This is a genomic window from Mesorhizobium sp. M0145, from assembly GCF_040322355.1.
Classification (GTDB): Bacteria; Pseudomonadota; Alphaproteobacteria; order Rhizobiales; family Rhizobiaceae; genus Mesorhizobium.
The window spans coordinates 1-57671 of the sequence record NZ_JAMYTK010000026.1; the positions used below are offsets into that span (position 1 = coordinate 1).

Consider the following 57671-nt stretch of genomic DNA (forward strand, 5'->3'; position numbering starts at 1 on the left):
GTACCGGCCCCCCCCCTAGACTCACCTCCCTCGTGGGGGGGCCTCGCTCATTTGTTAATATTCCATCTGTCAATGGGGGGGGGGGTGCGGTATCTTCAACCGGACCCCGCGCCCGCCTCCCCGGGGCCCGCGGTCAAGACCAACCGCCAGACGATGCGCGGCTACGGCGCCTGAGGAAGAGACCATGATCCGCAAGCAAGACCGTCGCCTACGTGTCGGTGTGCTCGGCTGCGGGCCGATCGCGCAATTTGCCCATCTGGAATCCTGCGTGAAAGCCAGGAATGCCGACCTCTATGCGATCTGCGATGCCGCTCCCGACCTGCTGGCGCGCATGGGCGCGACTTATGAGCCCGAAAAAATGTATGGCGACTACGATGAGATGCTCGCCGACCCTGAGCTGGAAGCGGTGATCGTTGCGACCTCGGACGCCTATCACGTTGCGATGTCGATCAAGGCGCTCGAGGCCGGCAAGCACGTGCTGTGCGAGAAGCCGATCGGCGTCTCGGTCGAGGAAGGTGAGACGCTCGCCGATGCGGTTAAGCGCTCCGGCAAGGTGCTGCAGGTCGGACATATGAAGCGCTTCGACCCGGCACTGGAAGCGGCGCGCGATTTCGTCCGCGACGAGATGGGCGAAATCCTGGCGCTGAAGGCCTGGTATTGCGATTCCACGCATCGCTACACCAACACCGACGCGGTGCAGCCGCTGCCCGTCACCAGCAAGCTGGCAAAGAAGCCGGCCGGCAATCCGAAGGCCGACCTCAGGCAGTATTTCATGCTCGCGCACGGCTCGCACCTTGTCGATACAGCACGCTTCCTCTGCGGCGAGATTGTCGCGGTGCGCGCCCGCCTCAATGAGCGTTTCGGCGCCTATTGCTGGTTCGTCGAAACTGAATTCGCCAATGGCGCGCTCGGCCATCTCGACCTCACCGTCGCCGTCCGCATGGACTGGCACGAAGGCTTTCAACTCTATGGCGAGAACGGCTCCGTGATCGCAAAGACCTTCAATCCCTGGTATTTCCGAGCGAGCGAGGTCGACATCTTTCACGAGAAGGATGCGACGGCGCGAAAGCCGCTTGGCGCCGACGGCCATTTCTTCAGGCGGCAACTCGAAGGCCTCGCCAACACGGTCCTCGACGGCGCGCCGCTGCGCGGCGCCGATGTCGAGGACGGCCTCGCCTCGATCCGCGCCATGGTGGCGATCGCCCGCTCGGTGGAGAGCGGGCTGCGCGTCGAGATCGCTGCCGTCACGGGAGCGGTCTGATGCAGGTCGGGGTGTTCGCCAGGACCTTCCCGGGCAGCGAGCCGGCCGGCGTGCTGGCGGCGGTGCGCGACGCGGGATTTGCCGTCACCCAGTTCAATCTTGCCTGCGCCGGCCTGCCGTCGATGCCGGATGCGGTACCTGACGGTGCCATCAGCGCCATCGCGGCAGCATCCGGTGCCTCCGGCGTCGCCCTGGTGGCGCTGTCGGGCACCTACAATATGGCCCATTCGGACAAAGCGGTGCGCGACGACGGCATGCGCCGGCTTGGCGTGGTCATCAAGGCCGCGGCGTCCCTTGCTGTTCCGCTCGTCACCCTGTGCACGGGAACGCGCAACGCGGACGATCAATGGGCGTATCACCCCGACAACGCCGACCGTGAGGCATGGGACGACATGGCAGGCGAGATCGAAAAGGCGCTTCAACTCGCCGAGCGTCATGGCGTCGATCTCGGCATCGAGCCCGAACAGGCCAACATCGTAACCTCGGCGCAGGATGCGATGCGCCTCATCGCCGAGATGGGCTCGAAGCGGTTGCGCGTCGTGCTCGATCCGGCCAACCTGTTCGAACAGGCGAGCCCCGAGGAAGCAAGCGCCATCGTGGCCGCCGCCGTCGAACGCACTGCCGGCCACGTCGCCATGGCGCATGCCAAGGACCGCTTCGCCGACGGGCGCTTTGCCACCGCCGGCAGGGGCGTCGTCGATTTCCCGGATTTCGTCGCCAGGCTGAAGTCATCAGGCTTTGACGGGCCGCTGGTCACGCATGGCCTCTCGGCCGAAGAGGCACCAGGGGTTGCTCGCTTCCTGATGGGGCTGACCTGATGGCGCGCCTGGCCGCTCTGCTTCGCGACGACGCCACGCTTCGGATTTCTGATAATGGCAACGGGCTTGCCGTCGTCTTCCAGCATGGGCTGGGCGGCGGCGAGGCGCAAATCGCCCAGGCTTTCCCGGCCGGTGCCGACTTGCGGCGCATCACGCTGGAATGCCGCGGGCACGGCGCCTCCGGACTGGGCAGCCGCCGTCCGTTTTCCCTGAGCATGTTCGCGGACGATGTTGTTGCCGCCGCCGATCAAGCCGGTCTCGACCGTTTCGTCGCCGGCGGCGTTTCCATGGGCGCCGCCATTGCCTTGCGCCTTGCCTGTCGCCACCCGGACCGCATCGCGGGTCTGCTGCTTGTACGCCCGGCCTGGATTTTCGACAGCGCGCCGGTGAACCTGCGGCCGATCGCCGAGGTCGCCGGCCTCATCCTCGACCACGGCCCCGACAAGGCCAGGACGATCTTCGCGCAATCGGAAACCGCCGAGCGCCTGCAGCGCCACGCGCCCGACAATCTCGCCTCATTATTCGGCTATTTCGACCGGCCGGACGCCGCGCCATTCGCGCAGGTCCTCGCCGACATCGCCGCCGACGGACCGGGCGTTTCTGAAAGCAACGCCGCTGCCCTTGGCGTCCCCACGCTGGTCATCGGCAACGCCATGGATGCGGTGCATCCGCTGCCGGCTGCGCGCACGCTTGCCACGGCGATCCCCGGCGCAACCTTTGCGGAAATCTCTCCCAAGGCGCTCGACAGCGTCAGGCATTTCGCCGAGCTGCAGGCTGAGATCACGACCTTCCTTCGCGCTCACTTCAACATCCGGAGCCTTGTCCCGTTATGACGACCAAATCCCTGTCCGGCCCCGCTGCCATCGCCGCCCTTCCGCGCAACCGGCTGCTCGGCGAGTTTTCGCTGTGGTCGGCCGACCTCGCCAATATGGAGCGCGACCTGAAGCGCATAGATCCGTTTGTCGACCTCCACCACATCGACGTCGCGGACGCCCGCTTCACCCCCGGCTTCCTGTTCTTTCCGGACCTAGTGGCGCGGATTGCCATGCTGACGGCAAAGCCGATCCATGTGCATTTGATGGTTGAAGCGGAGATCGTCGAGGAGCAGACGCGCCAATTCATCGAGGCCGGCGCCGATCTTGTCAGCGTCCATGCGGAAAACGGCGAGGCCGGCCTACGCGCCGTGCGGCTGGCGCGTGAGCTCGGCGTCGAGGCCGGGGTGGTGCTGAGACTGGAAACGCCGGTGGCCGCGGTCAAACCTTTCCTGTCGCAAGTGGCTTTCGTGACGCTTCTCGGCACATCCATCGGCGTCAAGGGCCAGAGCCTGTCCGACCAGGCCGGCCCGCGCCTGATCGAGGCACGGGCGCTGATGCGAAAAGCAGGTCGAGAGAACGAAATCATCTTGGCTGCCGATGGCGGCATCCGCCACGAAACGGTGCCCCGCCTGCGCGCCGCCGGCGCCGAAACCGTGGTGCTCGGATCGCTGGCATTCGGCGACCCCGACCTTGCGCAGCGCATGGCCTGGCTGCATGGGCTGGAGATTGCCGCCTGATGACAAAGGTTGCGCTTGCCTTCGATCTCGGCGGAACGGAGCTGCGCGGCGCGCTGGTCGAGAGCGGCGGCCACGTGATCGCCCATGTTTCGGCCCCGACGATGGCGATCGCGGGATCGGAAGCGGTGATCGGCCAGATCATCGCGCTGGCCGGGGACCTTCTGACACAGCACCCACAGGCCAAGGTTGCCGGCATCGGCGTCGGCGCACCGGGGCCGCTCGACCCCAAGGCCGGGATCGTGATCGCACCGCCGACACTGGCTGGCTGGCACGACGTGCCGTTGATCGACATTCTCGGCAAGTATTTCGGTCTGCCGGTGCGGCTGGAGAACGACGCCAATGCCGCAGCGCTCGGCGAATGGCGCTTCGGCGCCGGGCGTGGCACCGGGTCGATGGTGTTCGTCACCGTGTCGACTGGCATTGGCGGTGGCGTCGTTGCCGAGGGTCACATCTATCATGGCCGGCGCGGGCTGGCGGCCGAGATCGGCCACATGACCATCACCGGCGAAGGCGACCGCTGCTTCTGCGGCGCCGTCGGCTGCTTCGAGGCGGTCGCCTCCGGAACCGCGCTCGGGCGGCGCGCCACGGCGCTGACGGCGCCGGGCGACGGCTCGCTGCTGCGTCGCCTTGCGGCCGACGGCGACGTCTCGGCCAGGCACGTGGTCGAGGCCGCGCGTGCAGGCGACGGGCGCGCGCGCACACTCATCGAGGCGGAGGCGAATTGGCTGGGCATCGGCTTCACCAATCTGCTTCATCTCTATTCGCCGGACCTGATCGTAATGGGTGGCGGTCTCGCCAACGGTTTCGACCTCTTGGCTCCAAGCATCAGGGCGGTCGTCGAGCAGCGGGCGATGCCCGCCTACCGGGACGTACCCATCGTGCCGGCGCAACTCGGCAATCAGGCCGGACTGATCGGCGCCGCCAGCCTGATCCTGTGGGAAGGCGAACCAGGCGCGCCGCTGGCGATGGCGCAAGATGACGAAAACAACAACGACACGACCAAACGTGCCGGTGCCCGGGAGGCAGGCCATGGCTGAGCTCAAGCTGAGCGGCGTGCGCAAATCCTACAGATCCGTCGAGGTCATTAGTCCACGAAAATTATGAAGGGGTAGCATTTCGTCCTATCCTCCCGATCTTGTAATTTGTTGGCTGCGACAACAAACAAATTCCATGACCTATATCAATGGGCATTAAGCCGACGGCGAGCCGTCTGATCGCCCGGTCTCCCTCGAATGAGTTAGAAGGCAGGCGACTCTGCTCGACTACACCGCTGGAGGTGCGCGCCATCGCAATGGGCGCATACAAGCCTTCTGGTAGTCGCGGCGAGACTGCGAACTGCCCAGCGGCGGCATGACCGTTCGAAGCAGGGCTCGGCCAGCGTCGCCCATGCGGAGGCGTCACTAATTTTGCTGAAGATTGCCGATCTACATTGGTCGGCGGTGCCTGGCGGGCGGCTCGACTGTTGGTTGGGGACAAGGATTTCGACGTGGTTCGCGCTGGCTGCGATCGGCGCCGAGGTTACCTAAGGCGATGTGCCGGCGGCCGAAGCCGCATCCACCTTCTCGAGCTCGAGCTTCGGTGAGAGAAGTGACCGCGAGGAAACTCTTGGCTGCTACCGTCCTACCAGCACGTAAATCCCCCATCGACGGGTACGACGGCTCCGGTCATCAAACTGGCCGCGTCGGAAGCGAGGAACAGGACAGCGCTGGCGACTTCGTGCGCCTGGCCCATGCGGCCCATTGGCGTGTCTCGCAACCACGCTTCTATACGCGGCGCGTTTTCCGGAATCGCCAGGACCATCGGCGTTTCGATGTAGGTTGGCGCCACCGCGTTAACCCGCACGCCATGAGGCGCCCACTCGGCGGCGATCGAGCGGGTCATGTGATGCACGGCCGCCTTGGAGACATTGTAAGGTGTTTGCGGCTGCGGCCGGTTGCAGATCGTGCCCGACATGGAACCCAGATTGACGATTGAGCCGCGGCCGGCCGCGATCATGTGGCGGCCGAAAGCGCGCGAGCACCAGAAGACGCCGTTGATGTTGACGTTCATCATCCACAGCCAGAGTTCATCACTGATATCTTCCGACGAAATGCCGCTGCTGCCGACGCCGGCATTGTTGACGAGAATCGAAGCCGGCGTGCCACGAGTGGCGAGCGTGTCAGCAATCTCGCTCATCCTTGTTGACGAAGTGACGTCACCGAGCATCAGCTCGGCCGAGTAGCCTTTCGCAGTCAGTGCATCCCTGCCAGCACTGCCGATCTGCTCGTCGGGCTCTATGATGACCACATGCGCTCCGGACTCGCCCAACGCTTCGGCACATGCGAGGCCAATACCTCTGCCTCCGCCGGTCACCACGGCGACCTCGTTGTCCACCCTGAAGCGCGCTTGGTACATGGCCTACCTCCCCGAATTTCGATGCCGAGACGCTACGTCTCAAATGTCGAAGTTGGTCGGCAGAATGACGATATCGCGAATTGTCACCGTTCTCGGCCGGGTCAGCATGAACAGCAGGACTTCGGCAATTTCCTTCGGCTCAAACAGATTTCCGGCCGCCATCGCCCGGTCGAGGTTCTCCTTCGGCCAGTCGGCGACGAGGGGCGTCAGGACCGGTCCGGGGGCGATCGCGCCGACACGGATGCCGTGCTTCGCCACCTGTCGCCTCAGCGCATGGACGAACGCTTGAACTGCGTGCTTGGAAGCGGTGTAGATCGGCTCCCATGGTATTGCGGTATGGCCGGCAACGGAACTGGTGACGACAATGTCTCCCGTGCCCCGCTCGATCATGTGCGGCAGGACCGCATGGACCGTTCGGAATACGGCATTGACGTTCAGCTTCAGCATCCCGTCAAAGGCGTCCGGATCACCATCAATGAAATCGCCGCCGATATAGGCGCCGGCATTGGCATGGAAGGCGTCGAGGTGACCGACCTTGTCCAGAATGCCGGGCATCATGCCTGCCACGCTTTCCGGATTGGTGAGATCCACCCTCAAAGGAATCGCGTTCTCGCCGAGATCAGCAGCCAGGCTGCGCAGTTTCTCATCCGCATAGTCGATCAGGACCACCCGCGCGCCAGCATCGAGACAACCACGGACACAAGCAAGGCCGATACCCGATGCCGCGCCCGTGATTGCAATGACCTTTCCAGAGAGTTGTTCGCTCATCTTCGTCCTCCAGCCGTCGGGTTGCTTTCGGTGTTGAGTGCCTCGCCCGTGCAGGCGAAGCGGTACTCGTCCAGGCTGCGCTGGATCGAGGCGATCAGTAACGAGGTAGGCTCGAGCGGTTTGCCTGCAAACGCCTCGAATGCGGGCAGATGCTGGCGAAACAGCGTGAGCGGCACCGTCTTGCCGTGCAGGGCCGCGGTCAGGCTCGCGACCGCTGCTTCCGCCTCCGGCTGGTTCCAGTAATACCGGATGCGGTCCGAGAACGAGTAGTGGCGCTGGATGCGCTGTTCGGCTTCCGAGCTGTGATAGTGGCCCTGCCAATTGCCGGGTTTGGCCAGCATCAATCGCTCCATGGCCTGATAGAGTGGACGGGCTCCGTATTCAGGCAAAAGATCGGTCGCGATAAGGTCCAGCGCGTAGAGCGCCTCACGCAGGACGAAGGTCAATTCCGGCCCCACTTTCAGGATCGGGAAGCCGTCCTCGACCAATTGGCGCAAATATGTTCGTCCCTGGTAGTCGGTTGAATGCGCCTCGTAGACCAGGCCAGGCTCCTGCTCGAGCAGCCGCGTCAGCCCGCGTGCCCTGGCGGAATCGTAAAGGACCACATTCTCATTGCCGAACTCCACACCGGGCTGGACCACCAGTGCGATGACGCGTGAGAACGCATCGGCCAAGCCTTGCTTCAGGAACAGGTCGCGATGAACATCGATCGTGTGCGTCGCCGCCGCTACGCTGGTCGGCTCAATGTCGCTGATTGCATGGTTGGCGCCGCCGGGCGTCGGCACCTCGGTGCCGATGATGTAGACCGGGGCCTCATCTCCTGCGGCGCGCGCCGCGCGCTCTGCCGCCAAGGCCAGCCGCGCTGCACGCTCCGCCGTTCTGGCGTCGTCGAGCGCGGCAGGCTCGCCGGCGCATCCCATCGAAGCATCGAGGTGGATCTTTCGAAAGCCGGCGGACACGTACGCCGTGACCATCTCTTCTGCCTTCGCCATCGCTGGGCCGGCATGTTCCCCGCGCCACGGATTTGGCCCAAGGTGATCCCCACCGAAGATGATCCTTTCCATCGGAAGCTTTTCTTCTGCCGATATGTGCTGGACGAGACGAACAAAATCGCTGGGCAGCATTCCGGTGTAGCCACCGAACTGGTTGACCTGGTTGCAGGTTGCTTCGATCACAAGCATGTCGGAGAAGCGTGCAGCATTGCGCGCTGCTGCCCGAATGACCAATGGATGCGCTGAGCAGACAGACGTGACGCCTATCGGCGAACCATTGCGCCGCGCCGCCGCCAGGCTTTTGAGGAGACCGGTCATCGAGCGTTTCTCGGGGTCACGGCGATGAATTCGTCAAGCTGCCGACGCGAGGCGGCACCTTCCATCGGACCTTGAATAGTAACGTTGCGGGCTCCCGCGGCATTGGCATACTCTAGGGCTTTGAACACAGGCATGCCGAGACGGCGGCAAGCGACGTAAGCGCCGCCGAAACAGTCGCCAGCGCCCGTCGGATCAATTTCCGCAACCCTGAACGCCGAGCAATCAATCCGCGAGCCGTCAGCACCGAAGAATGTTGATCCGTGTTCGCCGCGTTTAAGCGCAATCTCTGTCACACTGCGCCCAAAGAGCGCGATGACCGCGGCAGATTCACCATCAACTCCAGCTGCCATGAACAATTCGTCGCCGGAGGGCAGGATAAGGTCGGCGACATCGACGAGCTTGGCGAAGCGCTCCTGCGTCTGCCCGAGCCCGAGCAATTCCTTGCGCAAGTTCGGGTCAAGTGAAACGGAGCCGCCGCGCCGCTTGATGACGCCGATGGCATGATCCATCGTCTCCCAGATACCCGGGATGGCAAAAGCGCTACCCATGACGTGGAGGTGTCCAGCCCGCTCGAAGAGCGCCTTCGCTTCAACCGTCAGGCTCACCAGGGCCGCCGCCGATTTTCCGATGTTGAAGACAAAGTCGCGCGAGCCGTCATTGCGATAGCGAACAAACGCGCTTCCGGTCGGATAATCCTGGCTGACCGAGATGGCCGATACGTCCACGCCGTCAGACCGGAGCCGCTCGATGTTGATGCGGCCGAAATCGTCATCGCCGACCGAGGCGACAATTGCCGCCGACCCGCCGATCTTGGCGCATTGATCGATGAAAATCGCCGGCGCGCCGCTGGGAAAGGGGCCGATAAGCTCTATCGGCTCGAGAAAGCCGTCGCCGCGACTTTTAGCCATGATCTCCACCAGGATCTCGCCGATGACCACCGTCGGCCCTAGTGCGTCGGGTGCGAGCTTGGTCTGACTTAAAATCGCATCTGCGGGCATCATACAACTCGGCTAGCGCACATCTTTTGACTGGAGCACGCGCCTGGAGGTTGCGGCCGCTCGCTCCACAGCGAACGACAACCCGAGACGGCCACGATGGGAATGCGGGATGCTCCTCCAGAGGCTACATTAATTATGTTTGTCGCTTTATGCAACATATTAATCAATCGAGACGGACACGCCACAATGGCGTTCTAAATCGCGATCAGACGGGTAGCCCGAGCAGCAGCATCGGTTCGGCAGTGCCGAACCTGGACATTAGTCTTCGTCTTCCTCTGCCCCTTCGAGTTCCGCCGTACCGTCGGCGAAACGCTGGCTTTGCAGAGACAAGTATCGCTGATGTAACATGCAGGCCGCACCGAAGGCGGAACCGACAGTTCCTTCATCATTCATTGTGATCGATGGGAACGGGAAACTGGATTCCTGTATGGCATGGATGTGTGCAGCGACCCTGGCAGCCATCAAGGGATAGAGTGCGGCGACCGAACCGCCTAGCACGATCTTGTCGGCGTCGATGATTCGGCAAGTCTGCACCAGGCCTATTGCCAAAGCCCTTGCCCAGTCCTCGGCTGTTGAGACGGCGCTGGGCAACCGGTTTTGGACATCGGAAAGGAAGTTGCCGAATGTCGGATCACTGAGGGCGGAGGTCTTGCGATAATCGGCCATAATGTTTTCAAGGCCGATTAGTTGTTCGAGATTGCGGCGCGGGCCTGGCGCGTCGCTGATAATCAAGTGCCCAATCTCCCCCGCCAGCCCGTTGGCGCCGCGAAAAAGGCTGCCGTCAACGATAATGCCGCCGCCGACACCGCTCTCCATAACGAGAAAAAGCGTGACGCCGGAATGCACCTCGCTGCGCCCGTAAGTCGCGCCGATCGCGAATGCGTTGGCATCGTTCTCGGCAAGGACCGGAACACGAATCGGCAGGGCGTCTCTCACCAGCTTTGCAAGGTGAACATTTCGCCAGCCGAGAAGCGGCGCAAAGTGGACGAAGCCATTCTTATCCATTTGCGCCGGGGTTGATACGCCAACGCCTTCACATCGCTCCAGTTTTGACACAGGAATAGATTGGAGAGCCAGCCTCACGGCGCGGTCGACCGCGGCCTCTACGTTGATCGACGGACCATCAAACGGTTCCACATTCGTCGAAACGATATTGGTTCCAAGATCGATCTCTACCGTACTGATATGCTCGACACCGATCTCGACCCCAAGGAAGAAAATAGCATCCGGCACAAGCTCCAGCATGATGCCGGGACGGCCGGCTCGGGCACAGCCCGCTTGTTCAGGCAGATCCTCAATTGCTTCGCGCACCAGACCGTCAGCCGTCAGGCTCGCGATGATATGCCCCGACGAAGAGCGGTTAAGCCGTAACTTGCGCGCGAGTTCGGCTCGAGTGAGACGTCCAAATTGATGAAGGGCTCTTAGAGCCGCCACTTCATTGTTTTGTCGAATCCTGCGATTTGAACTGGCGGTCAGCGCCGGGTCATTCACTTAGGTCTCTCCAGGTTACCTGCGGTCCGCAAGCCGAACGCAACCACAACGCGCTCACTTGGTACACGCCGCGCAGGCGTGCAGCAACTGGCGCGATCTTATTGAACGCGCATCCCCCGAAGCTTCTGTCTCACGGATCCGAGGCTGCCGATGAACAGCGAAAAAACCGCAGCACTACAGCGCTGAAGACCGCGGAGCAGGGCGCCTTAGGCAGAGGGTCCGCACTGCCGCATAATCAGATTATCCTCGACTTATGGACGGGCATTCGTCGTTCGCCGACGAACCGCCTCTTGCATTTTCAGGTCGATGAAGGCCTTGGCGTGCTTTGCCAACGGCATGTTCTCGGTCCAGGTATCGCGCCATATGGCGCATGCGAGGGACAGACCCTCATCGACCACGGCGCTGGAGAACGATTCAAAGGTGATGTCGCGGTTATAGCCGATGTCTAGCAGCGCGTCGAAGATGCGATCGAAATCGATCACTCCATCGCCGAGGTAGCCGCGATTGCTTTCGCCGATGTGAAAATAGCCGATCTTGTCGCCGGCCAGACGAATGGCCGCCGCTGGATTGGCCTCTTCGATGTTCATATGAAACGTGTCGAGATGGAGCGTGACGTGATCGGAGCCGGTCGCCTTGATGAAGTCGAGGCCCTGAGCCGCCGTGTTCAAGAGATTCGTCTCGAACCGGTTGACGACCTCCAGGACCAGATCGACGCCGGCCTTCTTTGCTGCGTCAGCCGTCTTGGCAATGGCTGCAATGCTGTTCTTGCGGCCGCGATCACTCGGCATTGTCGAGTATTTCGTATGCGCGGAATAGAGAATGCCCCCGAGCTTGGTGCCGCCGATGTCCCGCACCGCCGCGACTGCATTCGCGAGTAATTCCTCACCTGCCTTCACGACAGCGCCGTCCTCGCTCGACACATCGGCGCCCAAGGGCAGGCCCATGGTGAGGGCGATTTCGAGATCTAACGACTGAGCCTTCTTGGCGAGGCGATGGATGTCGAACTTTTCGGGTTGAAGATACGCAAACTCGATCAGCCGGTAACCGCACGCAGCCGAATTCTCCATCGCTTCTTCAAGCATGGCCTGAGTGCCACCGCCGGTCCATACGAACGAATGAATGCCCAATCTGCGCATCGGCTGTTTCCTCCTGGGTACTGGCGACTCTATAAATGTTGACAATGACAACAAAAATGCCCCCATCGTGACAAATGTCAAGGTCCTCGACGGCGCAACCAATGCTTGTGCGCGCGGCAACTCCTAACCGGATCGAGCATCATTCACGCAAATATGCAGAGGATAATACGCGGAATCCCGGGGCCGTTGCCTCGGCGGGTTTTTTGGCTTGACAGAATTCCCGTACCGTTTAATTTGTGGCCAAGAACAACATATAACGCTGCCAACCAGCGAAACGTGGAGGAGGAAATTAACTTGCCCTGATCCAATTTCTCCGCTCTTCGCGACAGATGGGCTGATAGCGCTCTTCTGTGCTCGTTCGCATGAATATGGCCAACTCGGTCCGTGAGTTGAGACCAAGCCGGCAATTCGAAACAGCAGAAAATGTTGCCTCCCAAGGCCGGCACCTGAGGGGAGTTTTCTGCTCGGGTGCGGGCACGAAAAGCGATGAATCTTCATAGGGCCAGTGCCCGTGCGTTGGCGTCTTAAATTTGGATCAAGCCGGGAGGCGCCACCGGGCCGATTGGAGGAAATCGCGGAGGCGGGGCCCCCACAATGCCTTTGATGGCCAGGAGGTTTCCGGTCTGGCGAGAAGGAACATTGCCATGACTGCGAAATGACGGACTGACATTCAAGATTCTTTGGAGGAGTGAAAGATGAGACATGAACTCGGAATAGGCCTTGCCGCATTGGCAGTGGGGCTAACGACCAGCGTGATGCCTGCCATGACGTATCAAAGGTTACAATGAGCACATCATATTTTGACATAAAGATATGTTTATGTCACGGTGTATGATCTTGGAAGCCGAGGCTCACCGTGGTGCATTCTGAATCCTCCTTGGATTCCCTTTTCGGACCCGTTGTCGCCAAGGCGGATGGATCGGAGATTCGTTCTGCCTTGGAATCGGCCGCGCGCGAACGAATCCTCATCCTCGACGGCGCGATGGGCACGCAGATCCAGGGGCATGGCTTCAACGAGGAACAGTTCCGCGGCGACAAGTTCGTCGGCTGCGCCTGCCATCAACAGGGCAACAACGACCTGCTGATCCTGACGCAGCCGAAAGCGATCGAGGAAATCCACTACCAGTACGCGATTGCCGGCGCCGACATCATCGAGACCAACACCTTCTCCTCCACGTCGATCGCCCAGGCCGATTACGGCATGGAGGATGCGGTCTATGACCTGAACCGGGACGGTGCCCGTCTGGTGCGGCGGGCGTGCATTCGCGCCCAACAGGAAGACGGCAAGCGACGCTTCGTCGCCGGCGCGCTGGGACCGACCAACCGCACCGCCTCGATGTCGCCGGACGTCAACAACCCCGGCTATCGCGCCGTCAACTTCGACGATCTGCGCATCGCCTATGGCGAGCAGTTGCGCGGCCTGATCGACGGCGGCGCCGACATCATCCTGATCGAGACGATCTTCGACACGCTGAACGCCAAGGCGGCGATCTTCGCCTGCAACGAGATCTTCCTCGAAAAGGGCGTGCATCTTCCGGTCATGATCTCAGGCACGATCACTGACCTGTCGGGCCGCACGCTGTCGGGCCAGACACCGACGGCCTTCTGGCATTCGATCCGCCACGCCAGTCCGTTCACGGTCGGCCTCAACTGCGCGCTCGGCGCCAACGCCATGCGCGCACATGTCGCCGAGATTTCCGGCGTCGCCAACACCTTCACCTGTGCCTATCCCAATGCCGGCCTGCCCAACGAGTTCGGCCGCTACGACGAGAGCCCGGAATTCATGGCGGCGCAGATCGAGGGTTTTGCGCGCGAGGGACTGGTCAATGTCGTCGGCGGCTGCTGCGGCTCGACGCCGGATCACATCCGCGCCATCGCAGCGGCAGTGAGGAAATATCCGCCGCGCGCCATTCCGGAGATCGAGCGCAAAATGCGCCTGTCAGGTCTGGAACCCTTCACGCTCACCAAGGAAATTCCGTTCGTCAATGTCGGCGAGCGCACCAACGTCACCGGCTCGGCGAAATTCAGGAAACTGATCACCGCCGGCGACTACCCTGCCGCCCTCGACATCGCGCGCGATCAGGTCTCCAACGGTGCCCAGATCATCGACATCAACATGGACGAGGGCCTGATCGATTCGAAGAAGGCGATGGTCGAGTATTTCAACCTGATCGCCGCCGAGCCGGATATCGCCCGCGTGCCGGTGATGATCGACAGTTCGAAATGGGAGATCATCGAGGCTGGCTTGAAATGCGTGCAGGGCAAGCCGCTGGTCAATTCCATCTCGATGAAGGAAGGCGAGGAAGCTTTTCTCCACCATGCGAAACTCGTCCGCGCGTATGGCGCGGCGGTCGTCGTCATGGCGTTCGACGAGGAAGGCCAGGCGGACACGCAGGCGCGAAAAGTCGCCATCTGCACCCGCGCTTACAAGCTCCTGACCGAGCAGGCCGGCTTCCCGCCGGAAGACATCGTTTTCGACCCGAACATCTTCGCCATCGCCACCGGCATCGACGAGCACAACAATTACGGGGTCGACTTCATCGAGGCGACGCGGGAAATCATCCAGACCCTACCTCACGTCCACATTTCGGGTGGCGTCTCGAACCTGTCCTTCTCGTTTCGCGGCAACGAACCGGTGCGCGAGGCCATGCATGCCGTGTTCCTCTACCACGCCATCCAGGCCGGCATGGACATGGGCATCGTCAATGCCGGCCAACTTGCAGTCTACGAATCGATCGATCCGGAACTGCGCGAAGCCTGCGAGGACGTCGTCAACAACCGCCAGCCGGCGGGCGGCGGCAGCGCCACCGAGCGGATGCTGGAACTTGCCGAGCGCTTCAAGGGAACCGCCGGCAAGGAGGCCAAGGAACGCGATCTCGCCTGGCGGGAGTGGACTGTCGACAAGCGCATTTCGCATGCGCTGGTCAATGGCATCACCGAGTTCATCGACGCCGATACCGACGAGGCGCGGCTTGCCGCCGAGCGGCCGCTCCATGTCATCGAGGGCCCGCTGATGGCCGGCATGAACGTCGTCGGCGACCTGTTCGGTGCCGGAAAGATGTTCCTCCCGCAAGTGGTCAAGTCCGCGCGCGTGATGAAACAGGCGGTCGCCGGGCTGCTGCCGCACATGGAAGCCGAGAAGCTGGCCAACGCCGCCAACGGCATCGACACCGGCGAACGCCAGACCGCCGGAAAAATCCTGATGGCGACGGTCAAGGGCGACGTCCATGACATCGGCAAGAACATCGTCGGCGTCGTGCTCGCCTGCAACAACTACGAGATCATCGATCTAGGCGTCATGGTGCCAGCGACTAAGATTCTGCGGACGGCGCGCGAGCAAAACGTCGACATCATCGGCCTCTCCGGCCTGATCACGCCGTCGCTCGACGAGATGGCGCATGTCGCCTCCGAAATGGAGCGCGAAGGTTTCGACATTCCGTTGCTGATTGGCGGGGCGACGACCAGCCGCGTTCACACGGCGGTCAAGATCCACCCGCGCTATGAGCGCGGCCAGACGGTCTACGTCACAGATGCGAGCCGCGCCGTTGGCGTCGTCTCGTCATTGCTGTCCCACCAGGCAAAGGGCGACTATGTCGATATGGTACGCGCCGAGTACCGCAAGGTGGCGGACGCGCATGCGCGTAGTGAAGCCGACAAGCTGCGCCTTCCGCTCGCCAGGGCAAGGGCAAACGCCCACAAGATCGACTGGTCGGGCTATGTCCCGCAAAACCCCTCCTTCCTTGGGCTGAAGGTTTTCGAGACCTGGGACCTCGCCGAACTCGCCCGCTACATCGACTGGACGCCGTTCTTCCAGACCTGGGAGATGAGGGGGCGCTATCCGAAGATTCTCGAAGACGAGGCACAGGGGCCGGCGGCGCGCCAGCTGTTCGAGGATGCACAAGCGGTGCTGAAGCAGATCATCGCGGAACAATGGTTCGCACCGAAGGGCGTGATCGGCTTCTGGCCGGCCAATGCCGTCGGCGACGACATCAGGCTTTTCACCGACGACACGCGTTCGCAAGAGCTGGCGACCTTCTTCACGCTGCGCCAGCAACTGACCAAGCGCGACGGCAAGGCCAACGTCGCCCTGTCGGATTTCGTCGCGCCGCTCGAAAGTGGCAAGGCGGATTATCTCGGCGGCTTCATCGTGACCGCCGGCATCGAGGAAGTGGCGATCGCCGAGCGCTTCGAGCGGGCCAATGACGATTATTCCTCGATAATGGTGAAGGCGCTCGCCGACCGCTTCGCCGAAGCCTTCGCCGAGCGGCTGCACGAGCGTGTCCGAAAAGAGTTGTGGGGCTATGCGCCGGACGAGAACCTGGCCCCGGAGGATCTGATCGGCGAACCCTATTGCGGCATCAGGCCGGCGCCCGGCTATCCGGCGCAGCCCGACCATACCGAGAAGGCGACGCTGTTCAGGCTGCTCGACGGCGAACGCAACGCAGGGGTCACCTTGACCGAAAGCTATGCCATGTGGCCCGGCTCGTCGGTCTCCGGCATCTATCTCGCCCATCCGGAAAGCTATTATTTCGGGGTGGCCAAGATCGAGCGCGATCAGGTGGAGGACTATGCACGGCGCAAAGACATGTCAATTTCGGAGGTCGAGCAGTGGCTCGGGCCCATCCTGAATTACATCCCAGTGCAGGTCGCTGAGGCCGCTGAATAGATTGTCGGCGTACCAGCTTCAAAGTGGAATTCGTCCTGTATTCAAGCCTTGCCGGGCGCGCCAATGAAATCAATGTTTTTGGCGCATCCTCCGGGCCCACCATTGTCGTTATTTATCAATGACTTAGCATCATATTTTGGTTTGGTTGGCCAAGTCAATATTGGCGAACCACGGTGTATCGCGTTGATTTTATTGATTTATGGTAGGCTCCCGAGGACTGCCGATCGATTTGCTGCGCGAGCGTGGCGCATTCGTGCAGTCTTCCAGTCAACGGACGAACTTATGCAAATCCCTGCTCACACATCTGAACTTGGCTCGCACTTTCCGACCGTTGAGACTCACAACAACTGCGACCCTTCGGAGCCCGCTGTCGGCTTATTTTACCCCATTCCCTACACGCGCCATAGATAGGTCCATCCCAAAGCTGGCTCGATTGGCGGGCCGCGCCTCACGCCAGACGATCTATTAGGCTGCGCACGGCCTTCAGACCCACAAGGATGACAAAGGCGCTGCCGCAAGCTCGTCGCCGAAGGGCACGAGATCGGAAATTCAAGCGTGCATGCCGCCCACTGGCAACAAATGATGTGGTCGGACGTTTGGGCAAAAGCGGTGTCGGGCACCTGAAGGCGCACTAGCCAGGCGGAAGGTATTCCGAGGCCGGCGGACCTGAAGATTTCCCGCTTCTTAGCCGTCCAGGCGATTTGACACTGTATCGCCAAGGGAGAAGAAAATGGCTGAAGGTCATTCCAAATTAGAAGGGCCGGATCTGGTCCAGGGCGTCGCGTTCGCCGATCTTCCCGATGGCGGCAAGTTCGTCGGCCATTGTGGCAACGAGCAGGTACTGCTGGTGCGCCGCGGGGCTGAGGTCTTCGCCATCGGGGCGGCATGCACACATTACGGTGGGCCGCTCGTCGACGGTCTTGTGGTGGGGGATACTGTCCGGTGTCCGTGGCATCACGCGTGCTTCGATTTGCGCACTGGCGAGGCCTTGCATGCCCCCGCCTTCAATCCAATCGCATGCTGGTCGGTGGAACTACGCGATGAACGGATATTTGTGGGCGAGAAGCGCAAGCGGACGGCACCGAAGCAGCGCGATAGAGGCTCCGGCCAGGTTCCCGAGAATATCGTCATTGTCGGCGGCGGCGCGGCCGGTTTCGCAGCGGCCGAAAAACTGCGGCGCGAACACTATCATGGCAGCATCGTCATGCTCAGCAACGACGAAGCGCCACCCGTTGATCGGCCCAATCTTTCCAAAGATTACCTCGCCGGCAAAGCACCGGAGGATTGGATCCCGCTCCGCCGGGAGAGCTTCTACTCAAAGAACGATATCGATCTGCATCTCAATGCGGACGTCGTCAGCATCGATGCACGTTCTGGCGAGGTTGTACTCGCTGATGGCGCCCGGACCCCCTATGACAGGCTGCTGCTTGCGACCGGAGCCGAACCGGTCCGCCTCACTATCCCCGGCGCCGACCAGCCACAGGTTCACACGCTGCGCTCGCTCGCAGATTGCAAGGCGATCATCGAGCGAGCCACGACTGCGCGCCGCGCCGTCGTGCTTGGCGCCAGTTTCATTGGCCTGGAAGTTGCCGCGGCCCTGCGCTTGCGCGACATCGAAGTTCATGTCGTGGCACCGGAGAGACGGCCCATGGAGCGGGTCCTTGGTCCGCAAATGGGCGACTTCATCCGCGCCCTCCATGAGCAGAATGGTGTCTTATTCCGTCTCGAAGATACCGCGAGCAGCATCGACGGCACCAACGTGAAACTAAGTAGTGGCAATACGTTGACGGCAGATTTCGTCGTCGTCGGCATCGGCGTGCGACCGCGGACTGGGCTTGCCGAGAAGGCAGGGCTGACCGTTGACGACGGGGTCGTCGTGAACGCGTTTCTGGAGACGAGCGCGCCAGGGATCTTCGCCGCCGGTGACATTGCGCGGTGGCCCGATCCTCACACTGGCGAGAACATTCGGGTCGAGCATTGGGTGGTAGCAGAGAGGCAGGGGCAAACCGCAGCACTCAACATACTCGGCCATCGCGAGAAATTCGTCGCCGTGCCGTTCTTTTGGAGCCAGCATTACGATATTCCCATCAACTATGTCGGTCATGCCGGACAATGGGACGAGATCGCGGTCGATGGAGACATCATTGCCAAAGATTGCCTGCTGCGCTTCAAGCGCAAAGGGCGCACGCTGGCTGTCGCTTCGATCTCCCGCGACATCGAAAGTCTAGAGACAGAGGTGGAAATGGAGCGCCAATGACCTAGCGAAGTGCAAGCTGTTATCCGCCTTCCGTGGCGATCAACATCCAATTGCGCTTCCTCGAGGATATCACAGGCGAACGTCCACGCATCGATCACCTTAATGATCTCCTGGGGATCGCCAGCAACGATCGCATCATTGGGCCGAGCGTGTAACGCTGGCCAGGTCGGAAACGAAGCGAACAGCAATCTCAGCGGTATCATCTCCTTGAGAACGTTGACGACCCGTCGCTTCGCTCGTTCCGATGGACGTCAGCCGCAGCATCTCCTCCCGACCCCGGCGTTCTGCAATCGCTCGCGACCTAATCCGCGCGCTGCGTTCGCTCGGCTTCGCCACCTCTTCCTCTCTACCTAGGCGGAAATCAGAGTCGCCGCCGCTCCGGGCGGGAGAGTCGCAAGAGACCCTGTTGGTCTCCTCGACGGCAAATCGACGTCGGCATAGCGCGACGAGGGTGCGGGTGGTGGACAGTACGACAGCATCGGACGCTAAATCCGCAAGCGTTCCTTCGCACACCTTGCGCACGATTGTATACGAAAATGAAGAATAATGTTGACAATTTTCCAATCCAGGTTTCCCTTTAAGGCATCCGCGCAGCCGATGAGCAAAACACAAAGCGCGATAACCAGAAGGGGAATGCAGAATGATCAACCGACGCGCGACTCTCAAATCGATGGCGCTTGGCGCCGTCTCGACCCTGGCCATCGCCGCCATGGGTATCCCGTCCGTGCAGGCCCAGAACAAGGAACTGAAGATCGGATTCGTCGGTGTCACAAGCGGCTCCGCCGCCGCCTGGGGCACATCGAATGTGCGTTCAATGCAGACGCGTGCCGCCTGGCTCAACGAAACCGGCGGCGTCAAGATCGGTGACAGCACCTACAACGTCAACATCGTTACCTTCGACGATCAGAAAGACCCAAAGCGCGCCATCGCCGGCATGGAGAAGATGGCTCAGGAGGGCATCCACTATGTGGTCGGCCCGAATGTCGATGACGGTGCCGCCGCCGTGCGTCCGGTCGCCGAGGCCAACGGCATCATTTATTTCCCGTACGCTTTCCCGAAGGCGCTTTATCAGAAGCCTGCCTCGAATGCCGTGCTCGGCATGATCGCCAACTATCAATCGGGCCCGGCGATCTACAAATATCTCAAGGAAAAACAGGGGGTGAAGACGATCGCCTTCGTTGCCGCCAATGAATCGGATCCGCTGAGCCAGCGCGATGGTGGCGTCGAGGCAGCCAAGGCGTTGGGCCTCGAGATTGTCGCCCAGAACGACACCTATCAGAACGACACGCGCGACTTCACGCCGGTGCTCACGCCGATCGTTTCGCTGAAGCCCGACCTGCTGGTGCTATCCGGCGTCGCGCCCGCCAATGCGCCGCTGCTCATCCGCGCCGCCCGTGAGCTCGGTTTCGAGGGCCTGATCTCGACCGAAACGGCGCAGGACGCCAAGGTTCTGGAGGAGGGCGCTGGCGAGTACGCCAACGGCTTCATCTCCGTCGGTGGCGCCTCCACGCCGGAAATCGCCTCCGACACGATGAAGGAATTCGTCGACCGCTACACCAAGATGTTCGGCGAATACAATGACGAGTCCAATACCAAGGTCTATGCGCTCGAATACATCCTCGAAACGCTGAAGGCCAATCCGGCGGCAATCGACAATGTCGAGGAGTTCAAGAAGACCATCGACACCTTCTCGGCTCCCAACCCTTACCTGAAAGGCGACGCCAAGCTGAGCTATGTTGGGACGACCTCTTTCGGCCAGAAGCGTCAGCTCGCGGTGCCGATGGTTGTCAATGAGTACAAGGACGGCGCCTTCCAGACCCTGTTCGTCGGCTCGGTTGATTAGGGTTAGGTTCCTGCGGTTATTTCCTCCCGCGTTGCCGGGGGCCCGGAGCATGTTCCGGGTCCCTCGGAAGATCGAAGGCGTCAATGGAACAGGTCATCGCCAACGGATTCTACCTCGGTGCCCAATATGCACTGATCGCACTGGGGCTCACGCTTATCTTCGCCTTGATGAACGTGCTCAACTTCGCCCATGGGCAGATGTATGTGCTGGGCGGGTTCATCACCTACACAATCTACGGACAACTCGGGCTGCCTTTTGTTGTGGCGCTGCTGGCGTCCGGCGTGACGCTCGCTGTCGTCGGCGCGCTGATGGAGAAATTCCTCTTCCGAACTGTCATCAGGCGAAGTCTACGCGAAGAAAGCACAATGCTGCTCGCGGCGGCAACGGCATTCTTTTTTGACGCGGTCATCCTGCTGTTGTTCGGTGAAAAACAGCGCGGTGTCCCCAAGATCGTCAAGGGCGTGTTCAACGAGGGCGGCATCATCATGCCCTATGACCGTATGGTCGTCGGCGTGCTCGCACTGGTCTTCATCGCGGCCTTTGTCCTCTACATGCAGTACAGCAGGGTCGGGCGAGCCATGCGGGCGCTGGCCCAGGATCGGGTCGCCGCCCAATTGATGGGCGTTCAGGTCGACCGCTATTCGATGATCGGCTTCGCCATGGGCGCCATGCTGGCGGGCATCGTCGGCGGTCTTTTGGTCACCATCACTGGCGTCAATTCCGGCATCGGCGGGCCGATCTCGATCAAGGCCTTCATGATGGTGATGATCGGCGGCGCCGGCGTTGTCGGCGGTGCGATCGCCGGCGGCTTCATCCTTGGCATGATGGAGTCGGTCGGCCTCACCGTGCTGCGCCAATATGGCGACGTCACTTACCTCGTCATCTTCGCCGCGCTGATGGTGTTCCTGTCGATCCGCCCCAACGGGCTGATGGGCAAGCCGTGGGGTTGATGGTGCCATGACGCGTAGCGTGAAAATCGCCCCGGTTGCCGCCTTTCTGGCGATCGTCTTCATCGCCGTGCCGGTTCTGATCTCGGCCAGCGGCCGGATCGACCTCTATTACACGCTCACCTCGGTGGCGTTGCTTAGCATCGCCAGTGCCGGCGTGTGGCTCACTTTCTACATCGGCCGGATCAATATCGGCCAGGGCGCGTATGCGCTGATGGGTGGCTACGTCTCGGCCATACTTGTGGTGACCTATGGCTGGTCGTTCTGGCTGACGCTGCCGGTCGCCGGCCTGTTTTGCGCGGCCGCAAGCGTGCTTATCGGCCTGCCGATCCTGCGCCTGCGCGGCGTCTACTTCGCCATGGTGACGCTGGTGCTGACCGAGGTTGCGCGGCTTCTGGCGCTGGCGCTGCCGATCACCAACGGTGCCAAGGGCATGGTCAGCATCCCGCTGCCTGGGGCGCTCACGATTCTGGGCCTCACCATCATCCCGGATTTCGCCACGTTGCATAATTCTCGGCTGGCCTTCTACCTGCTGGCGGTCGCGCTTATGCTGGTCTGTTTCGCGGTGGTGTACCGGCTGGTTCATTCGCGCGTCGGCAAGCTCTGCCAGTCGCTCCAGCAGAACGAAGATCTGGCCTCGTCGATCGGCGTCAATATCGCCTATCTGCGCGTCATAGCCTATGCCGTCTCGTCCTTCTTCGGCGGCGTCGCCGGTGCGATCTTCGCCGCCATCTCGCAGTCGATCTATCCGTCGAGCTTCACGGTCACCGACTCTGTCAACTTCATGCTGAACTGCTTCCTCGGCGGGCTCGGCTACGTATTCGGGCCGATGCTCGGCACGCTGGTGCTTTATTTCGGCTGGGACCTCCTGTTCCAGACTGGCCGGTTCCAGCTTCTGATCTACTCGACCTTGATGATCGTGCTGATGCTGTTTCTGCCCAATGGGCTGCTCAGCCTTGCGGCCACGACCCGGAAGAAGGGTTGAGCCATGGCCGATCTGCTTGAGGTCTCGGCTCTGACGAAACGCTTCGGCGGTCTCGTCGCGGTCAACAACATCTCCTTTTCGGTGCGCGAGAAGGAGATTCTGTCGGTCATCGGTCCCAACGGCGCCGGCAAGTCGACGCTATTCAAGCTGATCTCGTCGTTCCTCAGGCCGACATCGGGCGAAGTGCGCTTAAAGGGCGAGCGCATCTCCGATCTCGCGCCGCACATAGCCGCACGCAAAGGCGTCGTCCGGACGTTTCAGGAAACGACGATCTTCAAAAACATGAGCGTGCGCGACAACGTCATCATCGCTCACCATCTGCGCTCCACCGCGAGCCTGCTTGGCTTCTTCCTCGGTACTGGCACGGCTAAGGCTGACGAGGCAGCCTTTGGCACATCAGCCGACGAGATTCTGGCGTTGCTTGGCCTGTCGTCGCTCGCCGGCGAAATCGCCCGAAACTTGCCGCACGGTCACTTGCGGGCTCTCGGCATCGCCATCGGCCTCGCCACGAGCCCGTCGATCCTGCTGCTTGACGAGCCCTTCGCCGGGATGAACCACGACGAGACGATGAGAATGGTGGCGATGGTCAGACGGTTGCGCGAGCGCGGCCTCACCATCCTTCTCGTCGAGCACGACATGCCTGCCGTAATGAAGATTTCTGACCGCATCGTCGTCTTGAATTTCGGCCAGAAGATCGCCGAGGGAACGCCAGCGGAAATCCAGAACAATGACAAGGTGATCGAGGCTTATCTCGGCAGCGAAGACGAGGCCATCGGGCTATGAACCAGATCCTGAAATTTGCTGATGTCCAACTCTACTATGATCACGTCTACGCGCTGAAGGGCGTGTCGCTGGAAGTCAATGAGGGCGAGACCGTCGCGTTGGTCGGCGCCAATGGCGCCGGCAAGTCGTCGATCCTTCGCGCCATTACTGGGCTGCGCAAGATCAAGTCCGGCGAGATCCACTACAATGGCCGGCGCATCGACGCCGCCGCCCCCGATGCGATCGTCAAGATGGGCATCGCCATGGTGCCGGAGGGACGCCGTGTCTTCCCTTACATGTCGGTCAAGGACAATCTCCTTATGGGCGCCTTCACCCGATCCGACAAGGCCGAGATCGCAGGCTCGCTGGAAATGGTGCTTGGCCGCTTCCCCCGCCTCAAGGAGCGCTATTCGCAAGCCGCCGGCACGATGAGCGGCGGCGAGCAGCAGATGCTGGTCATCGGCCGCGCGCTGATGGCCAAGCCGCGTCTGCTGCTGCTCGACGAGCCGTCGCTGGGCGTCGCGCCCAAGCTCGTCCAGGACCTTGCCCGCTCGATCGTGGCGATCAATCGCGACGAGAAAGTCAGCGTTCTGCTGGTCGAGCAGAACTCACGCATGGCGCTGCGCATTTCCCAGAGAGCCTATGCGCTGACTACCGGCAGCGTTGCGCTGAGTGGGAACTCCGCTGATTTGCTGACCGACGAACGGGTCAAGCATCTTTATCTCGGCGGCGAGATTTGAGGCTGATCGGCATGCGCATACTCGTCATCAATCCCAACACGACCGCATCGATGACCGCCAAGATCGGCAAGGTCGCGGCGAGCGTCGCTTCTGCCGGGACGGAAATCGTTTCGGTGAATCCCGGCGATGGTCCGCCGAGCATCGAAGGCTATTACGACGAAGTCTTCGCTATTCCGGGTATCGTCGCCGAAATGAGCAAGGCGGCCGCTATCGATGCCTATGTCATCGCATGTTTCGACGATACCGGGCTGGACGCGGCACGTTGCGCCGCCGAGGCCCCGGTCATCGGCATCGGCGAGGCCGCCTTCCACCTCGCTAGTCTCGTCGCCGGCAAGTTCAGCGTCGTGACGACGCTCGCCCGCTCCGTCCCCGCGATCGAGCACAACCTGGCGAAATACGGCCTCGCGTCGCGCTGCGCGAAAGTCAGGTCGTCGGAAGTTGCCGTGCTCGATCTCGAACTGCCGGGCTCGGACGCCAGGGCCAGAATCTCGGACGAGATCGCGCGCGCCATCAACGAGGACAGGGCGGAGGCGATCGTTCTTGGCTGCGCAGGCATGGCCGATCTGGCAGGCAGCCTATCGGAGGAACACGGCGTTCCCGTACTCGACGGTGTCGCCTGCGCGGTCACCTTGGCAGAGAGCCTTTTCAGAGTCGGTCTGAGGACATCGAAGATTGGTGGCTACGCTGCTCCCCGCGGCAAACGGTTTTCGGGCATCTATGAATCGCTGTCTCCGGCGGGCGCTGCGGCAGCTATACCGCCGACCCAGAACGCGCCTGGCCCCACAAATTGAGATACTGTGTGCCGGGATTGACCGCCACGTAAGCGATACTAGATTGCATCGACCGTTGAGCTGTTTGGGATGAATCAGGCAGTATCGTGCCTGCGCGTTGAGAAGCATGTTGACAGTGCTCAGAGAAGAAGACCGCGACGAAAAACCGGCAGCCCGCTGGTCGCCGATTTACTACGGTCTGAGAGATGCCATCGTCAGCCACCGTCTCGCCCCTGGCACCAAGCTGCCGGAAGATGAGCTGGCGTCGATCTATTCGGTGAGCCGAACCGTCATTCGTGCCGCCCTGCAAGCTCTGGCTCATGACCGGTTGGCGCGGCTGGAGCCAAACCGCGGCGCCTTCGTGGCCCAGCCATCGACGGTGGAAGCGCGAGAGGTATTCGAGGCACGAGCGCTGATTGAACCAAAGGTGGCTTGGCTTGCCGCGAAGGCAGCAGTGCCATCCGACATTGGGCAGTTGCGGCAGCATCTCGAGAGGGAGCATGAAGCACTTCACGCCGGCCGGGACAGTGAGGCGATCATGCTGTCGGCACGTTTCCACGTAGGCGTCGCCGAAATCGCTGCACATTCGGTGTTCACCAAATTCGTTCGCGACCTTGTCTCTCATTCTTCTCTCATCATCGCACTCTACTGGAAACGGCGCGACGCGACCTGTGAGAAACACGCCCATCACGCTCTGGTCGATGCAATCGAAGCAGGGCGTAGTTCCCAAGCGGCCGACCTGATGACCAGCCATCTGGTCGACCTCCTGTCGGGGCTCGACCTCACAGACAAAATAGAAAAGTCAGACAACCTCTCGGATTTGCTTCGTCCGTAGAACAGGAGAGGACACAGCACTGCTGTACCCGAACAGCGCCAATTGCCGGCGCTGCCCGGATTATGGTCTCACGAGTTTTCGGCGCTTGATGCAGTGGGAGTGACGCCCAAGGAAACGGATCGAAAGAAGCGGATTGGCAAGCGCGCTCCGCGCTAGCATAGTCCAGGCTCGTGAGATGGCGGTAGTTCAGGTCGCCGACCAAGTCCAGTGCCCAGATGTATTCCGCCCCCAATTGCTTCATTGACTAAGCTTGGGAAGAGGGCACTTCAATGAAGGGAAAGGTTCGGTCCCTGCGCAGGCTTACCTCGATGTGACGCGATTACTCCAATTGAAGAGGCTAAATGACTGAAGTGGTGGACTTTTTTGCGGACAGAATGACCGAGAGTGAGCGGGCAGGATCGAAGCGGATCGTAGCGTAGGGAAACATCGGATGCCGGCGCGCAGCATCGTGTCATGGCGTAGAAAAGGCGGGGCTCGCCGGGCTGAACGAAACCGCGAACTTATGTGTTGCAGATTGCCCTCAAAGCTACGCCAGAGCCCTCCGTCAGGATGCGGAAGCGTGATCGCGACCGCGCCGAGCGGATCCGGCTTGCCGGTGGCCCAAAGCCGACATTGAGGGAACGCGCCGTCTCGCTCGCTCTTGAGAACGGCGAAGTCCGGACAAAAGACCTGACCGACATCGACGTTCCTCGCTGCTACCTCGCCCGCATGTGCAAGGAAAGCTTGCTCGTGAAGGTGGGCTATGGGAGCTACCGTGTGGCAGTTCCCAAACAGGGCCTCAAGCTAGTCCGCCATGCAGCTTAATTCGGGCTGCCGCATCTGCTATGTCGTTGACGATCGCTGCGCGCGCCTCGGCGCTGTCGCGCTTATCAAGTGCTGCAAGAAGCTTCTCATGATGCCTCACCGGGCGGCCGCGGAATACTGGCGCGCGCTGTGCCATTTGGTGCTGACGAAGCGGTTGTGACATGTTCGGCAGCCCGCGGGATAGGGCCGCGATGTTCGACTGTCTGGCTGTCGCGGTACCATACGGAACGATACGGGAAGATTTCCGACTTTGGCCCACGAAAAAGCCAATGAAATCAACAATCTTGGTACATCCTCCGGGCCCACCATATTATTACATATCAATATGTTACGCTTAATTCTTCGGGTTTGAATTGAGCGCTGTCGGGTAAATCCGTGACTTTTAGCGAAATGATTTTGGGCCTGTTCGTCGATTTTCTCCGTCTCGTTGATGGCACCCGTCACAGGTAGCTCAACACTCCCGGCTTCAAAAGACCCTTCAGCGATGCGTACGGCAATCGGCGGCAACGACGTGCAATTAGGCGGGTTCTGAACTCGGCCGTAGTCTCAAAATGCCCTTGTGCGGAGCAAAGTGTGGATCCATCCGCTTGCAGGTTCATGACCCTTCGCCAATCGCCGCTCCAGTCGCGAGCGGAATACCGGCACCAATTGCACCGGCCGCGGCGGTCCGTAGACCGCGGCTGCGGCCCGGTCATCCGCTGGCCGGGTAGTATCGCGTCTCCTGGAAGCTCCGATCTCCATTTGCCCGATGGCGCTCCCGATTGTGAAATCGGATGCAAGTGAAAAAAACTACCGGGCAATCAAAGCAGACATTTCTGGACTGTTTGCCGACTGGGGCGGAGTTTGGCGCGACGCTTGAACTTCAGCCGGAGCCCAAATGGCTTTACCATCCGATCCAGATTTCCACGCCCATGAAACACTTCGGCTGATCGGCCCTGATCCGCAGAACTGGGTGCCGGACCGCGAGGGCATCAACCACAATGTCTTCATCGTCGGCGGCGGGCAGACGGGCGCCACCTTTGCCTTCGCGTTGAGGCGCGCCGGCATCGGCAAGGTTACGGTCATCGATGCCGCGCCGGACGAGAGCAAGGCTGGCATCTGGCTCTCCCATGCGCGGATGAACCGGTTGCGAACGCCAAAGGGCTTGCCGGGGCCGGAACTCGGCTTGCCGGGCTTGAGTTTTCAGTCCTGGTACGAAGCCCGCCACGGTGCGGAAGCCTATGCCGGTTTCGACCGCATCGTACGGACGGATTGGGCGAACTACCTGAAATGGTATCGCGACTTTCTCGGCATCGGCATTCGTTACGGCACACGTCTCATTCGCATCGAGCCGGCTGGCGGGCATTTTCGCCTGCACCTCGAAGCCGACGGCACGCCATCGGTCGAAACGGCGCGCAAGATCATTCTGGCCAATGGATTTGGCGGCAGCGGCGGTCCAGTGATACCGGCGGTACTTGCCGCCTTGCCGCAGGGCCTTGTCGCACACAGTTCGGCGGCAATCGATTTTGCCTCGCTCAAGGGAAAGGCAATCGCTGTCGTCGGGTCGGCGGCTTCGGCATTCGATGCGGCCGGAGCTGCCCTTGAGGCCGGCGCGAAATCGGTGCGTCTGTTCGCCAGACGCACCAGCATCGCCAGCGTGCCGATCAACCGCGTGCGCGGCTATCCCGGGGCCTATGACAATTATCCGCTGCTGCCCGTTGCGGTGCGCTGGCGCCAGGCGCTGCGCTTCCGCGAGGCCGGTTCGACGCCACCGCTCGATGCGGTGGAGCGGGCGGTGCGGCACCAGAATTTTCATCTCCATCTCGGTGCCCCCTGGACAAATGCGGATGTCGAAGACGGCAAGGTCGTCACCGAGATCGCCGGCGAAACATTTGCCTTCGACTTCGTCATCGCCGGTACCGGCTATTTTGCCGACCCGACCCGCAAGCCGGAACTTGCCGATTTCGCCACCGCCATCCGGCTATGGCGCGACCAGTACGCGCCGTCGGAAGCAGAGCGGGATGAGTTTTTCGGCGCCCATCCTTATCTCGGCCTCGGCCATGAATTTCTCGAGAAGGCGCCGGGGGAGGCGCCATTCCTGAGGAATATCCATGTCTTCAATCCCGGCGGCTTTGTCAGTTTCGGCCTGCCGATCGGCGATGTGCCGTCGATCAGGCGCGATGTGCCGGCTGTGGTCGCGCGCATCAGCCGCGATCTCTTCCTCGCCGATCTCGACAGCCATGAGAGTCGCATAACCGGGAGCCATCCGGCCGAGTTCGGCGAAGACGCCTATGCCGCTTCCGTCTGGCGGCCGGCGCGGACCATCGCGGCGGAATAGACGCATTTCCATGGACAAACGCCGATGACCTTCAGCCCTGACCTTTCCGACCCGTTCGTCGCCACGGCGGTCGAACTGCGCGATATCTTCGATCGGGATGCCGTGGCGCGCGACAAGGCCGGCGGGCGGCCGGTCGAGCAAATCCGTCTGCTGAAGGAAAGCGGCCTGCCGTCGGCGCAGATTCCCAAGCGCTATGGCGGCAAGGGCGCACCCTGGCTGTCGGTGCTGCGCGTCGTGCGCGAATTCGCCCGCACCGACGGCTCGCTCGCCCATCTCTACGGCTACCATCATCTGCCGCTCAACGGCGTGCTGTTTCGCGGGACCGAGGCGCAGAAGGACCGACTGCTGAAACGCTCGGCAAGGGAGAACTGGGTCTGGGGCAATTCCGGCAACGCCATGTCGAAGACGTCGACGGCCAGGCGCAACGGCACGGGCTGGATCCTGAGCGGCTTTCGGCCCTTTTCTTCCGGTTCGCACATCGCTGACTATATCCAGGTCGCCTGGGAGGACGGTCAGGACCGGCTGGCAGCCGCAATCCCGGCTGACCGTGAGGGCATCGTCATTGAGGACGACTGGGACGGCGTCGGACAGCGCCAGACGGGTTCCGGCAAGGTCACCTTCAAGGACGTGCATGTCGGTGATGACGAACTGATTGGCTCGCCCGCGGTGCCGCTGACGCCATTCCAGACGCTGACGTCACTGTTCCAGCAGGCGGTCCTGCTCAACCTGTTCGTCGGCAGCGCGCAAGGAGCGCTGAGCGAAGGCCGCGACTATACGGTCTCGCAATCGCGCCCCTGGGTCTATTCCGGCTATGAGAAACATACCGACGATCCGTTCGTGCAACGCAAATATGGCGACCTCTATATCCGCACGCTCGCCGCGGCCGAACTGGCCGATATAGCGGCATGCAGCCTCGATGCCGCCTATGGCCAGGGCGAGGCGTTGACCCTGGAGCAGCGCGGGCAGACGGCGATCGATCTCGCCACCGCCAATGTCTACGCTGGACAAATCGGCCTCGATGCGTCGAGCGAGGTTTTCGAGGTGATGGGCGCCCGCTCAGCCACCAAGGCCAACGGCTACGACAGGTTCTGGCGCAACGTGCGCACGCACACGCTGCACAATCCGGCCGAATACAAGAAGCGCACGATCGGCACCTGGTTGCTGACCGGGGAATTCCCGGTCGGCGGATTGTATCGCTGAGGAGGCGCGGAACATGGCCAGCCGCAAGGACAAGGTCAAGCTTGGAGCCTTTCTTCTCTTCACCGGCCACCATGTCGCAGCCTGGCGCCACCCGGAGGCAGGAGAAGGGACCAGCCTCAACGACTATGTCGAGCTGGCCCGGCTGGCGGAAGCAGCCAAGTTCGACACGATCTTCTTCGCCGACGGCGTGGCGGCGCGGCTGAAGGATCTGGAGGCCGCCAGCCGCAAGGCGCATAGCGGCGTCTATCCGTTCGAGCCGATCACGCTGCTGTCGGCACTGTCGGCTGTGACCAGGAATATCGGCCTCATCGCCACGGCGTCGACCAGTTTTTCCGATCCCTACAATCTGGCCCGCCAGTTCGCGTCGCTCGACCATCTGAGCGGCGGGCGGGCCGGCTGGAATCTGGTCACTTCGTCCGATCCGGAGGCAGCGTTCAATTTCGGTCACGAGACGCATATCCAGCATGGCGAGCGCTACGACCGCGCCGAGGAATTCGCCGATGTCGTGCTCGGCCTGTGGGACAGCTGGGAAGATGACGCCTTCCCGCGCGACAGAGCAAGCGGGCGCTATTTCGACAAGGACAAACTGCATGTGCTGAACCACAAGGGCCAGCACTTCAAGGTGCGTGGTCCCCTGAACACGCCGCGAACGCCGCAAGGCCATCCGGTCGTGGTCCAGGCCGGGGCGTCGGGTCCGGGCAAAGAGCTGGCGGCTCGTACCGCGGAAGCGATTTTCGCGGCGCAGATCACGCTCGACGAAGCCACCGCCTTCTATGCCGACGTCAAGGGCAGGCTCGGCAAATATGGCCGCTCGGAGGATGACCTGAAAGTCCTGCCAGGCATTTTCCCGGTCGTCGGCCGCACCGAAGCCGAGGCGCGGGAGAAGTTCGAACAGCTGCAGGATCTCATCCAGCCGGAAGTCGGCCTCGGTCTGGTCTCGGCGCTGGCCGGCGGCTTCGACCTCAGCGCCTATCCGCTCGACGGGCCGGTGCCGGATTTGCCGGAGACCAATGCCGGCAAGAGCCGGCAGGCTCTGGTGATCGATCTGGCGCGACGCGAGAATCTGACGATCCGGCAGCTCTATCTGCGCATCGCCGGCGCCCGCGGCCACTGGCAAGTGGTCGGCACGCCGCAACAGATCGCCGACATCATGGAAGAGCGGTTCGAGAATTACGGTGCCGACGGCTTCAACATCATGGCGCCGATCATGCCCGGCGGCCTGAAGGATTTCATCGAGCTGGTGGTGCCGGAACTGCGCCGCCGTGGCCTGTTCCGCGATGAGTATGAGGGCAGCACCTTGCGCGACAATCTCGGCCTGAAGCGGCCGGCAAACCGCTTTTCGCGGCATGCCGCGGCGGCTGCGGAGTAGGCCGGCAATGGCGCGCGACACGCTCTTTCTCATCCAGCCGGGTTTCGCCGACCCAAAGCAGCCGGGCCAGACGTTCGTCTGCCCCTATTGCAACCAGGTTGAGGGATTGCTCGCTGCCTTTCCCGATCTCGCCAGCAGACTAGACGTCGAACGCGTCCCGTTCGCAAGGCCGAGGGGCAAGGTGATCGACGCGCTCGGCGAACGGCACCAGTCGCTGCCGGTGCTGATCATCGGCAGCGATCCGCCCGCCGACTTGCCGAGGGCCAAGGGCAAGGTCTTCGCCGATGACACCAGGCGCATTCTCGCACTGCTTGCCGAGCGCCACGGCTTCCCGCATCTGCATGAGTGAGACGATGACCTTCGATCCCGATACGTCCAATCCATGGATCGCCAAGGCGGTCGAGCTGCGCGACATCTTTGCCCGCGATGCGGTCGAGCGCGACCAGCTTGGCGGCAGGCCTACCGAACAGATCCGTCTGCTCAAGCAAAGCGGCCTGCTCACCATCGTGATCCCCAAGGAATTCGGCGGCGCCGGCGAACCCTATTCGACAGCGCTGAAGATCGGGCGCGAGTTCGCCAAGGTCGACGGCTCGATCGGCCATATCTACGGCTACCATTTCAGCGCGCTGATCGCCGCCAGGCTCAATTCGGACGAACCGCGCTCAGCCGATCTGCTACGGCGTTCGGCTGCCGGCGACTGGTTCTGGGGCAACACCGGCAACAGTTTTTCCAAAACGCTGTTCGGCCGCAAAGATGGCGAGTGGACGATCGTCAACGGCTTCAAACCCTTCGCCTCCGGCTCGCATGTCGCCGACTATCTTTCGACCTCGTGGGAAGACGAGGTCAGCGGCGAGAGGAAATTCGCGGCGATCCCGGCGAACCGCGAAGGCATCACCGTTCTCGACGACTGGGACGGCATCGGCCAGACGCAGACCGGCAGCGGCAAGGTCGCCTACAAGGACGTCAGGATCCACGACAGCGAGTTGGTGCGCGGTTGGGTCGACGCGTCGTTGCCAATCCGCACCATCGGCCCGCTGCAGCAGCAGAGCGTGTTGCTCAATGTCTTTGTCGGCACGGCCCAGGGCGCGCTGCTGGCGGCGCGAGATTATACGCTCAATAGTTCGCGGCCGTGGATGTATTCCGGCGTCGAGCGCCATATCGACGATCCATGGATCAAGCGGCAGTATGGCGAGCTCTGGGTCAAGACGCGGGCGGCGACGGCGCTGGCCGATCGCGCGGGGGCGGCGATCGATCATGCGATCGCGCGCGGCAAGGCGCTGACCGAGCAAGAACGCGGTGAGGCGGCGGTTGCCGTCGCCGCGGCCAATGTGCTGGCAGGCGATGTCGCGCTCGAAGTCACGACCGAGATATTCGAGGTGATGGGTGCCCGCTCCGCAGTGCGCAAATACGGCTTCGACCGCTTCTGGCGCAACGCACGCATTCACACCTTGCACAACCCTGCCGAATACAAGACCCGCACCGTCGGCACCTGGTATCTGACCGGCGCTTATCCCGAGCCCGGCGTCTTTCGATGAGCGGCCGGCAGCTCCATCTCAACGTCAACATCCTGCATGCCGGCTTCTCGCCGGCGGCATGGCGGATGGACGGCGTCGACCCCTATGCCGCCTTCACCGTCGACCACTATGTGCAGGTGGCGAAGATCGCAGAGCGCGCAAAGCTCGACGCCGTATTCCTTGCCGACCAGGCGGCGATATCGGACCGCATTGACTATCGTCCGATCACGTCGCTGGAGCCGACCATCGTGCTGGCGACGGTAGCCGCCGCAACCGAGCGCATCGGCCTGATCGCCACCGCTTCAACCAGCTTCAACGAGCCCTACAATATCGCCAGGCGCTTCGCGACGCTCGACCATGTCAGCGGCGGACGCATCGGCTGGAACATCGTCACCACGGCCGATCCCGCCTCGGCCCGCAATTTCGGCCTCAACGGTGCCATCGATCACGGCCGGCGCTACGAGCGGGCGGCGGAATTCGCTGACATCGTCAAGGCATTGTGGGACAGCTGGGAGGACGATGCCTTCATCGGTGATGTCGCCAGCGGGCGCTTCGTCGATGCCACCAAGGTTCACGCCATCGACCACAAGGGCGCACATTTCTCGGTGCACGGGCCGCACAATGTGCCGCGTTCGCCGCAAGGGCATCCGGTGGTCGTCCAGGCCGGCGGGTCCGATGACGGCAAGGACCTCGCCGCCCGCCACGCCGAAGCCGTGTTTTCCGCATCGCAATCTTTCGAGGAAGCGCTCGGCTATGCGCGGGAACTTAAGGCGCGTGCCGTCGCCTATGGCCGCACCGGCGGCGTGCCGCTCAACCTCGCCGGCCTAGCCACCATCATCGGCAGCACAGAGGCGGAAGCGGAGCGGCGGCAAGAAGAGCTGTGGGATCGCATTCCGCTCGACTACAGCCTTGGGCGGCTGTCCGGCGTGCTCGGCATCGACCGCGAGCGATTGAAGCTGGACGAGAAGTTGCCGGAAGGGACTCAACTGCCCCCCAACGGCGGCCACACCTTCTTCAAGGCCACGCTCGCGCTCGCCCGCAGCAATGATTTCACGGTTCGCCAGCTGATCCGGGCGCTGAACGGCAGCACTGGCCACCGCACCATCGTCGGCACGCCGGAGCAGATCGCCGACGATATCGAAAGATGGTTTGTCGCCGGCGCCGCCGACGGCCTCAACCTGATGCCGGACGTGCTGCCGACCGGACTGGAGGTCTTTGTCGATACGGTGGTGCCGATCCTGCGCCGGCGAGGGCTGTTCCGAACGGAATATGAAGGGCGCACGCTGCGCGACCATCTCGGCCTTGCCCGGCCCGAAAGCCGCTTTGCACCGCAGCCGAGCAAGGCGCCAGGGCTGCTAGGGGCAGCCCTTTGAGTGATCATCAAAATACAACGGAGCGGAAGGTCCTGCCATTGACCTCCATGCCCGGCCAAAATACAGGCCCGACAATGAGCGCTGATACCGAATTTCTTTGGTACATCCCGAACCAGGTCGATCCCGGTCACCGCGGCGAGCCGGCCGTCGAGGACCACAACAGCCTGGAGACGCTGACCAGCCACGCGAAGGCGCTTGAGGAGCATGGCTGGAAGGGCGCGCTGATCGGTACCGGCTGGGGTCGGCCCGACACTTTTACTGTCGCGGCCTCCCTCGCCGCGCGGACCACCTCCTTCGAGCCGCTCATCGCGATCCGCCCGGGGTACTGGCGGCCGGCGCACTTCGCATCCGCCGTAGCCACGCTCGACCAGCTGACCGCCGGTCGCGTGCGTATCAACATAGTGTCAGGCAAGGACAACCTCGCGGCATATGGAGATAGCGAAGGCGACCAGATACATCGCTATGCCCGCACCAGAGAGTTCATGCGGCTGGTTCGCAGACTTTGGACCGAAGAGAACGTGACCTTTGCGGGCGAGCACTTCCGGGTCACCGGGTCGACCGTCATGCCCCGCATCCATGTCTGTGGCGATCGTCGCCATCCCAAGCTCTACTTCGGCGGCGCGTCGGAGGCGGCCGAGTGGGTGTCGGCCAGCGAGGCGGATGTCCAGCTCTTCTGGGGAGAGCCGCTCGACGGCGTCCGGGAGCGGATCGAGCGGCTCAAAGCCTTGAGCAGGGAACTTGGCCGAGACCTCCCGCCTCTGGAATTCGGGTTGCGGGTCACCACGCTGGTCCGCGACACCACCGGGCAGGCCTGGGCGGACGCCGAGGCGAAGGTCGACGAGATAGCCAAGGGCAAGGGCGCCGGCTGGAACGATCACGGTCGGGCGGTAGCGGTGGGTCAGCAGCGGCTGCTCGATCTGCACGCGCGCGGCGAGGTGCTGGACGACAACCTCTATACGGCGCCGGGCAAGTACGGCGGCGGCGGCGCCGGCACCACCTGGCTGGTCGGCTCGGCCGCCGACGTCGCCCGCTCGCTCGGCAGGTACCGGGATCTGGGCATCACACACTTCGTGCTCTCGGACACGCCGTATCTTTCCGAGATCAAGCGGCAAGGCGATCAGTTGCTTCCGCTATTGCGCAATGGGGCCTAAGCCGCGCTTCTTGAATGACCTGGGGTCGTCAGAACACCGAATAAGCCAGATTGCCAAATAGGGAAGAAAATGTCACAGCCGGCCGCCTTCAGCATCCGCCCTTCCGACGCCGACCTACGTGGTGAAGCGGCGCTACGGCGGCGTTATCGAGCGCCGCAAAGCGCGCATACCGGCAACTGGAACGAAGCCCTCGAGGCGATCCTTTCGCATCGCTCGGTCCGCAACTATCTCGTCGAGCCGCTGCCGGATGGCACGCTCGAACTGATCGTCGCTGCCGCCCAGTCGGCCCCGACCTCTTCCAATCTCCAGGCGTGGAGCGTCATCGCAGTCGAGGATCCGGCGCGCAAGGCGCGGCTTGCCGGACTGGCGGCGGTCAATCGCCATATCGAGCAGGCGCCGCTGGTGCTGGTCTGGCTGGCGGACCTGTCGCGCCTGCGCGCTATTGCCGAGGCAAACGGACGGGTGGGCGAGGGCCTCGACTACCAAGAGAGTCTTCTGCTGGCCGTGATCGACGCCGCACTTGCCGCACAGAATGCGGTGGTGGCGATCGATGCGCTCGGGCTCGGCTCCTGCTACATCGGCGCGATGCGCAATCATCCGCAGGAGGTGGCGCGCGAACTCGGCCTCCCGCCGGAAACCGTGGCGGTGTTCGGCCTGACCGTCGGCTATCCCGATCTCCTGGCTGCGACTGACATCAAGCCCAGACTGCCCCAGGCTGTGGTGCTGCACCGCGAGCGCTATCAGTCAGACCTCGATCCGGACGATCTTGCAACCTACAACCGGACGCTTCGTTCATTCCAGCAGGAGCAGGCGATGCCTGTGGTCGACTGGACGGAGTTGATGTCGAACCGCATCGGCAGCAAAGCAGCGCTGAAAGGCCGTGATCGCCTGGGCGAAGCGCTTAAAGCGCTCGGCTTCAAACTCAAATAGGGGCGCGCGCCTGCTCGCGAGAGACCGAGGTGAGACTATTCCGCAGCGACGATGGCGATGCGAGCCGGCAGCGGCACCGGCGGCGTGAAGTCGAGCGCGCCAAGCCGACGCGCCTCGGCCTTCAGCCAGGCATGAAAGCGCTCGACCGTCGCCAGCTTCGCCTTGTGCGGCGTCGTCGCGAAATAATAGGAAAACTCGACCGGCTGCGGCGAGCCGAATGGGCTGACCAGACGCCCCGCGGCAAGGTCGGGTTCGGCCAGCCGAAATTTGCCAAGACCGATGCCCTTGCCGGCAGCAGCGGCGTCGAGAACCAGCGAGGACTGGCTAAGCCGTATGCCGCCCTCGACAAGCCGGCCGGACAGGCCGTTGGATCTCAGCCAGCCCTTCCAGTCGGGGCAGCTTGGATCGCGTTCCGGTCCGTCCTCATGCAGGATCGGCGCTTCACGCAGGCCCTCCGGCCCGCGATAGAGACCGTGCATGCGAGCAAATTCCGGGCTGCAGACGGGCAGCACCGCTTCCGAAAAAAGCCGTTCCGTCAGCAGGCCGCTATAGGCGCCCGACCCGTAGCGGATGACGCAGTCGACGTCTTCGCTGGCAAAGTCGGCAAGCCTGGTCGATGCGTTGACCAGCACTTCTAGGCCGGGTACCGCGTCGCGCAGTGCGTCGAGGCGCGGGATCAGCCATTTGCTGGCGAAGGAGGGCGCGACCGACACTTTGATCGGCGCATCCTCCTCGTCGCCGGAAATCCGCGCGACCGACTCGACAACGACGTCGAAAGCCTCGGTGAGGCCGGGCATCAGCGCCTGGCCGGCCGACGTCAGCAGAAGCTCGCCGCGGTTGCGATGGAACAGCGGTTGACCGAGGTGATCCTCGAGCAGGCGGATCTGCTGGCCGATGGCGGCAGGCGTCACATGGAGTTCTTCGGCCGCCCGCGTAAAGCTCAGGTGGCGGGCGGTTGCGACAAAAGCGCGAAGCGACGTCAGCGGCGGAAGCCTCGCCAACGTCGGCCGCAGCTTCCTTGATTTTGCGCGAATGAGATCGACCATAGAGCGCATTCAACACGTTCAGGCCGGGCGCGACGAGGGCGGGCTTTGCGCTAAAGTGCTCGGTGGAAAATTTCGTTTGCCGCAGCGTCGCGGCAGCGGGAACGGAAATCTAAAAAATCGTAATGTCTACAATTCTTGTAGAAATAAGATCGGAGCGCTGATTTGGGCGTCGAGCAGCGTTGCCAGATCCTGGAATGAAACGGTCGTGCGAAGCGGTGCTTTCGGCAGACGATAGAAAATCATTCTTCCGGTTTTGCGGCGTGGCAGAGATCATCGCGTCGAGGCGCCGGAGTGTGTTCGGCCGCCGGATGCCATCGAAGCCGTTTTCCGGAGCTCAAGGCCATGTCTGTCAATCGTCGTCATTTCAACCAGCTGCTGTTGCTTGGCGGTGCGAGCTTCGCATTGCCCGGGGTTTCCTTCGCTGCCGAAGGAACGCCGGTCCAGGGTGGCACGCTCAACTGGGCCTACTATCCCGACCCCACGTCGCTGATTGCAATCAACACCTCGTCGGGCACCGGCCAGGCGATCGGTCCCAAGGTGAATGAAGGTCTGCTTGATTTCGCCTATGACCTCAGCCCGAAACCGCTGCTGGCGACGGAGTGGTCGATCAGCGATGACGGCCTGCGCTACACCTTCAAACTGCGCGAGGGCGTCAAATGGCATGACGGCAAGGACTTCACGTCGGAAGACGTTGCCTTCACCATCTTCCGGCTGAAGGAGGCGCATCCGCGCGGCCGCATCACCTACCAAAACGTGACCGCGGTCGAGACGCCCGATCCGCACACCGCCATCATCGTGCTTTCAAAGCCGGCGCCCTATCTGATCACGGCACTGAGCAGCTCGGAATCACCGATTGTGCCGAAGCACGTCTACGAAACGTTCAAGCCGGCGGAACAGCCGAAGCTCGAACAGACGATCGGCACCGGTCCCTTCATTCTCAAGGAATGGGTGCCCGGCAGCCATCTGATCTTCGACCGCAATCCGGATTATTGGGACGCGCCTCGGCCCTACCTCGACCGCATCGTCCTGCACGTCATCCTCGACCCGGCCGCACGTTCGGCGGCTCTTGAAACCGGCGAGATCGATATCGGCGCCAATCCCGTGCCGCTGGCCGACATCGAACGGCTGAAGGCAAACCCCGCTCTGGTCGTCGACACCAACACCTACGCCTATTCCGGCCCACAGCAGCAATTGTTCTTCAACTACGAGAACGAAATCCTGACCAAGCGCGATGTGCGCCTTGCCATCGCCCACGCAATCGACCTGCAGAAGCTGGTCGACATCGCGCTCTACGGTTATGCGCAGGTATCGCCGAGCCCGATCAGCACGGCGCTGCCCAAATGGTATGACCGCAGCATCAAGGCGCGCGAGCCCGATACCAAACTGGCGGAGAAGCTGCTCGACGACGCCGGCTATCCGCGTGGCGCCGATGGCACGCGCTTCAAGCTCCGGCTTGCCTACAACGCGTTCCTGCCGGCGTCCTATGCCGATTTCATCAAGCAGTCGTTGGCGACGGTCGGCATCGATGCCGAGATCCTCAAGCTTGACCTGTCGACGTTCCTGAAGACCGTCTACACCGACCGCGCCTGGGACCTGGTGGTCGAGTCGCTGTCGAACACCTTCGATCCGACGCTCGGCGTCCAGCGCGCCTACTGGTCGAAGAACTTCAAGATCGGCCTCGTCTTCTCCAACGCTAGCCACTATGCAAACCCCAAGGTTGACCAGATCCTCGAAGCCGCGGCAATCGAGCCCGACGAGACCAAGCGGCGCGAGCTCTGGCACAAATTCCAGCACATCATCCATGACGACGTGGTGTCGGTCGATCTGGTCGCCGCCGGCGCCCAGATCGTCGCCAACAAGAAGGTCCGGGATTTTGCGCCCGGCGCTCAGGGGATCAACAACAGCTTCGCGCAGATATGGCTCGCGCCAAACGCCTAAGCGTTCTGCAAGCCCTCTGGTTGGGACCGGCGCGTGAAAACGACGATCCCGACTTTTCTCCATGAAAGATAAATCGCGCCAATTCGGAGTACCGACCATGACCATCAACCGACGCCTGTTCAATCAGTTCCTGCTGCTGGCCGGCGCGAGTGCAGCACTTCCCGCCGGGGCATTCGCAGAAGACGCAAAGCCGGTGGCCGGAGGCACGCTCAACTTCGTCTACTATCCCGAGCCCAACCAGATCGTTTCCATCAACACCAGCGCTGGCGGACCGGCCACCATCGGTCCGAAGATTTTCGACGGCCTGCTCGCCTACGACTACGATCTCAATCCGCGACCGCAACTGGCCACCGAATGGTCGATCAGCGACGACGGGCTCGAATACGTCTTCAAGCTGCGCCAGGGGGTGAAGTTTAGCGATGGCCATGATTTGACCTCCGAGGACGTGGCCTTTTCGATCTCCCGGCTGCGCGAAGCGCATCCGCGCGGGCGCATCACCTTCCAGAACGTCACCGACATCGACACGTCGGACCCGTATATCGTAAAGATCAAATTGTCGAAGCCGTCCGCCGCCCTGATTTCGGGGCTGGCCGCGACGGAATCGCCTGTCGTGCCCAAACACATTTACGAGAAGCTGAAGCCGGCTGACGATCCGTCCTTCGAGCAGATCATCGGCAGCGGGCCGTTCGTGCTGAAGGAATGGGTGAAGGGCAGCCACATCCTCGTCGAAAAGAACCCGACCTATTGGGATGCGCCTAAACCCTATCTCGACCGGATCATTTTCCGCTTCATCACCGATCCGGGCGCGCGCGCCGCGGCGCTCGAAACGGGCGAGGTCGACATCGGACCGAACCCTGTGGCCTTCGCCGATCTGGAGCGTTTCAACGCGCTGCCGCAATTCGTCGTCGACAGCACGGTCTTCACCTATAGCGGCCCGCTGCACCAACTGATCATCAACCTCGAAAACCCGATCCTGAAGGAGAAGAAGGTCCGTCAGGCAATCGCGCACGCGATCGACCTCGACGCGGTCAATGCAATCGTGTTTTACGGTTATGGCCAAGTCTCGCCGACGCCGATCAGCGTCGTCAACAAGAAGTATTTCGACCCCGACGTAAAGGCCGCGACCGTCGATACGGCATTGTCGGAAAAACTGCTCGACGAGGCCGGCTTCAAGCGGGGAGCGGACGGCATTCGCTTCAAGCTCAGGCTCACCAACAATCCCTACAACCCGTGGGGCTATGCTGACTTCCTCAAGCAGGCATTAGCCAAGATCGGCATCGATGCCGAGATCGAAAAATTCGATTTCGGCACCTATGTCAAAACCATCTACACCGACCGCACATGGGACCTGTCGACGGAATCCTGCGGCAACATCTTCGATCCGAGCGCCGGCGCGCAGCGGCTCTACTGGTCGAAGAACATCAAGAAAGGGCTGCCGTTCTCCAACGGCGCGCACTATGAGAACCCGGAGGTTGACCGGTTGCTGGAAGCCGCATCGGTCGAGCTCGACGAGGCCAAGCGCAAGCAGCTCTTCTTCAAGTTCCAGGAGATCATCGCCGATGAATTGCCGATCATCAATCTGATCGCGCCACCGACCATCATCATCGCCCGCAAAACCGTCAAGAACTACGCGCCTGGCGCCGAAGGCCTGTCAGCGAATTTCGCCGACGCCTATCTCGACCCGAACGCCTAAATCTGCCGGGCAATCATGAGAGAAGGGCCGCATCGAGCTGCGGCCTTTTCGTTTCTTCCATTTCGCAAAGCCGGTAACTTCAGGCCAAAGCACGCAGCCTTGGGCTGGCGCCGACCAGAAGGCCGGCAAGGGCTATGGCCTGCGCCAGTTGTTCGCCGATTGAGCTCGATTCCCAGGCGACACCGCGCAGCGGATGGCCGATGGCGAACAGATTGCCATGGGTCTCGCCATCACGGGAAATCACCTGGCCGTCATGCGTGGCGTCGATGCCGAAGCCGATCGCATGCGGCCTGACGATGCCGTTTTCGAGCAGGTTCTGGACGAATGGATCGGCGATCCGCCGCCAGTCATGCTCCTGATGGCCGCGGCAGTTGACGACGCCGTCGAAGCGCAGCCGTTCGACCGCGCCGGTATCGCGCCAGCGGATTTCAGCGACGATCCCATTTGCCTGCGGATGGAGTGCCAGCACCCGTCCCGCTCCACCCGTCCAACGGCCTTGGCTTCGCGCCAGTGCCACGCGCTCAAAGCTCGGTGGCGCCGCGCGGTGCGCGGTGACATCCCAGAAGGCGCGCAGATGGCGTGCGAACTTCAAGCGCTCCCTGTCGGTGGCGCCTTGCCACAAGGCCAGGATCCACGGCCGGATCGTCAGCGGCAGCCCTTGCCAGTCCAGGCCGGTGGTTTCGATTGCCCGGCGTTCGGCCTTGACCAGTGCGAGAAGCGCCCTGGTGGTTTTCGGCAGCGGCCGCCCGGCGAGGAAATCGCGCCACGCTTCCGTGTTGCGCCGAGGTTCGACGATCTGTCCGCGCCGCGACACGACGCGATAACCGCCCTTGAAGCCGCGCGCTTCCATGCTGGCGACGACGTCGACCATGCTCAGGCTGGAGCCGATCAGCAGCAGTTCCTTGCTGCCGGCGAGCCGATCGAGCGCCGCCGAATCCCAGGGATTGGCGACGTAACGGGGATCGCTGACGACGGCTGCTTCCGTGGTGGACGGCTGGCTCTGGAACACCCCGGTTGCCAGCACCGCCTCATCGGCCAGCAATTGCTGGCTATCGCTGGTGCCGACGCATACCCCTGACGGGCCGGTCAGCATGTCGACGGCGGATGCGTTGATGTGGCGCAGCGACGAACGCGGGTCTGCTTCTCTGATCGCTCTCGTCAGTTCCGACTGGACATAGCTGCCGAACAGCCAGCGCGGCGGGCTTGAGTCCGGGACATCCTCGGGCGGTGTCCAGCCGTGCTCCGGCCCATTCGCCATAAGCCAGCGAACGAGGTGATCGGGATCGTCCGGATGCAGCGAGAAGATGCGCGCCGCGCCGTTGACGAGATGGTTCGGATCGCAGGTGCTGTAGGCAACACCGCGGCCGAGTTGGGCCCGGCGCTCGATGATGGTGACCGCCAGCGGCTCGGTCGAATGGTCAAGCAATTTGATCGCTGTGACCGCACCGGCAAAGCCACCGCCGACAATGATGATTGAGCGAGGGGAGGAAGGGGTATGAAGCATCAAGAACCTTTGCGACGCCGGTGGTCGTGGCTCTAGCCCATCGCCCCGGCAACGATCATCGTGCTTTCCCGTAACCCGATGTCAAAAAACAATAATTGCCAGCTGGCGAAAGGCATTCTTTCACTCAGCGGGTTTGGCAGGCGCTAGATAGGAACGCCCTTTGCGACCAGCCCGAGAACCGCTGATGACTGAAAATCGAAAGATAAGGCTTGGAGCCTTTGTTCGCGGACCGGGCCATCATGTCGCTGCCTGGCGCCATCCCGATGTGCCTGCCAATCCGGGCCTGAGCTTTCAGCACTATGCGGACGCCGCGCGCACTGCCGAGCGTGGCCTGTTCGACATGGTGTTTCTGGCCGACAGTCTCAGCGCGCGCAATGGCGAGCAGCCGATCGAGACCTTCGAGCGCACCGGCCATGTCGTGCATTTCGAGCCGCTGACGCTTTTGTCGGCGCTCTCGACCATCACGCAAGGGATCGGGCTCGTTGCGACCGCCTCGACCACCTATTGGGAGCCGTTCCACTTGGCGCGGCTGTTCGCTTCGATCGATCATCTCAGCGGCGGCAGGACAGGCTGGAATGTCGTCACCTCAGCCGATGCGCCGGCGGCGGCGAATTTCAGCCTCGACCAGCATCCCGTTCATGCCGACCGTTACGCCCGCGCCGAGGAATTCGTCGCTGTCGCGCAGAAGCTTTGGGACAGCTGGGACGACGATGCCTTCGTCGCCGACAAGGCTTCGGGGATCGCCATCGACCGGCGCGGCATCCACGCCCCGAACCATGCCGGCCGGCATTTCCGCGTCAAGGGACCGCTCAACGTCGCTCGCCCACCGCAGGGCCATCCCGTCATCGTCCAGGCGGGCTCGTCCGATGCCGGCCAGCACTTGGCGGCGCGGACGGCGGAGGTGGTTTTCACCGCCCACCCGACCATCGAATCGGCGCGCGGCTTTTACGGCGAACTGAAAGGCCGGCTGGGCTCGTTTGGCCGCTCCGCCGACAGCTTGAAGATCATGCCCGGTGTCTTCCCGGTCGTCGCGCCGACACGCACGGAGGCCGAGGGCAAGTTCGATGCGATCCAGCGCCTGGTCGATCCTGTGGTTGGTGTGGCGCTGGTTTCAGGATTGCTCGGCGGTGTCGATCTTTCCGGCCATTCACTCGACGGACCGTTGCCGGAACTGGGCAGTTCCGATGCCGTGAAGAGCCGCCTGAAAGTCGTTTCCGAATTGGCCGCGAGCCGGAACCTGACCATCCGCCAATTGTATCTCGCCGTTGCCGGCGCGCGCGGCCATTTCCAGATCGTCGGCACGCCAAAGGATGTGGCCGACATGATGGAGGAGTGGTTCGCCGGTGGCGCGGCGGACGGCTTCAACGTCATGCCGCCGATCCTGCCGACGGGCCTCACCGATTTTGTCGACCTCGTCATTCCGGAGCTGCAGCGGCGGCGTCTGTTCCGGACTGCTTACGAAGGCGGGACGTTGCGCGAGAACCTCGGCCTTGCGCGTCCGATCCGTGGCGCCGCTGAACAGCAAGAGAGGAAAGCATCATGAGCGACAGGACGATCGATTCGAAAATGTTTCGCCAATGGCTGGCGGATGGCGAAGAACTGGCGGTGCTAGACATTCGCGACAGCGCGACTGTCGGATACGCATCGCCGCTGTTCGCCACCAACCTGCCCGCGGCTCAGGTCGAGGCCGAGATCGACCGCTTCATCCCGCGCAAATCGGTGCGCACCGTGCTGGCGGACGACGGCAGCGGCGTTGCCGAGCAACTTGTCGAACGACTGGTGGGGTATGGCCGTACCCAGCTGTTTTCGCTGAACGGTGGAATTCCGGAATGGACGCAAAGCGGCGTTGAAGGCCTGCCGACCTTCGATACGCCGGGCGTCGATTTTTCGCTGGCGATCCGCGACGAGAAGGGGACCCCGGTCGTCAGCGTTGAAGAGCTCGCGGTGCTCAGAGGCCGAGGCGCCGACGTGGTGGTGCTCGACAGCCGCACGGTGGCGGAGTTCGAAAAGGACCATGTGCCGGGCGCCATCAGCGTGCCGGGCGCCGAGCTGGTGCTGCGCTTCGCCGACCTAGTGCCGTCACCGGAGACGCAGGTTGTCGTCTCCTGCGCCGGCCTGCCGCGCGCCATCATCGGGGCGCAGACGCTGATCGATGCCGGCGTGCCCAACCGGGTCGCCTATCTGCACGACGGCACCAAGGCATGGCGCGAGGCCGGTCTTGCACTCGAAACCGGCAAGACCGCAATCTATGGTCCGGCAAGCGAGGATGCCAAGCGTTTCGCCGGGAAGCACATTGCAAAGCTTGCCGAAGGCGACAGCTTTCCCCGCATCGATGCGGCCACGGCCGCGAACTGGGCGAAGGACGAAAAGCGGACGACCTACCTGCTTGACGTGCGCACGCCCGACGAGTTCGCCGAAGCGCATATTCCGGGGTCGATCGCGTCTGAGGGCGGGCAGTTGCTCGGTATCGCCTATCGCACCATCGCCGTGCGCGGCGCGCGCGTCGTGCTGATCGACGATCTGCTCGGTGTCCGCGCGGCGACGACGGCGCATTGGCTGCAGCGGCGCGGCTTCGAGATCGCGATCCTCTTGTATGACTTCCAGTCGGCCAGCCTGGTGGAAGCGGCGTAGGGCAGGAGCACTGTCAGGCGATTTTTTCGGGGCCACTATTCGGCGGCTTCCGATTGGCGGCGACGGCCCGCCAGCACGTTCTTCTGCATCGCCGTCAGCGAAGACCGCACGGCTTTGGCGCCGTGCTCCAGCATCTTGGCCTCATACTCCGACAGCGCCTGGAGAAGCGGCTTGTCGCTGCGTTTGGCGGCCATCAGCTCCGGCACCAGCAGCCCGGCGTCGTAGATCGCGGTGTTGCCGCCAAGCGCGCGAAAATAGGTCATGGCGTGGATGGCATCGCCAAGCAACGTCACCGGTTTCGTCGGCCAGGGATCGACAGGTTCGGAGCTGTGGACATGAAGCAGCGCCACCGTCGATGGGTCGGTGTAGCGGATGAGGTTGAGGATTTCCGGGTGCCAGTGGGCGATCTTCGAGATCAGCAGGTCAATCAGTTCTGAACCGGAGAGCTTTGCCAGCGCGTCGTCCGTGGCAAGTTCGTCCTTTTCATAGGCGGTGTTCCACCAGACATAGCTGGTGGTGTTGTTGAAATGGAAACCGGAAAAATCCTTGTGGGTGGCGTCGTCCAGCCCGATCAGTCCATGCTTTCGGAATGCGTCGGCATTGACCCTGTGGCTGGTGACCATAAGCCCATGACCTTCGGTTGGCCTGACGCCGGCATTGTAGTCGAGTAGCAGCGGCGAGATCTGGTGAAGGGCTGCGGCATGCAGCGTCATCTTGCCGGCCAGGCGCCTGACGCCGGTGTCGAAGCTTCGCGCATGCGGCACCAGTTGCTGGCGCACGCGCGAGCGGGCGCCGTCGGCTCCGACCAGCACATCGGCATGGATTGCCGAACCGTCCTCGAAATGCGCGACGACCGAACCATCCGGCTGCTCGTCGTAGCGTGAAAAGACCTTGCCATAGCGCATGATGCCGTCGAGGCCAGAGAGCAGCACCTGGCGCAGCGTGATACGGCTTACCGATTTTTCGATATGCGTGTCGTCGGCCTCGCCCAGCGCGTTGCCGCCGCCCCAGGCATCCTCGCCCAGGATCTTGAAATTCTCGTCCAGCAGGATGTTGCGATCCGGCGCCTGGCCGAGCGTGGCGACCAAAGCGTCGTAGAGTTCCGGCGGCAAATTGGCGATCAGCGAATCGATGCCGCGCTGGCGGATGCGCAGACGAAAACCCTGGACATAGTCGGTGCGGGCGCGGTCCTTCTCGAAGACCGCGACACTGATGCCGTTCTTCTTCAGGCCTTGCGCCAGTGTCAGGCCGCCGGGGCCTCCGCCGATGATGGCGACTTCGACATGTTCTGTTGTCATGGCGCTCAACCGACCGCCGCGAGCTTGGGCTTGCCAGCGGCAATAGCCGGTGTCTCGGCCAGCTGCCGGGCGGTATGGCGGCTGAGCGTCGCCTTGGCGGCGATCGTGCGGATCATGTGGTTCTGCGGTGCGTGGGAACGGGCGGTCAGCGCATCACGGTGGTGGCGCTCAAGCTGGAAATCTCTGTTAAGGCCTGGATTGCCGGCAAGCTCCAGCGCCAGCGAGGTGACGGCAACGGCATTGTCGATGACGACATGCCTGACCGTCATGCCGTCGGTGCCCACAGGCCGGCCGGCGTCGACATCTTCGGCGAGCGAACGCAGCAGCCGCGTGCTGCTCGCAAGCCTGACCTCGATCTCACCGAGCCCTGCCTGGATGTGCGGCACGGTCGACAGCGGCGCACCAAGACTTGCCGGCGCGTGCGTGCTGACAAAGGAGACAAGCCGGTCACGGGCAGCACGGGCGGCACCGTGGTAGACAGCGCCGATCAGCGAAAAGAAGAACGCCGTCGCGCCTTCCTCGCGCCTCAGCGGCTCGGATGCCGGCTGCGCCTCGGTGATGTCTTCGGCAGGAACCGCAACATTATCCAGAATGATGTCGTCGCTGGCCGTCGCCCGCATGCCGGCGGCGTTCCATGTCTTTTCGACGCGCAATCCGGGCGCGTCGGTCGGCACCAGGAATGAAGCCAGACGCGGCTGCGGCTCGTCGGTCAGCGCCAGCAAGTTCACCCATTTCAGAATAGGAATGCCGGTGACGTAGTTCTTGTGGCCGGATATCCGCCAGACATTGCCGTCGCGCCGGGCAATGGTTTCGGGCGGCTTGCCATGGGCGGGCGAGCCAATCCGCGGCTCGGCTTGCGCGGCGTTGATCAAAGCAGGGCCAAGACGGCCGGCCTCGACAATCCGCTGAACCAGATGGCGCGGCCATTTTCCGGATTTCCGCATCGCATACTGGCTGTTGTAGTGCATGGCCAGCACCAGCGCCGTCGACGGCTCGCCACGGCCAATCTCGGCGATCACCGCCTGTGCTTCCGTCAGCCCGCCACCGAAGCCGCCATGTTCGCGCGCCGTGACCAGGCCAAGCAGCGCCGCCTGGTGAAGCCGGTCGAAATTGGCGAATGGGAATTCCCTGGTCGCGTCGTGATGCGCGGCGGTCAGCGCGAGATTGTCGGCAAGGCTGGCCACTCTGTCGAGGAGTTCCGGAAATCCTGAAATCGTGGAGGTCATGATGCTGGCTTTCCTGTCAGGCGGCGGCGCGCGTATCGACCAGATCGAAGGGTCGTCGATCGACCCAGGCCTCGACGTCGAAGTCGCCGGCGAGGAAGCCCCAGTCGCGCAGGAAATCCTTGTAGTGGGAAATCGCGCCGACCAGCTCAGGCTGCAGTCCGAGGCCGAGATGTTTGTGGACATCCGGGCCGTTGGCGGCCAGCACCTGCTCCTCGGTGGCACCGGCTTCGCGGGCGACGAAGCGCCTCGTCTCTTCCGGATGCGCCTCGGCCCAGGCGCTGGCGCGCAGGATGGTCTCGATCAGTCGCGCGACCAGATCGGGGCGTTTCTCGGCCAGCAGGTCATCGACGGTCAACACCCGCGGCGAACCGGAATTGATGCGGATGTTCGGGTCGGGGTGGAAGCCGAATTCGGCGACCTGGATGGCGCCGATCAGATTGGCGACGTTGATGCCGGCCGTGCCCTTCACATAGATGGCGTCGACCTCGCCCCGGATCAGGGCTGCGGCTTCCTCGCCATAGGCCTGCTTGCGCTTGAGGCCGAACAGCGACGGTCCTTCCTGGCTGTCGAGAACGCTGTCGGCCAACGCTATGTCGACGATCTCGACGTCGCCATGGCTGAGGGCTTCGAGCGAGAGGGCCGAGACCAGGCCCTTCAGCGCCGTCGCCCGCATGAAGTCGACGATGCCTTCGGGGCGCCGGGCGATGCCGAAGCGGCGGCCTTTCAGGTCCTGGGTTGTCCTGATGCCGCAACCGGGCAGGGCGATAATTGCCTGGAATTCGTCGGTCCAAGTGATGCCGACGAGACGCGTCTTGCGCCCTTCGGACCGCGCGCGGATCGGCGGCACGTTGCCGCCGTGGCGGAACGACCAGTCGAGCGTGTGGTTGAAATGGCTCTGGCGGATGTCGCGATTGGGCGAATCGATGATCGACTTCAATTCGATCCCCTCCTTGCGAAAGGTCTCGTCGAGAAGCCCGAGCTGTGCGGCGAGCCCGACAGGCGTCGGCACCGGGCAGCGTGTGTACCAGATTTCGGAGATCCCAGTCGCGGTCATGATGGCTCCTTAGGTGTTGCGCAGGCCAGCCTGCTTCATCAGCGGCAGGATGTTCTCGCCGAAGAATTCGAGGTCAGGCTTGAAATCGAAGAAGGACAGCTGCAGGCCGTCAATGCCGGCGTCCTTCAACTTGACGAACTGGTCGACGATCTGTTCGGGCGTGCCGATGAGGTAGATGTTGCCGCCGACCTTGGCGTAGGGGTCGTCGCGGCCTTCGCGTCCTTTCCAGGCCTGGGCGTCGCTGTTGAAGGTCTGGAAGCCTTTCGGCGTGCGGCTGTCGGCATGGGCGACGATCTCATCGGCGACCGCCCAGGCTTCCTTCTCGGTCGGCCGGCTGATGATCAGCGGATTGAGCAGAGTGCGCACGGTGCGGCCGACACCAAGGGCCGCGTCCTTCACTTTCTCCGTATGCGCCGGCAGCGCCTCCAGCGCGCTGGCGATGTCGGAGCCGGCCGGGCTGGTGACGAAGACGATGTCGGAATAGCGGCCGGCAAAGGAAATGCCGGCATCGGAGCCAGTGGCGTTGACCAGGATCGGCCTGCCGTAATTCGGCTTCGGCGTGACGAAGCCGCCATTGAGCTTCCAGCTCGATTCTCCGGAGAAGGAGAAATTCTCATCATCCTGCCACAGCCGCTGCAGCACTTCGACGAATTCGGCGGCGAGTTCATAGCGGCGGTCATGCTCGATGCGGTTCCAGCCGAACATTTCATGTTCGACAGCGCGATGACCGGTGACCACGTTGATGCCCCAGCGGCCGCCGGAGATGTGGTCGAGCGTGGCGCCGAACTTCGCCAGATGCAGCGGATGCCACGGGCCGTAGAGAACATGCATGGTCGAAATCAGCATGATCTTCTTGGTGATCGCGGCCATGGCCGCCACGGACACAAAACTGTCCAGCGCCTGGCCGTTGAAAACGCCGCCATAGCCGCCCTTGGGCAGCCATTGACTGAGCGCGAAGACGAGGTCGAAGCCAAGCTCCTCGGCCTTCAACGTCAGATCGCGATTGTAGTCGAAGCGCCAGTCGGTCGAGCGCGGCAGCGTCGAGTTGGTCCAGCCACCGGCCTGGATCGGCAGGAACAGCCCGAGCAGCACCGGCTGCTGAAGTGCTTTCGACAGCGGGCTGTCCGGATAGTCGGTCGGCGCCTTGAAGAAGGGCGTGCCGACGATGGAACCAGGCTTGTGGGCGAGCGTCATGGCGAACTTTCTCGGGTGGAGGAAGGGAACCCGTGCGAAGGACCGCGCACGGGTCAGGCTCAGGCGACGATATGGGCGGTTGCGAGGGAGCCGGCATTGCCCTCGGCGCCCACCGTGTGACCGGCTATGCGCCTGTTGTAGAGGGTGATTTCCGGTTGGCTGACGATGCCGATGTCGGGCAGGTCCTCGACAAGGATCTGCTGGATCGCGGCCCATTGCTCGAAGCGCTTTTCGTGGTCGACCTCGACGGCGGCCGCTTCAAGAAGTTCGTCGACCTTGGCATTGCTGTATTTCGAACCGTTGGAGAACGGCACGCCGGGCTTGAAATTCTTCGACCAGTAGAGCCGCTGTACGCCTACCGTCGGGTCGAACAGATTGCTCATGCCGTTGAAGGTGAAGTCGAAATCGCGGTCGGTGTAGATGCGCTTGGTGTAGGTGGCAAAATCCTGGCTGCGCACGGTGACCTCGATCCCGACCGCGGCCAATGCCTGCTTGATGTAGTCGGCGCCGCGCTTGTAGGTTTCGCCGCTCGGGACATAGTCGTGGACAAGCTTGAGCCGGGTACCGTTGGCGTCGCGCGGCAAGCCTGCTTCGTCGAGCAGTTTCTCGGCAGTGGCAATGTCGACCGGATAGGTCTTCAGGTCGGCGACGTACCACTTCTTCAGATTGGGGTTGATCGGGCCTGGAATGGTCGCGCCATAGCCATAGTTGATCGTCTCGCGGATGACGTTGCGGTCGATAACATGGGCGAAGGCACGGCGGACGCGAACATCCTGGAAATAGGGTTTCTCCAGGTTGAACTCGACCCGGCTGATGCCATTGGAATACTGATAACCCTGCTTCTCGAAGCCGATATGCGGCAGCGTTTCGAAGCGCTGCAAATCGCTGTACGGAATCGGCGTGGCCGGCGCCAGATCGATCTCGCCTGTCTCCAGCGCCAATGCGCGCGCCGAAGCGTCAGGGATGAAACGGACAATCAGCCGGTCAAGGTAGGGGCGCGGCGCGTCCCAATAGTCGGGATTACGTTCGTAGACGATGTGGCTGCCGCGGACCCATTCCTTGAAGACGAAAGGGCCGGTGCCGACCGGCGCGACGTTGACCGGATTTTCGGCTGCCTTTGTGCCGTCATAGAGGTGCTTCGGCACGATCGGCGTTTCGGCCGCGGCCAAGGCCGTGATCAGGTAAGGCGCCGGCCTCGACAGAACCAGCGTCACGGTCAGCGGATCCGGCGTCTGGATGTCTACAAGGTTGAGGAAGGTGTTGCGGCCGCGCGGATGAACCTCTCTGATCGTGGTGATCGAATAGGCGACGTCGGCGGCGGTGAACGGCTGGCCATCATGCCACTTCACGCCTTCGCGCAGCTTGAAGGTGTATTGCAGCCCATCGTCACTGACCGACCATTGTCTGGCCAGGGATGGGCGCGGCGTGAGATCGAAATAATAGGTCAGCAGGCCCTCGGTGGTCTTTGCCGAGACGTAGACCGAATTGAATGCCGTGTGGGCGATGGTCGTCAGCACAGGCGGCTCAGCCGAGAGCACCAGCGTCGCCATTCCACCCTGTTTCGGCTCGGCGGCGTAGGCGCTGCGCGATGCAGGCAACAGGGTCGCTCCGAGCGCGGCTGCCGAGATGCCGAGGAACCTGCGGCGGTTCGGAATGAGGAAATGAGACATCGCGCCCTAGTCCTTTTTTTGCTGCCGGCCCCGATCGGCCGATCGTCGGCCACCGAGTTGAAAATCCGTTGTTCCAAGAGCGGGCCCGTTTGCGAAAAGATTTGGCCAACCAGCTCCCGCGCTTAAGATTTCATACTTCAAACAGCTAACTTTGTAGCATGAAATAAAATTCTATTCTGCAATGTAACCGTTTGCAGGATAAAATTTCTTAAATCAGGTTTGACAATGTCTATAAATCTTGTCAACTAAAAAGCACGGAACTTTCCGGGAAACAGCAAACCCGCATCGTCAGCCACAGCCGGGACAGCGAAAACGATGTCGACCCTGACGCGCATTGGCAGAACCTTCCGGCGCACCGCCATCCAGGCGGTGCCGACCGTTCTGGGCATCGTCATCCTGAACTTCTTCCTGCTGCAGCTCGCGCCCGGCGATGCCGCCGATGTCATGGCCGGCGAGGCTGGCTCGGCCACTGTTGAAACGATGGCGGCGCTTCGCCAGCGCTTCGGGCTCGACAATCCGCTTCTCGTCCAGCTGTTCAACTATCTCTACAATCTGGCGCATTTCAGCCTCGGCTTTTCGCCACGCTACGGCATGCCGGTCGCCGACCTGATCGGCCAGCGGCTGCCCGGCACGCTGGTGCTGATGGCGGTGACTCTGGCCGTCGCCATTGTGCTCGGCCTCGCCCTTGGATCGGTGATGGCGGTGTTTGCCGGGCGCCTGCCGGATCGTGTGCTCTCCGTTATTTCGCTGCTGTTCTATTCAATCCCGGGTTTCTGGATAGGCTTGATGCTGATCGTGCTGTTTTCGGTCAAGCTCGGCTGGCTGCCGAGCGGCGGCTCGGGAACCATCGGCAGCAACCTGACCGGCCTTGCCGGGCTCTGGGACAGGGCGCGCTACATGATCCTGCCGGCACTGTCGCTGGCGCTGTTCTACGTGGCGATCTATGCGCGGCTGACACGAGCGGCGATGCTGGAGGTCCAGTCGCAGGACTACGTGCGCACCGCCGCAGCCAAGGGCCTGCCGCCGGCCATCATCACCATTCGCCATGTCCTGCGCAACGCGCTGATCCCCATTACCACCATGGCCGGCATGCATGTTGGCGGCATGCTCGGCGGCGCCGTGGTTGTCGAGACCGTCTATTCCTGGCCCGGCCTCGGGCGTCTCGCCTTCGAAGCGGTCATGGGCCGCGATTTCACCGTGCTGCTCGGCATCCTTCTGTTGTCGTCGCTGCTGGTCATCATCGCCAACGCGACCGTCGATCTTCTGCACGCCTGGCTCGATCCCCGCATCGGAGTACGCTGATGGCTTCCACCGATTTCGCCGCGGGCGATGCCCGTTCCCGCCGTCTCCATGCCGATGCCCGCGGGCCCGCGGCAACGCCTGAACCCGAGGCAAAGAGCTGGAGCAATCTCCACGCGCCCGACGCACGCTCCGCTTCGGCAGCGTCGGTGCCGATAGCCGTTGGAGGGCGTGCGCTGAAGGTTTTCCTGCGCAATCCCAACGCCATGTTCGGCGTGGTGTTCCTGTCGTTGGTCGTGCTGGCCGCACTGCTAGCTCCAGTCCTCTATCCGGCCGATCCGCTATCGATGGTGGCGCGGCCCTTCCTGTGGCCGGGCCAGAACCCAGCCTTCCCACTGGGCACGGACTCCATGGGCCGCGATGTGCTTTCCGGCATTCTGCATGGCGCGCGGATTTCGCTGTTCGTCGGCCTGGTGGCGACCGCGCTCGGCCTCAGCTTCGGCATCCTGGTCGGCGCCGCCGCCGGCTACTTCGGCGGCTGGATCGACGACCTGCTGGTGCGCCTGATCGAGATCTTTCAGACCATACCGAGCTTCGTGCTGCTGGTCGTCCTGGTGGCGATCGCGCAGCCGACCGCGCCTGTCGTGACAATGGCGATCGCCGTCATCACCTGGCCGACGGTGGCGCGGTTGACCCGCGCCGAATTCCGGGCCATCCGCGAGAAGGATTTCGTCATGGCCGCCCGCAGCCTCGGCTACGGCCATGCCCGCATTATCTTCCGCGAGATCCTGCCCAATGCGCTGCCGCCGTTGATCGTGACCTCGTCGGTGATGGTGGCGACCGCGATCCTGATGGAATCGGCGCTGTCCTTCATGGGCCTCGGCGATCCCAACGTCGTCAGCTGGGGCTCGATGATCGGAGCGGGCAGGGAATTGATCCGCACCGCTTGGTATCTGACAGCGCTTCCGGGACTGGCGATCGTCTTTACCGTGCTGGCGCTGAACCTGATCGGTGACGGCCTCAACGACGCGCTCAACCCGCGCTTCTCACAGGAGCGATAGAGATGGCGGCTCCTTTGCTCAGGATCGACAATCTGACGGTTCGCTTCCCGAACACTGAGCCGGTCAGCCGGCTGAGCTTCGAGGTCGGTGAGGGCGAGACGCTGGCGATCGTTGGTGAATCAGGCTCCGGCAAGTCGCTGACCGCGCTCGCCCTGATGCAGCTTCTGCCGCGCTCGGCGAAAATACCCAATGGCAGGATCGAATTCGCCGGCAAGGACCTGCTCGGTCTCGACCAGAAGGCTATGCGGAACCTGCGCGGACGCGAGATCGCCATGATCTTCCAGGAGCCGATGACCTCGCTCAATCCGGTGCTGACCATCGGCCGGCAGATCACCGAGGTGCTGACGCTGCACGAAGGCATACGCGGCAAGGCAGCGCGGAGCCGTGCCATCGAGCTTCTCAATCTGGTGCGTATTCCCGATCCGCAGCGGCGCATCGACGACTATCCGCATCAGCTTTCCGGCGGCATGCGCCAGCGCGTCATGATTGCCATCGCCGTTGCCTGCCGACCACGCCTGCTGATTGCCGACGAACCGACGACGGCGCTCGACGTGACCATCCAGGCGCAGGTGCTCGACCTGCTCGATACGCTGCGCCGCGAACTGTCGATGGCTGTCGTGCTCATCACCCACGATCTTGGTGTCGTCGCACAATGGGCCGACAAGGTCGTCGTCATGTATGCCGGCCGCAAGGTTGAACAGGCGCTGCCCGGCGTGCTGTTCAGAACACCCCTTCACCCCTATACGCGCGGCCTGCTGGCGGCGTCGCCGCGGCTGAAGACCAATCTCCACTACCGCGACGCCAGGCTGACGGAGATTCCCGGCAGTATCGTCTCGGCCGCCGGCGAAAAGGGCTGCCCGTTCCGCCCGCGCTGCGCGGTGGCGCGCGACAGCTGCGCCCATTTCGTACCCGCCCTCGTCGAAGTGAGCGAGGATCGTCTAGTCGCCTGCCCCTACAGCTTCATTCCGGAGGTTGCGCATGGCACTGCTCTCGGTCTCTGACCTTTCCACCCATTTCCACGCCCAGGGCGGCACGCTGCGCGCCGTCGATGGTGTATCCCTCGAAGTCGGACGCGGCGAGACGGTTGGTCTCGTCGGCGAAAGCGGTTGCGGAAAATCGACGCTAGGCAAGACCATCATGCGGCTGGTCGACCCGACTAGCGGCAGGATCGAGTTCAACGGCACCGACATCACCGTTCTCGACGCGCGCCGGCTGAAGGCGGCGCGCCGTAATATCCAGATGATCTTCCAGGATCCGTTCGCATCGCTCAATCCGCGCCACATGATCGGCGACATCCTGACAGCACCCCTGAAGGTCCATGGCATTGGCAACAAGGCCGAGCGGCGGAAAATTGTCGAGGACATAGTCCAGCGTGTAGGATTGCCTGTAGATGCTCTCGGCCGCTACCCGCATGAATTTTCCGGCGGGCAACGCCAGCGCATCGGCATCGCCCGGGCGCTGATCCTCAATCCGGAACTGGTCGTCTGCGACGAGCCGGTGTCGGCGCTCGACCTTTCGATCCAGGCGCAGATCCTCAACCTGTTGGTCGACATGAAACGTCAGCTCGGGCTGTCCTATCTCTTCATTTCGCACGATCTGTCAGTCGTCCGCTATTTCGCCGACCGGGTGCTGGTCATGTATCTCGGCCGCATCGTCGAAAGCGCCGACAATTCGACGCTGTGGACCTCGCCCCAGCATCCCTACACGCGCGCGCTGATGGATGCCGTGCCGGACCCGTCGCGGCGCCGCCAGGCCGCGCCGATCCATGGCGATCTGCCGAGCCCGCAGAACATCCCGAACGGTTGCCGCTTTCACACGCGCTGCCCGCTGGCGACGGATCTATGCCGTTCGCAGGAGCCGGCATTCCGGGCGATCTCGCCCGGACACCACGTCGCCTGCCACTACGCCGAACCAACCCTCAATTGAAAGTTCAACGGAGCAGAAAAATGTCCGATTACCGTTATCTTGGCCGCAGCGCCCTGAAGGTTTCGCCGCTCAGCCTGGGCACGATGATGTTCGGCGGGCCGACCGAGGAGACGGTCGCGCATCGCATCATCGACAAGGCGCGCGAGCAAGGCATCAACTTCATTGACACCGCCGACGTCTACCACAACGGCAAGTCCGAGGAAGTCGTCGGTCGCGGCATCAAGGCGACGCGCGATCATTGGGTCGTGGCGACCAAATTCGTCAACTCCCACGACAAAGGTCCCAATCTCGGCGGCCATTCGCGCAAATGGGTGATCCAGACCGTCGAGAACAGCCTGCGCCGCCTTGGAACAGACTATATCGACCTGTTCTACTTCCATCGTGCCGTCTTCGATGCGCCGCTGGAGGAGCCGGTGCGGGCGATCGCCGACCTGATCCGCCAGGGTAAGCTACGCTATTTCGGCGTGTCCAACTTTCGTGGCTGGCGCATCGCCGAAGTCGCGCATCTGGCCGATGAACTTGGCATCGACCGGCCGGTGGCCAGCCAGCCGCTCTACAACATCGTCAACCGCACCGCCGAGGCCGAACAGCTGCCGGCGGCCGCCTATTACGGTCTTGGCGTCGTCTCCTACAGCCCGCTGGCGCGCGGCGTGCTGACCGGCAAATACGAGCCGAACCAGGCGCCTGCCGCCGACACGCGGGCCGGCCGTGGCGACAAGCGCATCGCCGAGACCGAGTGGCGCCCGGAATCGATTGAGATCGCCAGGCAGATCGCGGCGCACGCAAAGTCACGCGGCGTCTCGGCCGCCGATTTCGCGCTGGCCTGGGTGTTGAACAACCGGCTGATCACGGCGGCGATCGCCGGCCCGCGCACCGAGGAACAGTGGGACAGCTATGCGAAGGCGCTGGACTTCAGGCTGAGCGCCGAGGACGAGGCCTTTGTCGACCGCCTCGTCACCGCCGGCCATGCCTCAACGCATGGGTTCAATGATCCGAGCCATCCGGTCGAAGGCCGCGTGCCGCGTTCGGAGCCGGCCGCGCCGATCCCGCTGACACGGCCTCTGCGCGCCGCCTGACGGTCGCCGACGAAATGGCGGGGCCGGCGCCCCGCCCCCGTTTCCAATTGCTTTGGACAGATGAGAGAGCCCATGAATTTCCACGTCGAACGGCTGCGCCAGAACATCGTCGTGCTTTCGGGCAACACCCACAGGCCGTCGAAGTCCCGGACGCTGGCGCATCATCTCGGCGAGGCGCTGCGCGAAAGATTGTCTGTCACAGTAAATTTCCTCGATCTTGTCGATGCCGGCCGTGGTCTGGGTGCTGCGTTTACTCGAAAGGAATTGACGCCGGAGGCGCTGGATGTGGTGGAGGCTGTCGAGCATGCCGACGCGCTGATCGTCACGACGCCGGTCTACAACGGGTCCTATGTCGGCCTCTTCAAGCATCTGTTCGATCTCATCGATCCGCTGGCACTCGTCGATCGGCCGGTCCTGATCGGCGCGACGGGTGGTGGCCAGCGCCATGCATTGGTGGTCGAACACCAGCTCCGCCCGCTGTTCGGCTTCTACTCGGCGCTGACCGTGCCAAGCGCCGTGTACGGCAGCGACAGCGATTTTTCCGATGGCAAGCTTGTGGATCCGCTGGTCCTGGCGCGGGCCGGGCAGGCCGTGGATCAATTCGTTGCCCTGCTTTCAGCGCGCCAGCCGAAGAGCCAACCGGTCCGGGCGGCTTCGGGCTGACGGATATCGGGTTCGAGCAGGTGCCGGATGCCTTGGACGGCCAAATAAGCAGAACGTTCGGTGTTTTGGCCGACATCGGCGACGGAACCATACGGAACGATACGGGAAGATTTCTGATTTTGGCCCACGAAAAAGTCAATGAAATCAATGCTTTTGATGCATCCTCCGGGCCCACCATTGTTATTATTTATCAATGACTTAGCGGTGTGTTTTGGTTCGGGTAGCCAAGTAATAACTGGCGAACCGCCGTCCATAGCGTTT

The 57671-nt window shown here is 62.5% G+C and carries 45 protein-coding genes; 32 read left to right on the top strand and 13 right to left on the bottom strand.

Features of this window, described 5'->3' with window-relative positions:
- Positions 1–184: 184 nt before the first annotated feature.
- Genes NKJ28_RS27100 through NKJ28_RS27120 form a run of 5 tightly spaced genes read left to right on the top strand, consistent with a single transcriptional unit; the run spans position 185 to position 4668 of the window.
- Complete coding sequence (locus NKJ28_RS27100) at positions 185–1261, top strand: Gfo/Idh/MocA family protein (RefSeq protein ID WP_352457863.1); 1077 nt, start codon at positions 185–187, stop codon at positions 1259–1261.
- Complete coding sequence (locus NKJ28_RS27105) at positions 1261–2079, top strand: sugar phosphate isomerase/epimerase family protein (RefSeq protein ID WP_352457864.1); 819 nt, start codon at positions 1261–1263, stop codon at positions 2077–2079. Before NKJ28_RS27100 ends, NKJ28_RS27105 begins: the two co-directional genes overlap by 1 nt.
- Positions 2079–2912: an alpha/beta fold hydrolase gene (locus tag NKJ28_RS27110; protein WP_023680303.1), complete on the top strand. Its 834-nt coding sequence runs from the start codon at positions 2079–2081 to the stop codon at positions 2910–2912. Before NKJ28_RS27105 ends, NKJ28_RS27110 begins: the two co-directional genes overlap by 1 nt.
- A complete protein-coding gene (locus NKJ28_RS27115) occupies positions 2909–3631 on the top strand; it encodes a ribulose-phosphate 3-epimerase (protein ID WP_352524746.1) in 723 nt (240 codons plus the stop codon). Before NKJ28_RS27110 ends, NKJ28_RS27115 begins: the two co-directional genes overlap by 4 nt.
- Complete coding sequence (locus tag NKJ28_RS27120) at positions 3631–4668, top strand: ROK family protein (RefSeq protein WP_352637643.1); 1038 nt, start codon at positions 3631–3633, stop codon at positions 4666–4668. The genes NKJ28_RS27115 and NKJ28_RS27120 overlap by 1 nt, the downstream gene beginning before the upstream one ends.
- 583 nt (positions 4669–5251) lie before the next feature.
- On the opposite strand, the gene NKJ28_RS27125 is transcribed toward NKJ28_RS27120, so the two are convergent.
- From NKJ28_RS27125 to NKJ28_RS27150, 6 genes are all read right to left on the bottom strand, one after another.
- Complete coding sequence (locus tag NKJ28_RS27125; RefSeq protein ID WP_023679412.1) at positions 5252–6025, bottom strand: SDR family NAD(P)-dependent oxidoreductase; 774 nt, start codon at positions 6023–6025, stop codon at positions 5252–5254.
- Positions 6026–6064: 39 nt separating this feature from the next.
- Positions 6065–6793 carry an SDR family oxidoreductase gene (locus NKJ28_RS27130; protein ID WP_023679413.1) on the bottom strand — a complete coding sequence of 243 codons (729 nt, stop codon included), beginning with the start codon at positions 6791–6793 and terminating at the stop codon, positions 6065–6067.
- Positions 6790–8103, bottom strand: a complete 1314-nt coding sequence (locus NKJ28_RS27135; RefSeq protein WP_352637645.1) for a D-tagatose-bisphosphate aldolase, class II, non-catalytic subunit — start codon at positions 8101–8103, stop codon at positions 6790–6792. The genes NKJ28_RS27130 and NKJ28_RS27135 overlap by 4 nt, the downstream gene beginning before the upstream one ends.
- Positions 8100–9101, bottom strand: a complete 1002-nt coding sequence (locus tag NKJ28_RS27140) for a tagatose kinase (RefSeq protein ID WP_352637646.1) — start codon at positions 9099–9101, stop codon at positions 8100–8102. Before NKJ28_RS27140 ends, NKJ28_RS27135 begins: the two co-directional genes overlap by 4 nt.
- A gap of 258 nt (positions 9102–9359) precedes the next feature.
- The gene (locus tag NKJ28_RS27145; RefSeq protein ID WP_352637647.1) at positions 9360–10592 is read right to left on the bottom strand and encodes an ROK family transcriptional regulator; all 1233 of its coding nucleotides are present in this window, start codon (positions 10590–10592) and stop codon (positions 9360–9362) included.
- 251 nt (positions 10593–10843) lie between these two features.
- Positions 10844–11728, bottom strand: coding sequence for a sugar phosphate isomerase/epimerase family protein (locus NKJ28_RS27150; protein WP_023679418.1), 885 nt, complete (start codon positions 11726–11728; stop codon positions 10844–10846).
- A gap of 856 nt (positions 11729–12584) precedes the next feature.
- On the opposite strand from NKJ28_RS27150, the gene metH reads away from it, so the two are divergent.
- The 17 genes from metH (at position 12585) to NKJ28_RS27235 (ending at position 36191) form a co-directional block, all read left to right on the top strand.
- The gene (metH, locus tag NKJ28_RS27155; RefSeq protein WP_036239289.1) at positions 12585–16394 is read left to right on the top strand and encodes a methionine synthase; all 3810 of its coding nucleotides are present in this window, start codon (positions 12585–12587) and stop codon (positions 16392–16394) included.
- Positions 16395–17124: 730 nt separating this feature from the next.
- Positions 17125–18651: an FAD-dependent oxidoreductase gene (locus NKJ28_RS27160; protein WP_031212556.1), complete on the top strand. Its 1527-nt coding sequence runs from the start codon at positions 17125–17127 to the stop codon at positions 18649–18651.
- A gap of 640 nt (positions 18652–19291) precedes the next feature.
- Positions 19292–20494 carry an ABC transporter substrate-binding protein gene (locus NKJ28_RS27165; RefSeq protein WP_023679423.1) on the top strand — a complete coding sequence of 401 codons (1203 nt, stop codon included), beginning with the start codon at positions 19292–19294 and terminating at the stop codon, positions 20492–20494.
- Positions 20495–20577: 83 nt separating this feature from the next.
- Positions 20578–21444 carry a branched-chain amino acid ABC transporter permease gene (locus NKJ28_RS27170; RefSeq protein ID WP_023679424.1) on the top strand — a complete coding sequence of 289 codons (867 nt, stop codon included), beginning with the start codon at positions 20578–20580 and terminating at the stop codon, positions 21442–21444.
- A gap of 7 nt (positions 21445–21451) precedes the next feature.
- Entirely contained in the window at positions 21452–22426 is a 975-nt protein-coding gene (locus tag NKJ28_RS27175; protein WP_023679425.1) for a branched-chain amino acid ABC transporter permease, read from the top strand.
- 3 nt (positions 22427–22429) lie between these two features.
- Positions 22430–23209: an ABC transporter ATP-binding protein gene (locus NKJ28_RS27180; protein ID WP_352637650.1), complete on the top strand. Its 780-nt coding sequence runs from the start codon at positions 22430–22432 to the stop codon at positions 23207–23209.
- Entirely contained in the window at positions 23206–23928 is a 723-nt protein-coding gene (locus NKJ28_RS27185) for an ABC transporter ATP-binding protein (RefSeq protein ID WP_023679427.1), read from the top strand. Before NKJ28_RS27180 ends, NKJ28_RS27185 begins: the two co-directional genes overlap by 4 nt.
- Positions 23929–23939: 11 nt before the next feature.
- Positions 23940–24719, top strand: coding sequence for an aspartate/glutamate racemase family protein (locus NKJ28_RS27190; protein ID WP_352637653.1), 780 nt, complete (start codon positions 23940–23942; stop codon positions 24717–24719).
- Positions 24720–24825: 106 nt separating this feature from the next.
- Entirely contained in the window at positions 24826–25533 is a 708-nt protein-coding gene (locus NKJ28_RS27195; RefSeq protein ID WP_352637655.1) for a GntR family transcriptional regulator, read from the top strand.
- 1681 nt (positions 25534–27214) lie between these two features.
- Positions 27215–28654: an NAD(P)-binding domain-containing protein gene (locus tag NKJ28_RS27200; RefSeq protein WP_352637657.1), complete on the top strand. Its 1440-nt coding sequence runs from the start codon at positions 27215–27217 to the stop codon at positions 28652–28654.
- 24 nt (positions 28655–28678) lie between these two features.
- Positions 28679–29854: an acyl-CoA dehydrogenase family protein gene (locus NKJ28_RS27205; protein WP_352637659.1), complete on the top strand. Its 1176-nt coding sequence runs from the start codon at positions 28679–28681 to the stop codon at positions 29852–29854.
- 13 nt (positions 29855–29867) lie between these two features.
- Entirely contained in the window at positions 29868–31223 is a 1356-nt protein-coding gene (locus NKJ28_RS27210) for an LLM class flavin-dependent oxidoreductase (RefSeq protein ID WP_352637661.1), read from the top strand.
- A 7-nt stretch (positions 31224–31230) separates the two neighbouring features.
- On the top strand, positions 31231–31572 hold the full coding sequence (locus tag NKJ28_RS27215; RefSeq protein ID WP_352637662.1) for a DUF3088 domain-containing protein: 342 nt from the start codon (positions 31231–31233) through the stop codon (positions 31570–31572).
- Positions 31573–31576: 4 nt separating this feature from the next.
- On the top strand, positions 31577–32758 hold the full coding sequence (locus NKJ28_RS27220) for an acyl-CoA dehydrogenase family protein (protein ID WP_352637664.1): 1182 nt from the start codon (positions 31577–31579) through the stop codon (positions 32756–32758).
- On the top strand, positions 32755–34110 hold the full coding sequence (locus NKJ28_RS27225) for an LLM class flavin-dependent oxidoreductase (protein ID WP_023679437.1): 1356 nt from the start codon (positions 32755–32757) through the stop codon (positions 34108–34110). Before NKJ28_RS27220 ends, NKJ28_RS27225 begins: the two co-directional genes overlap by 4 nt.
- A gap of 74 nt (positions 34111–34184) precedes the next feature.
- A complete protein-coding gene (locus tag NKJ28_RS27230; protein WP_023679438.1) occupies positions 34185–35261 on the top strand; it encodes an LLM class flavin-dependent oxidoreductase in 1077 nt (358 codons plus the stop codon).
- A gap of 69 nt (positions 35262–35330) precedes the next feature.
- The gene (locus NKJ28_RS27235; protein WP_023679439.1) at positions 35331–36191 is read left to right on the top strand and encodes an NADPH-dependent oxidoreductase; all 861 of its coding nucleotides are present in this window, start codon (positions 35331–35333) and stop codon (positions 36189–36191) included.
- A gap of 35 nt (positions 36192–36226) precedes the next feature.
- Here the strand turns inward: NKJ28_RS27235 and gcvA are convergent, their stop codons facing one another.
- On the bottom strand, positions 36227–37237 hold the full coding sequence (gene gcvA / locus NKJ28_RS27240; RefSeq protein WP_023679440.1) for a transcriptional regulator GcvA: 1011 nt from the start codon (positions 37235–37237) through the stop codon (positions 36227–36229).
- Positions 37238–37579: 342 nt separating this feature from the next.
- Between gcvA and NKJ28_RS27245 the strand changes: the two genes are divergently transcribed.
- Together NKJ28_RS27245 and NKJ28_RS27250 are read left to right on the top strand one after the other, a co-directional pair.
- Entirely contained in the window at positions 37580–39175 is a 1596-nt protein-coding gene (locus tag NKJ28_RS27245) for an ABC transporter substrate-binding protein (protein WP_023679442.1), read from the top strand.
- A 97-nt stretch (positions 39176–39272) separates the two neighbouring features.
- Positions 39273–40868, top strand: coding sequence for an ABC transporter substrate-binding protein (locus NKJ28_RS27250; RefSeq protein WP_352622002.1), 1596 nt, complete (start codon positions 39273–39275; stop codon positions 40866–40868).
- Between the two features lie 79 nt (positions 40869–40947).
- Here the strand turns inward: NKJ28_RS27250 and NKJ28_RS27255 are convergent, their stop codons facing one another.
- Entirely contained in the window at positions 40948–42372 is a 1425-nt protein-coding gene (locus NKJ28_RS27255) for an FAD/NAD(P)-binding protein (protein WP_352637668.1), read from the bottom strand.
- 181 nt (positions 42373–42553) lie between these two features.
- On the opposite strand from NKJ28_RS27255, the gene NKJ28_RS27260 reads away from it, so the two are divergent.
- Together NKJ28_RS27260 and NKJ28_RS27265 are read left to right on the top strand one after the other, a co-directional pair.
- Complete coding sequence (locus NKJ28_RS27260) at positions 42554–43915, top strand: LLM class flavin-dependent oxidoreductase (RefSeq protein ID WP_352622123.1); 1362 nt, start codon at positions 42554–42556, stop codon at positions 43913–43915.
- On the top strand, positions 43912–45003 hold the full coding sequence (locus NKJ28_RS27265; protein WP_352619559.1) for a rhodanese-like domain-containing protein: 1092 nt from the start codon (positions 43912–43914) through the stop codon (positions 45001–45003). The genes NKJ28_RS27260 and NKJ28_RS27265 overlap by 4 nt, the downstream gene beginning before the upstream one ends.
- A 35-nt stretch (positions 45004–45038) precedes the next feature.
- Here the strand turns inward: NKJ28_RS27265 and NKJ28_RS27270 are convergent, their stop codons facing one another.
- Genes NKJ28_RS27270 through NKJ28_RS27290 form a run of 5 tightly spaced genes read right to left on the bottom strand, consistent with a single transcriptional unit; the run spans position 45039 to position 51445 of the window.
- Positions 45039–46301 carry an FAD-dependent oxidoreductase gene (locus NKJ28_RS27270; RefSeq protein ID WP_352637670.1) on the bottom strand — a complete coding sequence of 421 codons (1263 nt, stop codon included), beginning with the start codon at positions 46299–46301 and terminating at the stop codon, positions 45039–45041.
- Between the two features lie 5 nt (positions 46302–46306).
- Entirely contained in the window at positions 46307–47527 is a 1221-nt protein-coding gene (locus NKJ28_RS27275) for an acyl-CoA dehydrogenase family protein (RefSeq protein WP_352637672.1), read from the bottom strand.
- A 16-nt stretch (positions 47528–47543) separates the two neighbouring features.
- Positions 47544–48581, bottom strand: a complete 1038-nt coding sequence (locus tag NKJ28_RS27280) for an ABC transporter substrate-binding protein (RefSeq protein WP_352621994.1) — start codon at positions 48579–48581, stop codon at positions 47544–47546.
- Between the two features lie 9 nt (positions 48582–48590).
- Entirely contained in the window at positions 48591–49775 is a 1185-nt protein-coding gene (locus NKJ28_RS27285; protein ID WP_352621992.1) for an LLM class flavin-dependent oxidoreductase, read from the bottom strand.
- A gap of 59 nt (positions 49776–49834) precedes the next feature.
- Positions 49835–51445: an ABC transporter substrate-binding protein gene (locus tag NKJ28_RS27290; protein ID WP_352637675.1), complete on the bottom strand. Its 1611-nt coding sequence runs from the start codon at positions 51443–51445 to the stop codon at positions 49835–49837.
- 315 nt (positions 51446–51760) lie between these two features.
- On the opposite strand from NKJ28_RS27290, the gene NKJ28_RS27295 reads away from it, so the two are divergent.
- From NKJ28_RS27295 to msuE, 6 genes are all read left to right on the top strand, one after another.
- Positions 51761–52747, top strand: coding sequence for an ABC transporter permease (locus NKJ28_RS27295; protein ID WP_352637677.1), 987 nt, complete (start codon positions 51761–51763; stop codon positions 52745–52747).
- Positions 52747–53745 (top strand): ABC transporter permease, encoded by a 999-nt coding sequence (locus NKJ28_RS27300; protein WP_352637679.1) that lies wholly within the window; start codon positions 52747–52749, stop codon positions 53743–53745. The genes NKJ28_RS27295 and NKJ28_RS27300 overlap by 1 nt, the downstream gene beginning before the upstream one ends.
- A 2-nt stretch (positions 53746–53747) precedes the next feature.
- Entirely contained in the window at positions 53748–54746 is a 999-nt protein-coding gene (locus tag NKJ28_RS27305) for an ABC transporter ATP-binding protein (protein ID WP_352637681.1), read from the top strand.
- Positions 54724–55671 carry an ABC transporter ATP-binding protein gene (locus NKJ28_RS27310; protein ID WP_352637683.1) on the top strand — a complete coding sequence of 316 codons (948 nt, stop codon included), beginning with the start codon at positions 54724–54726 and terminating at the stop codon, positions 55669–55671. The genes NKJ28_RS27305 and NKJ28_RS27310 overlap by 23 nt, the downstream gene beginning before the upstream one ends.
- 20 nt (positions 55672–55691) lie before the next feature.
- On the top strand, positions 55692–56747 hold the full coding sequence (locus NKJ28_RS27315; RefSeq protein ID WP_352623097.1) for an aldo/keto reductase: 1056 nt from the start codon (positions 55692–55694) through the stop codon (positions 56745–56747).
- 72 nt (positions 56748–56819) lie between these two features.
- A complete protein-coding gene (msuE, locus tag NKJ28_RS27320) occupies positions 56820–57410 on the top strand; it encodes an FMN reductase (RefSeq protein WP_352637685.1) in 591 nt (196 codons plus the stop codon).
- Positions 57411–57671 lie beyond the last annotated feature (261 nt).

What these genes read in the sequence shown, in the direction of transcription:
- NKJ28_RS27100 (WP_352457863.1), top strand. Translation starts at nt 185, where the DNA reads ATGATCCGCAAGCAAGACCGTCGCCTACGTGTCGGTGTGCTCGGCTGC.
- NKJ28_RS27105 (WP_352457864.1), top strand. Translation starts at nt 1,261, where the DNA reads ATGCAGGTCGGGGTGTTCGCCAGGACCTTCCCGGGCAGCGAGCCGGCC.
- NKJ28_RS27110 (WP_023680303.1), top strand. Translation starts at nt 2,079, where the DNA reads ATGGCGCGCCTGGCCGCTCTGCTTCGCGACGACGCCACGCTTCGGATT.
- NKJ28_RS27115 (WP_352524746.1), top strand. Translation starts at nt 2,909, where the DNA reads ATGACGACCAAATCCCTGTCCGGCCCCGCTGCCATCGCCGCCCTTCCG.
- NKJ28_RS27120 (WP_352637643.1), top strand. Translation starts at nt 3,631, where the DNA reads ATGACAAAGGTTGCGCTTGCCTTCGATCTCGGCGGAACGGAGCTGCGC.
- NKJ28_RS27125 (WP_023679412.1), bottom strand. Translation starts at nt 6,025, where the DNA reads ATGTACCAAGCGCGCTTCAGGGTGGACAACGAGGTCGCCGTGGTGACC.
- NKJ28_RS27130 (WP_023679413.1), bottom strand. Translation starts at nt 6,793, where the DNA reads ATGAGCGAACAACTCTCTGGAAAGGTCATTGCAATCACGGGCGCGGCA.
- NKJ28_RS27135 (WP_352637645.1), bottom strand. Translation starts at nt 8,103, where the DNA reads ATGACCGGTCTCCTCAAAAGCCTGGCGGCGGCGCGGCGCAATGGTTCG.
- NKJ28_RS27140 (WP_352637646.1), bottom strand. Translation starts at nt 9,101, where the DNA reads ATGCCCGCAGATGCGATTTTAAGTCAGACCAAGCTCGCACCCGACGCA.
- NKJ28_RS27150 (WP_023679418.1), bottom strand. Translation starts at nt 11,728, where the DNA reads ATGCGCAGATTGGGCATTCATTCGTTCGTATGGACCGGCGGTGGCACT.
- NKJ28_RS27160 (WP_031212556.1), top strand. Translation starts at nt 17,125, where the DNA reads ATGGCTGAAGGTCATTCCAAATTAGAAGGGCCGGATCTGGTCCAGGGC.
- NKJ28_RS27165 (WP_023679423.1), top strand. Translation starts at nt 19,292, where the DNA reads ATGATCAACCGACGCGCGACTCTCAAATCGATGGCGCTTGGCGCCGTC.
- NKJ28_RS27170 (WP_023679424.1), top strand. Translation starts at nt 20,578, where the DNA reads ATGGAACAGGTCATCGCCAACGGATTCTACCTCGGTGCCCAATATGCA.
- NKJ28_RS27175 (WP_023679425.1), top strand. Translation starts at nt 21,452, where the DNA reads ATGACGCGTAGCGTGAAAATCGCCCCGGTTGCCGCCTTTCTGGCGATC.
- NKJ28_RS27180 (WP_352637650.1), top strand. Translation starts at nt 22,430, where the DNA reads ATGGCCGATCTGCTTGAGGTCTCGGCTCTGACGAAACGCTTCGGCGGT.
- NKJ28_RS27185 (WP_023679427.1), top strand. Translation starts at nt 23,206, where the DNA reads ATGAACCAGATCCTGAAATTTGCTGATGTCCAACTCTACTATGATCAC.
- NKJ28_RS27190 (WP_352637653.1), top strand. Translation starts at nt 23,940, where the DNA reads ATGCGCATACTCGTCATCAATCCCAACACGACCGCATCGATGACCGCC.
- NKJ28_RS27195 (WP_352637655.1), top strand. Translation starts at nt 24,826, where the DNA reads ATGTTGACAGTGCTCAGAGAAGAAGACCGCGACGAAAAACCGGCAGCC.
- NKJ28_RS27200 (WP_352637657.1), top strand. Translation starts at nt 27,215, where the DNA reads ATGGCTTTACCATCCGATCCAGATTTCCACGCCCATGAAACACTTCGG.
- NKJ28_RS27205 (WP_352637659.1), top strand. Translation starts at nt 28,679, where the DNA reads ATGACCTTCAGCCCTGACCTTTCCGACCCGTTCGTCGCCACGGCGGTC.
- NKJ28_RS27210 (WP_352637661.1), top strand. Translation starts at nt 29,868, where the DNA reads ATGGCCAGCCGCAAGGACAAGGTCAAGCTTGGAGCCTTTCTTCTCTTC.
- NKJ28_RS27215 (WP_352637662.1), top strand. Translation starts at nt 31,231, where the DNA reads ATGGCGCGCGACACGCTCTTTCTCATCCAGCCGGGTTTCGCCGACCCA.
- NKJ28_RS27220 (WP_352637664.1), top strand. Translation starts at nt 31,577, where the DNA reads ATGACCTTCGATCCCGATACGTCCAATCCATGGATCGCCAAGGCGGTC.
- NKJ28_RS27225 (WP_023679437.1), top strand. Translation starts at nt 32,755, where the DNA reads ATGAGCGGCCGGCAGCTCCATCTCAACGTCAACATCCTGCATGCCGGC.
- NKJ28_RS27230 (WP_023679438.1), top strand. Translation starts at nt 34,185, where the DNA reads ATGAGCGCTGATACCGAATTTCTTTGGTACATCCCGAACCAGGTCGAT.
- NKJ28_RS27235 (WP_023679439.1), top strand. Translation starts at nt 35,331, where the DNA reads ATGTCACAGCCGGCCGCCTTCAGCATCCGCCCTTCCGACGCCGACCTA.
- gcvA (WP_023679440.1), bottom strand. Translation starts at nt 37,237, where the DNA reads ATGGTCGATCTCATTCGCGCAAAATCAAGGAAGCTGCGGCCGACGTTG.
- NKJ28_RS27245 (WP_023679442.1), top strand. Translation starts at nt 37,580, where the DNA reads ATGTCTGTCAATCGTCGTCATTTCAACCAGCTGCTGTTGCTTGGCGGT.
- NKJ28_RS27250 (WP_352622002.1), top strand. Translation starts at nt 39,273, where the DNA reads ATGACCATCAACCGACGCCTGTTCAATCAGTTCCTGCTGCTGGCCGGC.
- NKJ28_RS27255 (WP_352637668.1), bottom strand. Translation starts at nt 42,372, where the DNA reads ATGCTTCATACCCCTTCCTCCCCTCGCTCAATCATCATTGTCGGCGGT.
- NKJ28_RS27265 (WP_352619559.1), top strand. Translation starts at nt 43,912, where the DNA reads ATGAGCGACAGGACGATCGATTCGAAAATGTTTCGCCAATGGCTGGCG.
- NKJ28_RS27270 (WP_352637670.1), bottom strand. Translation starts at nt 46,301, where the DNA reads ATGACAACAGAACATGTCGAAGTCGCCATCATCGGCGGAGGCCCCGGC.
- NKJ28_RS27275 (WP_352637672.1), bottom strand. Translation starts at nt 47,527, where the DNA reads ATGACCTCCACGATTTCAGGATTTCCGGAACTCCTCGACAGAGTGGCC.
- NKJ28_RS27280 (WP_352621994.1), bottom strand. Translation starts at nt 48,581, where the DNA reads ATGACCGCGACTGGGATCTCCGAAATCTGGTACACACGCTGCCCGGTG.
- NKJ28_RS27285 (WP_352621992.1), bottom strand. Translation starts at nt 49,775, where the DNA reads ATGACGCTCGCCCACAAGCCTGGTTCCATCGTCGGCACGCCCTTCTTC.
- NKJ28_RS27290 (WP_352637675.1), bottom strand. Translation starts at nt 51,445, where the DNA reads ATGTCTCATTTCCTCATTCCGAACCGCCGCAGGTTCCTCGGCATCTCG.
- NKJ28_RS27295 (WP_352637677.1), top strand. Translation starts at nt 51,761, where the DNA reads ATGTCGACCCTGACGCGCATTGGCAGAACCTTCCGGCGCACCGCCATC.
- NKJ28_RS27300 (WP_352637679.1), top strand. Translation starts at nt 52,747, where the DNA reads ATGGCTTCCACCGATTTCGCCGCGGGCGATGCCCGTTCCCGCCGTCTC.
- NKJ28_RS27305 (WP_352637681.1), top strand. Translation starts at nt 53,748, where the DNA reads ATGGCGGCTCCTTTGCTCAGGATCGACAATCTGACGGTTCGCTTCCCG.
- NKJ28_RS27310 (WP_352637683.1), top strand. Translation starts at nt 54,724, where the DNA reads ATGGCACTGCTCTCGGTCTCTGACCTTTCCACCCATTTCCACGCCCAG.
- NKJ28_RS27315 (WP_352623097.1), top strand. Translation starts at nt 55,692, where the DNA reads ATGTCCGATTACCGTTATCTTGGCCGCAGCGCCCTGAAGGTTTCGCCG.
- msuE (WP_352637685.1), top strand. Translation starts at nt 56,820, where the DNA reads ATGAATTTCCACGTCGAACGGCTGCGCCAGAACATCGTCGTGCTTTCG.